This is a genomic window from Thermogutta sp., from assembly GCF_039793925.1.
In the GTDB taxonomy this organism is placed as follows: Bacteria; Planctomycetota; Planctomycetia; order Pirellulales; family Thermoguttaceae; genus Thermogutta.
On sequence record NZ_JBAMME010000216.1, the window covers coordinates 1 to 43,086 of the forward strand.

At 58.4% G+C, this 43,086-nt stretch carries 28 protein-coding genes; 9 read left to right on the forward strand and 19 right to left on the reverse strand.

The genetic code is table 11. The annotated features are described in order from the left end of the window. On the forward strand, positions 1-1,167 hold a 1,167-nt coding region (locus ABJK56_RS08755), incomplete at its 5' end, for an ABC transporter permease (protein ID WP_347244287.1). A gap of 79 nt (positions 1,168-1,246) precedes the next feature. Here ABJK56_RS08755 and ABJK56_RS08760 read toward each other — a convergent pair. Further along, positions 1,247-2,290 carry a Gfo/Idh/MocA family oxidoreductase gene (locus ABJK56_RS08760; protein WP_347244288.1) on the reverse strand — a complete coding sequence of 348 codons (1,044 nt, stop codon included), beginning with the start codon at positions 2,288-2,290 and terminating at the stop codon, positions 1,247-1,249. A gap of 85 nt (positions 2,291-2,375) precedes the next feature. Continuing rightward, positions 2,376-3,665, reverse strand: a complete 1,290-nt coding sequence (locus tag ABJK56_RS08765) for a DegT/DnrJ/EryC1/StrS family aminotransferase (protein WP_347244289.1) — start codon at positions 3,663-3,665, stop codon at positions 2,376-2,378. Positions 3,666-4,160: 495 nt separating this feature from the next. Here ABJK56_RS08765 and ABJK56_RS08770 point away from each other — a divergent pair, with 495 nt between their 5' ends. The 4 genes from ABJK56_RS08770 (at position 4,161) to ABJK56_RS08785 (ending at position 11,144) form a co-directional block, all read left to right on the forward strand. Next, on the forward strand, positions 4,161-5,129 hold the full coding sequence (locus ABJK56_RS08770) for a ThuA domain-containing protein (protein WP_347244290.1): 969 nt from the start codon (positions 4,161-4,163) through the stop codon (positions 5,127-5,129). Positions 5,130-5,217: 88 nt separating this feature from the next. Then, a complete protein-coding gene (locus ABJK56_RS08775; RefSeq protein ID WP_347244291.1) occupies positions 5,218-7,137 on the forward strand; it encodes a VCBS repeat-containing protein in 1,920 nt (639 codons plus the stop codon). A 252-nt stretch (positions 7,138-7,389) separates the two neighbouring features. Beyond that, positions 7,390-8,406: a hypothetical protein gene (locus ABJK56_RS08780; RefSeq protein WP_347244292.1), complete on the forward strand. Its 1,017-nt coding sequence runs from the start codon at positions 7,390-7,392 to the stop codon at positions 8,404-8,406. 890 nt (positions 8,407-9,296) lie between these two features. Beyond that, the gene (locus tag ABJK56_RS08785; RefSeq protein WP_347244293.1) at positions 9,297-11,144 is read left to right on the forward strand and encodes a UbiD family decarboxylase; all 1,848 of its coding nucleotides are present in this window, start codon (positions 9,297-9,299) and stop codon (positions 11,142-11,144) included. Between the two features lie 9 nt (positions 11,145-11,153). Here ABJK56_RS08785 and ABJK56_RS08790 read toward each other — a convergent pair whose 3' ends face one another. Genes ABJK56_RS08790 through ABJK56_RS08810 form a run of 5 tightly spaced genes read right to left on the reverse strand, consistent with a single transcriptional unit; the run spans position 11,154 to position 16,991 of the window. Continuing rightward, positions 11,154-12,275 (reverse strand): ABC transporter permease, encoded by a 1,122-nt coding sequence (locus ABJK56_RS08790; protein WP_347244294.1) that lies wholly within the window; start codon positions 12,273-12,275, stop codon positions 11,154-11,156. Between the two features lie 13 nt (positions 12,276-12,288). After that, on the reverse strand, positions 12,289-13,473 hold the full coding sequence (locus tag ABJK56_RS08795; RefSeq protein WP_347244295.1) for an ABC transporter permease: 1,185 nt from the start codon (positions 13,471-13,473) through the stop codon (positions 12,289-12,291). Between the two features lie 13 nt (positions 13,474-13,486). Then, on the reverse strand, positions 13,487-15,199 hold the full coding sequence (locus ABJK56_RS08800) for an ATP-binding cassette domain-containing protein (RefSeq protein WP_347244296.1): 1,713 nt from the start codon (positions 15,197-15,199) through the stop codon (positions 13,487-13,489). Beyond that, positions 15,196-16,266, reverse strand: a complete 1,071-nt coding sequence (locus ABJK56_RS08805) for an efflux RND transporter periplasmic adaptor subunit (protein WP_347244297.1) — start codon at positions 16,264-16,266, stop codon at positions 15,196-15,198. Before ABJK56_RS08805 ends, ABJK56_RS08800 begins: the two co-directional genes overlap by 4 nt. After that, complete coding sequence (locus tag ABJK56_RS08810; protein WP_347244298.1) at positions 16,263-16,991, reverse strand: CerR family C-terminal domain-containing protein; 729 nt, start codon at positions 16,989-16,991, stop codon at positions 16,263-16,265. The genes ABJK56_RS08805 and ABJK56_RS08810 overlap by 4 nt, the downstream gene beginning before the upstream one ends. Before the next feature lie 431 nt (positions 16,992-17,422). Here ABJK56_RS08810 and ABJK56_RS08815 point away from each other — a divergent pair, with 431 nt between their 5' ends. Beyond that, positions 17,423-19,129 (forward strand): DUF1559 domain-containing protein, encoded by a 1,707-nt coding sequence (locus tag ABJK56_RS08815; RefSeq protein WP_347244299.1) that lies wholly within the window; start codon positions 17,423-17,425, stop codon positions 19,127-19,129. 153 nt (positions 19,130-19,282) lie between these two features. Here ABJK56_RS08815 and ABJK56_RS08820 read toward each other — a convergent pair whose 3' ends face one another. The 11 genes from ABJK56_RS08820 to ABJK56_RS08870 all read right to left on the reverse strand — a co-directional run bounded on the left by ABJK56_RS08820 (position 19,283) and on the right by ABJK56_RS08870 (position 37,857). Then, complete coding sequence (locus ABJK56_RS08820; RefSeq protein ID WP_347244300.1) at positions 19,283-21,856, reverse strand: DNA gyrase subunit B; 2,574 nt, start codon at positions 21,854-21,856, stop codon at positions 19,283-19,285. A gap of 79 nt (positions 21,857-21,935) precedes the next feature. After that, positions 21,936-22,268 (reverse strand): DUF721 domain-containing protein, encoded by a 333-nt coding sequence (locus tag ABJK56_RS08825; protein WP_347244301.1) that lies wholly within the window; start codon positions 22,266-22,268, stop codon positions 21,936-21,938. 29 nt (positions 22,269-22,297) lie between these two features. Beyond that, complete coding sequence (dnaN, locus tag ABJK56_RS08830) at positions 22,298-23,695, reverse strand: DNA polymerase III subunit beta (protein ID WP_347244313.1); 1,398 nt, start codon at positions 23,693-23,695, stop codon at positions 22,298-22,300. Positions 23,696-24,139: 444 nt separating this feature from the next. Continuing rightward, positions 24,140-25,198: a helix-turn-helix domain-containing protein gene (locus ABJK56_RS08835; RefSeq protein WP_347244302.1), complete on the reverse strand. Its 1,059-nt coding sequence runs from the start codon at positions 25,196-25,198 to the stop codon at positions 24,140-24,142. A gap of 159 nt (positions 25,199-25,357) precedes the next feature. Continuing rightward, positions 25,358-25,555, reverse strand: a complete 198-nt coding sequence (locus ABJK56_RS08840; protein ID WP_095416701.1) for a hypothetical protein — start codon at positions 25,553-25,555, stop codon at positions 25,358-25,360. A 378-nt stretch (positions 25,556-25,933) separates the two neighbouring features. After that, positions 25,934-26,920 carry a TIM barrel protein gene (locus ABJK56_RS08845; protein WP_347244303.1) on the reverse strand — a complete coding sequence of 329 codons (987 nt, stop codon included), beginning with the start codon at positions 26,918-26,920 and terminating at the stop codon, positions 25,934-25,936. A 502-nt stretch (positions 26,921-27,422) separates the two neighbouring features. Next, positions 27,423-28,910: an MFS transporter gene (locus tag ABJK56_RS08850; RefSeq protein ID WP_347244304.1), complete on the reverse strand. Its 1,488-nt coding sequence runs from the start codon at positions 28,908-28,910 to the stop codon at positions 27,423-27,425. 586 nt (positions 28,911-29,496) lie between these two features. Beyond that, entirely contained in the window at positions 29,497-29,946 is a 450-nt protein-coding gene (locus ABJK56_RS08855) for an Hsp20/alpha crystallin family protein (protein WP_347244305.1), read from the reverse strand. A 375-nt stretch (positions 29,947-30,321) separates the two neighbouring features. Further along, on the reverse strand, positions 30,322-32,421 hold the full coding sequence (locus tag ABJK56_RS08860; RefSeq protein WP_347244306.1) for a tetratricopeptide repeat protein: 2,100 nt from the start codon (positions 32,419-32,421) through the stop codon (positions 30,322-30,324). 353 nt (positions 32,422-32,774) lie between these two features. Next, complete coding sequence (locus ABJK56_RS08865) at positions 32,775-34,229, reverse strand: Gfo/Idh/MocA family oxidoreductase (protein WP_347244307.1); 1,455 nt, start codon at positions 34,227-34,229, stop codon at positions 32,775-32,777. Positions 34,230-34,332: 103 nt separating this feature from the next. Continuing rightward, positions 34,333-37,857 (reverse strand): FHA domain-containing protein, encoded by a 3,525-nt coding sequence (locus ABJK56_RS08870; RefSeq protein WP_347244308.1) that lies wholly within the window; start codon positions 37,855-37,857, stop codon positions 34,333-34,335. A 598-nt stretch (positions 37,858-38,455) separates the two neighbouring features. Here ABJK56_RS08870 and ABJK56_RS08875 point away from each other — a divergent pair. The 3 genes from ABJK56_RS08875 to ABJK56_RS08885 all read left to right on the forward strand — a co-directional run bounded on the left by ABJK56_RS08875 (position 38,456) and on the right by ABJK56_RS08885 (position 42,469). Further along, positions 38,456-39,184, forward strand: a complete 729-nt coding sequence (locus tag ABJK56_RS08875; protein WP_347244309.1) for a sigma-70 family RNA polymerase sigma factor — start codon at positions 38,456-38,458, stop codon at positions 39,182-39,184. A gap of 106 nt (positions 39,185-39,290) precedes the next feature. Next, a complete protein-coding gene (locus ABJK56_RS08880) occupies positions 39,291-41,282 on the forward strand; it encodes a hypothetical protein (protein WP_347244310.1) in 1,992 nt (663 codons plus the stop codon). A 146-nt stretch (positions 41,283-41,428) separates the two neighbouring features. Further along, on the forward strand, positions 41,429-42,469 hold the full coding sequence (locus ABJK56_RS08885; protein WP_347244311.1) for a DUF933 domain-containing protein: 1,041 nt from the start codon (positions 41,429-41,431) through the stop codon (positions 42,467-42,469). Between the two features lie 59 nt (positions 42,470-42,528). On the opposite strand, the gene ABJK56_RS08890 is transcribed toward ABJK56_RS08885, so the two are convergent. Beyond that, positions 42,529-43,086, reverse strand: a 558-nt coding sequence (locus ABJK56_RS08890; RefSeq protein WP_347244312.1) for a hypothetical protein, incomplete at its 5' end; no start/stop codon positions are given.

A 43,086-nucleotide genomic window follows, 5' to 3' on the forward strand; every position in this document is an offset into this window, starting at 1 on the left:
TGGTTTACTTTAGAATCCTCCAAGGGTAGTGTATCAGCGACAGGGAGGACGCGCGATATAAAGGATCCCGTTCTGCACAAGCGGACGTTGCAACAATCGGACACAACTTATTCAGGTTTATATGTGAGCCGCAAACTTCTTGAAGAACTTGGTTGGCAAGCGAATGACCCCCAGCCGCGGGAGTTATTTATTGAGGCACCAACTCGCGAACTGGTGTCTGTTCCACTTAAAGGAGTTTACGACGAACTTCCCTGGGGTCACCAATTTGTCGTGGATAAAAATTGTTACGCGGCTTTCCTCCAGGAACATGCCGATGTTCGCTGTAGTATCCTTGTTACCGGCCCGATTCCGTCCGACTGGCCTGCTCCCGCTCAATTGCCGGAGTACGTGCGGGCTGCTTTCGACACCTATCGACTGTTCGCGCCTCAAAAAGCTGGGAACGCCTGGAAGATTGAAACATGGCGCGACAAGGGCTACCACATTCGCGATTGGACAACGTTTTTGCAAAAAATTGACTCGCTCATGAGTAACGCCGGCTTTTCACCGGCAAGCGAGGAATTCTGGAAAAATGCACGCCCGTTTAATTCGCAGGTTGATTCTCACACGCTTCCCGCGGAAAACATGGCAGTTATCTATGTGAAAGATGTCAAATACCTCCGATTGGTGAAACAAAAACTCGAACGGAACGGTTTTTACCTCCGCGATACAAATGATACGATCAACAGGTTAGAACAGCTCAACCGATCCAATTTGATCCAGGCAAGTTTTGTTACGGCCTTCCTTATACTCATCTTCACTGGATTGATGCTCATCCTTACTGCTGTGCAAACACTCCGCACCGAGGCCAAGATGGCTCAAATTGGCTTGCTCAAGGCCATTGGGATGTCAGAGCCGTTTCTCAGGTGGATGTTCGTCACGGAGTCATTGATCATCTGGGTCTTGGGGACAATTGTGGCGGTGGTCACCAGCCTCTTTCTGGGAAAACACCTGGTGGCTCCCTCTCTCATTCCCGAAGCATCGCGCTATGCGAACCTGGCCTTTCAATTTACTCCTGCGATGGTTTCAACCATCGTCTGTGCTGTCGGCGCGTGCTGGCTAGCAATGACACTCCTAACCACGAGAAAGGTCGTTGGTATGTCGCCCGCCCACCTGCTGCAAACGCTGTAAGCCGCGCCTTCCCTTTTCCCCATAAGCAGCTTCCGTACCGGCCCAGTCTGTTTCGGGCTTGAGATTCGAGTGCAGGGCGTTAGACGCTCACGAAGGCCTTTTTCCTGGCCGAGGTGTACGCTGCGTCCACCAGTTTCGCCATCCTCAGGATCTCGGCCGGGCCGTTGATTTCCGGAGCACGGTTCTCCAGGACGCACTGCGCGAAATACTCCCACTCGGCCTGGTAAGGATTAACCTTTTTAAACGCTAGCGGTTGGAACTTTCGAACCACGTCTTTGCTCTGCGCCGCATCGTAGCCAGCCGAGCCCAGCCCGAAGATTCCCTCCGCTTTACCGCCCACACTCTGCCCGATGGTGCCTTCTGTAAAAACAGCTCCTGCCGAGCCGTAGAGCTCCAATCTTGTGCGGCTGGCCTCATCCGGGATGCACCAGAAGCAATCGATGGTGGCGTGCGTCCCGGCCTTGAACTCGGCGAGAATCGTGGAGGCATCCTCCGAACGGTACGAATGGACCAGGTTGCCTGTCAAGGCCACCACCCGCCGAATGGGTCCCGCGAAAAACTCGAGGAGATTGAGAAGATGCGTGGCCATGTCGATGAGTGCGCCCCCTCCGCCAGTCCGCGGATCCTGCCGCCATGCACTGGGGATCGGGGGATACCAGCAGGAAAGCTGCGCCCGCATATACACGAGCTTCCCCAATCGCCCTTCGTCGATCAATCCTTTGATCATCTGATGCGCCCCGTGGAATTTCATCATGTAGCCTTCCTGAAGAAAAACCTTTTTTCGGCGACAAATGTCTACAGCCCTCTTTGTTTGCTCAAGGTTCAGCGCGAGCGGCTTTTCACACAGAATGTGCTTTCCCGCCTGTGCGGCTGCTTGTATTTGCTCTAAATGACAATAAACTGGCGAAGCAATATAGACGGCCTGTACTTCCGGGTCTGCTAGAAGCGGTTCGATATCTGTATAGTATCGCCGAATACGAAACGCGGCGGCCACTTTGTCGACATCCACAGGATCCATTACCGCAACAACCCTGACATTCTTCGCCTTCAGCATCGCGGGAATCGTCCTACGAAAAGCGATTCCACCTGCACCGATGACGCCCACACCAAGCTTCGCTGGCATTGCGTGTGCCCTCCGGGTAAATAAACGAGTATTAAAGACACAAGACCCTGTGACGATGGACGGCTTTGTCGTACTGTTAACGATCTTAACTGTATGCTTTAATCACTTTGACCACGGCGGCTGCAATCTGTTGCATATCTTCTTCCGAATACGTCGGGTAAGCGAAGCATGTGAAGGTGTGCCTCTCGTGCCAGCGGGCATTGGGGACTTCTACTTTGGAATAATCGACACTTTCCGGGTCGGTATATTCTTTGGAAGTGAAGGGAAATCCCGTACGGCCAAAACCCCGGTATTCTCGGTATGCGCGCTCCGTATGACATTGTGGCCAGAACACTTTCCACACGGGTGCACCTTCGGCAATCGCGGCACTCACAAATTGCTGAATATCGCAGCCCATATTTTCAATATCAAGCGAAAATGCACATACATAAAAACCGTTGCGGCGTTCTTCTGTATCAATAGGGCCGTATTTCACCTGCGGTAGCGGCATGAGAGCGTCCATCAGAATATGGGCGTTGCGCCGGCGGCGAGGCAAATTCCATGTGTCGATGCGATCGAGCTCGGCCAGTCCGATGGCCGATTGCATTTCCGTCATCCGATAGTTCCACCCCAGCCGCGTGTGGATATACGGCAGCTTTTGCTCAAGCTCCAAAAGATTGAGACGTTCCTTGACGTCGTAACCGTGATCGCGGAAGCTGCGGGCCTCCCAGGCGAGATCCTCATCGTCGGTGGTCACCATGCCGCCCTCTCCGCCCGTGGTGAAGGTCTTGTTCTGACAGAAGCTGCAGGCCGCAATATGGCCGAGCGTTCCCGTCTTCTTGCCCTTGTATTCTCCCCCGTAGGCTTCCGCATTATCTTCGATGACATAGAGGTTATATTTCTTTGCAAAGGCATTAATTTTGTCCATGTCACAGACATTGCCATAAAGATGGACAGGAATAATCGCCTTTGTGCGCTTGTTGACAAGCTTTTCCGCCGATTCCACACTGATGCAGTGGTCCTCGATATTGACGTCGGCGAATCGCGGGATAGCCCCTGCCTGAAGAACAGCGAAGCTTGTGGCGATGAACGTGTAGCTGGGAACGATGACTTCATCGCCAGGCCCAATCCCTAAAGCAGACAGCGCTACGTGCAGTGCCGCTGTCCCCGATGAAACAGCCACGGCAAACCGGCTCCCCTGCCACTGGGCAAAGCGACGCTCAAACTCCATGCCCAGCGGTCCTGTCCAGTAGTTCACGCGTCCAGAACGGAGGACCTTTTCCACGGCCTGGATGGCTTCCTCCGTAAACTGGGGCCATCCGGGCAACTTGTTGGTCACCGCCCTGGGTCCCCCATCAATCGCCAGTTTCTGCGAGATGATCGTGTCAAAAGACATAACTCCACCTCCTTCCAACGTATTGACAATTTGCTGTTTAGAAGAATTCTTGGCTTCAATTTGGCTGCCAACGTTTTAGCAGATTTTATTCGCTCCAGCAAGCAAGGCGCGCGGTCAAACACACTCCAGAATTGAGACCGGGCCGAATCGTGCCACCGGCAAGGGAAGCCTCGTCGGGCACGAGAAGCGTGCCCCTCCGAACCCCGGAGGGACCTGCTTGTCTCGTCCGCTTCGGACCGGTGGAAGGTCGTCACCCAGTGGGCTACACTGGTTGGGTCGTCCGCATCGGTACGCCCGTGGCTCTCGGCTTTGGCCCCCGTTGTCTGTCCCACATTGCAAGACCCGCAATTAAAATAAAAGTGCTTTCTGTGCGACCCTGTGTTGGTTTTTCTGGGATGCGTTGTTGTGGACGGAGGTCGCCCCGTTGAATGTTTTCGCCAGATACTCCGTGAGCTTTGGATCACCTCATTCCCATCTGTGAGGGGAGGAATCACCATGCGTCAACCATTGATACGAACGAAGGTCTTTTGCCTAGCCACCATCTTGGCGGGCGTTGCGTTTTTCTGGGATGTATCAGCCTGTCTTGGGGAGTCCTCTGCGGCTGGCAAGCGGGTGGTGTTCATCGCCGGCCGACCGAGCCATGGGTTTGGCAGCCACGAGCACAACGCCGGATGTCTCCTTTTGGCCAAAAAGCTCAAAGAGGCCCTGCCTGAACTTGAAACGGTTGTGTACACAAACGGCTGGCCGGAAAAGAAGGACGCCCTCTCCGGCGCCAGCACGATTGTGGTGTTTGCCGACGGGGGCGGGGGAAACATCATCGCGCGGCATCTGGCGGAGCTTGAGGGGGCCATCAAAGAGGGGGCAGGACTGGTGGTCCTACACTATGCCCTGGAGGTGGCCTCGCCGGAGAGTCGTGAAAAGATGAAATCCTGGATTGGCGGTTATTACGAAACATTCTGGTCAGTGAATCCGACCTGGGTAGCGGAGTTCAAAGAGCTTCCGAATCATCCCATCACTCGCGGGGTTAAGCCTTTTAGCATCAACGACGAATGGTATTACCACATGCGTTTTGTGGACGACATGAAAGGTGTGACGCCGATCCTTACAGCGGTCCCACCGGACAGTACCCGAATGGGTCCCGACGGTCCACACAGCGGAAACCCGGCAGTTCGGGCGAGAAAGGGCATGCCCGAACATGTCGCCTGGGCCTACGAGCGGCCGGACGGTGGGCGGGGATTCGGATTTACCGGTGGGCATTTCCACTGGAACTGGGCTCACGATCAGTTCCGAACTGTGGTGCTGAACGCCATCGCCTGGACCGCACATATTGACATCCCGCCCGATGGATTGAAAACCAAAACGCCGACGATCGACGAGCTTCTGGAAAATCTCGACGAACCGATGCCCGGCAATTTCGATCGCCAGGCTTTGCAAAGGCAAATCGAGCAGTGGAATCAACCGTGAGGACCTTTCAGTGCGGGGGCAACTGTGGGTGCCCTCGCTGTTTCCGGAACATCTGTGATCTTATGAAATGCTGTGAGCGAATGACCGCGTGAGAAGGTCGTGGCTGGTCGTTGTCTTGTTGGGGGTTGTTATCATTGGCGTGTCTCATCGACAGGGAGACGCCGCGGAGGAGCAACCGTCACCTTCTTCGGGTGCTGCTGAGGCACCATTTCGCCTGGTCCTGCTGGGAGATCCGGAGTGGAGTGCGGGAACAGTGCGCCCCGCTCTTCAGGCCCTTGGCGCCCTCAATGGCGTGGCTCTGGAAGTACGCGAAATTCCTGCCAAGGGCCGGCCTCTGGAAGAGATTCTGGCTGGGCTTGTCTCCTCCGACCAGCTACGTGAGCAGTCCGGCTATCGGTATGGCGCGGTGGTGGTTTACGGTCAAGCCGAGCGACTCCTCGTCCAGCGGAAGCCCGGCGTGCTGGCCGATAATCTCCAGGTCCTCAGTGCTCTGGCTCCCCGTGTTCTATGGGTGCTTCAGCCGATGCCTCGCATCAACGCGGCCCTGGAGGCCGAGCGTGTACAGGTTCTCGAACGGGCAGGGAATTTCCCGGCGCTCCTTCCGCTCTCCAGTTTCGCAGCGTTGAGTCTGATTCAAAAACTTGGCGGATCAGCGTCGTGGATAAATGATTTGACCTTCGACCGCGCCACGAGTCTTGGCGACTTTGTGACGGCCATCCTTATTGCGGCGTCCCTGTGGGAGATCAAGAAACTGCCCACAGAGATTCGCCTGGCTTCGGGAGCCTCTCTCACGATTCCCGAGGAGGCTCTGCCCGTGCTTGCTCAACTGGCCACTGCTGTTCACACCGGCGAATTGGCGCTCCCTGAAATCAACTGGGATTATGCGCCGGAGCTTGCCGAACCAGTCCAATTGCGAACAGAGCAGGGACCTTTTTTTTACAATGGGACGGGTATGGTGCCAAGCCTTTTCGACTGGCAGGGTGATGGCCGACCCGAGCTGATTCTCAGCGCCCGAGGCACCGGAGAATGCCAGGTTTGGACTTTCAACGGCAGCGAACTGGGCTCCCGCCCCGTGATAAGCTGGAAAATGGGGTCACCAAACTGTCCGTGGAATACGCTCTCTGGCAACGAAGTGACGGTCTTCCAGGTTCTGGATTTCAATCAGGATCGTCGTCCCGATTTTCTGGTGGGAACAGGCACGGGAGAACTGGTCCTCATTCGGAGCCGAACGGACGGCACTTTTGGAGATGCGGAAAAGTTCGTGAATCAAAAAGGGGAATCGCTTCGTATCCCCTACTTATTTTCGGCCCAGTTGGGACACCTGCACAAAGAGCTTACTTGGACACTGGTCGCGGGAGATCAAGCGGGAAACGTCTTCCTTGTGTTCCAGCAGGGGTCGATCGAAAAACCGGTGTGGACGGCGCCGGCGCCACTTCAGATCGGGCGGTGGGAACTCCAACTTGAAGGGGCGACGGCCCCGGCCTTTGTCGACTGGGACCGCGACGGCCGGATGGACCTCCTCATCGGTTCCCGTTCTGGTAGCATTGTCTGGGTTCGGAACGTGGGTTCAGAAGAAAACCCGGCGTGGGACTTTCCACTTACGCTGGTGACACCTATTGCCGAGGAGAGCGTTTTGCCGATTCCGCATCGCGGCAACGGGCGGGGGGAATTATGGCGGCCGTGTCCGGGCTGGAGTCCCTGCCCCATCGCAGCCGATATCAACGGAGACCATCTCCCGGATCTGATCCTAGGGGATGTCAACCGTCGGGTGGTGCGATTCCGGGATTTGACGCCGGAGGAACGCGCGGAAGTAGAGAGCCTCCTTAAGCGGCGCGACGAGCTGTTGCCCAAGATGGACCACGCAAGCGCGGGAGAAGAGTCAGCGCTTCGAGCGGCACTCTGGGAAGTGACCCTCGCACTATTGGAGAAATCGCGCGATCGGCGCTATGAACGGTGCAGTTGGGTGTGGTATTTGGAACGAAAGGTCCTGGCAGCTCCACGACCATAAAACATCAGACATGAGGTGGCTATTATTCTGTGGCGTATTCAGCGGAAGACCTTGACTCGGCAATTACGGCAGACAAAAATGACACTGCCCGATCGCCGAATTGTTCGAAGCCGCCCTAATGGTGTGCGCGGGGAGCTCTCCATGATTGCCGGGTGCGCGTGATAATGAGCTTCGCCGTGCCAGCGAAGCGTTCTTTGATACCAGACTCCCGAAGCGTGAGCGAATGGGATCTCAAAAAGAAGGAAATTGACGATGGCCGACAAAAACGACCGGCGAGAATTTTTGGCCCGAACGGTCCTGGGGACAGCAGGTGCGGCAGCGGCACTCAGCCTGGAAGAACGGATCCTTCTGGCAGCCCTCCAGGAGGGAACTCCTCAGAGGTCGCAGGCTCCGGCAGACGATCGGCCCATGCCTTACGGCCAAATTGGTAAGCTCAAAATCAGTCGAATGATCATTGGAGGAAATTTGATCGGCGGTTGGGCTCACAGTCGGGATCTCCTCTATGTTTCCCGGTTGTTCAAGGCGTATAACACCGACGAAAAGGTTTTTGAGACACTCGCCCTCTGCGAATCGCACGGCATTAATACAGTGCAGCTCGATCCCGCCTGCATCAACGTTTTCCATCGTTATCTCACCGAGCGCGGGGGCAAAATGCAGGCGCTCGTCTGCATCCACCCCGATGCGGACGCGGGCAAGGTGAAGAACCAGATCGAAGATCTTTTGAGCAAAGGCGCAACTTTTCTTTACACGCATGGGGAAGCCACCGACCGGCAAACCATGGCCGGCCCGCTGGATATCCTCGCCAAAACGATCGAGCTCATCAAGCAGGCCGGAGTCCCCGCGGGAATCGGCAGCCACTCCTTGGAAACCCCCATGCAGTGCGAAGCGCAAAGTGTGGGTGCCGACTTTTACGTGAAGACTTTCCATCACGATCAATATTGGTCGGCGACCTTGCCAGAGAATCGCCAGGAATGGTGCTGGTATCTGCCGCAGGGTCAGGAGGCAGGCACCTACCGCGACAACATGTGGTGTCTGGATTGGAAAAAGACCGCCGAGTTCTTCAAAGGCGTCAAAAAGCCCTGGATCGCTTTCAAGGTGCTGGCCGCCGGCGCCATTCATCCGCGAATGGGCTTCCCCTTCGCTCTCCGCAACGGCGCAGATTTCGTCATTGTGGGAATGTTCGATTTCCAGGTGGCGGAAGACGTCGCCATGTTCAAAGACGCTTACTACAAGGTCGCCAACCAGCGCGAGCGCGAATGGTACGCGTGAACGAGCCAGTAGCTCGGACCTCGCTGAGACTCTCCATAGCGGCTTGGATTCCCGGGCCCAGGCGGCGCGAGGTGTTTAGCCAAAACTCAAACTTGAAAAAACGTTCCGTCTTGAGGACCTGCGACTTGGACCTAGGGAAATGGTCCGTCAGTCGGGATGAGCGAATACCTCTTGTGAGCCGGACAGATTGCCACTATAGTGGGATCCAAAAACTTGGAGGGGTCGCTCGGCCTTGACAGGCGAAAAACTTGTGGACAGGCCGATTGGGCTTGGTAAGATAAATTGATGGTGAGCCACGGGCGCTCAACTCCAATGGCTCGCTGGATAATTTCGGCCTCTTCTCTGTTCCGGCCCCGTCGTTTCGCCCACAGTTGCGAGCGGCGGGGTTTTTTACCAGTCGGAGGGACTTGCCAGGTCCGTGGCGTGTGTCAACGTTCGACAATCCATACGGATTCATCGGAATCGGACACGACGAGCGTGCCCCTCCGGAGAGTCAAACCGCTGCCTTTTCGCCAAACCGTATGTAGAATTGGGGGACGCGCGACAGGCTTTCAGCCGTGCTCCTGCAAATAGAAGGCCGGCTCCCTGTGCGATGGGAACCACACAGGGGCAGCCTGCTTCGTGTCGGGTTTGCCGTTTTAACGTTCTCACCGCGAGAAAAGGGAGGGTGCCTATGACGAACGACAAAGGGTTGCCGAGGAAAACGAAACGCATCGTCCGTCGGCCTGCGACGCGCTATGCCCATCTGATGAAGCGGATGCGCCAACGTAGGCTCCAACGACCCCGTAAAGGTCGCCCGGTCTGATGCCGATCGAATATGGTCAGCGACGACGCTCGGTACGGTGACGCGGATTCGGGCAGGGACTAACTCAGGCGTACAAGGAGACAGCATGGGCTACCGAACACTCCGCCAGTGCGTGAATGACCTCCTGGCCACCGGGCAGATGATTCGGATTGACGTGCCGGTGGATCCGGACCTCGAAATGGCGGCCATTCAGCGGCGGGTCTTCAAGGCGGGCGGTCCCGCTCTCTATTTCGCTTCGGTTCGCGGATGCCGCTTCCCTATGGTGAGCAACCTGTTCGGCACGATGGAGCGCATTCGCTATATTTTTCGGGATACTCTGGACAGTCTCGCCAAGCTGATCTCACTGGGTATCGACCCGTCCGACTGGCTTCGGCGTCCACGACTCCTCATGAAACTCCCCTGGTGGGGCTGGCGGGCCTTGCCGAAACTCGTTCGCCGCGGACCAGCCATCGCCCATGAAATCAGCCTCCGTCAACTTCCCAAGCTTCGCTCGTGGCCTAACGATGGGGGCGCGTACATCACACTCCCCCTGGTATATACGGAGGACCCTGCCCGGCCCGGCTTTGCCCATTCCAACCTCGGCATGTATCGCGTGCAAATCACCGGAGGAAAGTACGACCCCGAGTGCGAAGTGGGCCTCCACTATCAGATCCATCGCGGAATCGGCGTCCACCATGCAAAGGCGATTGAACTGAAGCAGAAACTGCGGGTCAATGTGTTTGTGGGTGGTGCTCCCGCGATGACCGTGGCAGCCGTGATGCCGCTTCCTGAGGGAATGAGTGAACTCTTCTTCGCCGGGGTTCTGGGGGGGCACCGAATTCCCATGATCAAGCAGCCCGAGGGATTGCCCATCTATGCTGAAGCGGATTTTGTCCTCACGGGGTACATTGAACCCAAGAAGCTTTTGCCCGAAGGCCCATTCGGCGATCACCTCGGTTATTACAGTCTGGCGCACGATTTTCCTGTCATGCGGGTGGAGCATGTGTATCATCGCCCGCAGCCGATTTGGCCGTTCACAGTGGTGGGGCGACCACCCCAGGAAGACTCCATGTTTGGCAAGCTCATTCACGAGCTCGTCGGCCCGGTGATACCAAAACAGATTCCCGGCATTCGAGCGGTGCACGCGGTGGATGCCGCAGGCGTGCACCCGCTCCTCCTTGCCATCGGCAGCGAACGATACACTCCGTACGATGAGCGGAAGCGGCCCCAGGAGCTCCTGACGTTGGCCAACGCGCTCCTCGGCAACGGGCAATTGTCGCTTGCTAAATATCTTTTCATCGCAGCAGGTGAGGACAATCCCGAGTTGAGTGTCTATGACGTCGACGATTTTCTGCGGCACATCCTGGAGCGCGTTGATTGGCGGAACGACGTTCACTTTCAAACATGCACCACGGCAGATACTCTTGATTACACGGGGGGAGCACTCAATCAGGGCTCGAAAGTTGTGATTGCGGCGGTGGGCAAACCCCGGCGTACACTGCCCGTGGCGCTCGATTCCCGGATTCGCCTTCCCGAAAATTTGGGGTTTTCTGATCCGCGGGTGATGCTGCCGGGAATCCTCGTGGTCCAGGGCCCGCCGTTTTCCCGCAACGAGCAGGGGGAAGATGAGAACATCAAAAAGTTCTGCGCCTTCTACACGCGGCAGGATGCGATCAACCTGTTTCCGCTGATTGTGGTGGTGGACGACAGCGAGTTCACCGCGCGGACTCTCGACAATTTTCTCTGGACCACATTCACCCGCAGCGATCCTGCTAGAGACATTCACGGCATTGAGGAATTCATCCACAAGAAGCACTGGGGATGTCACGGCTCATTGGTCATCGATGCCCGCGCCAAGCCGGAACACCCCCCGCCGCTTTTGGAAGACCCGGAGATCGTCCGTCGTGTGGAATCCCTGGCCGCCCCGGGTCAGCCCCTCCACGGTATCATTTAAGCTTTGCCGTCACTCCAACCGATGGCGAAACAGCCACGCGGCGCTGACCAGCGTGAAGGTGGCAATCGGAACGAGCGGCCAAACGTAGGGCAGAACGACACTGGGGTCCGGATTCTCCAGGAAAATCATTCGGTTAATGGCGACCATGTAACGAAGGGGATCGATGTCGGAAATCCAGCGAATCGCCGGATGGATATTTTCCACGGGCGTGGCAAATCCCGAAAGCAAGACCGCCGGCACCATGTAGGTGAAGCTCCCCAGGAGTGCCTGCTGTTGCGTCTGCGCCAGGGAAGAGATCCACAAGCCAATTCCTACGATGGCGAGAAGGAACACAAACAGTGCGGCCGCCAAGAGTAAAAGCGAGCCTCGAAAGGGAGTGCCGAAGATGGTCACCGCTACCAGGACCATGAGCCCTCCCTCCAGATACGCCACTGCAAAGGCAGGCACAGCTTTTCCCACAAGAATCTCTCCAGGGCGGAGCGGTGAGACGAGCAATTGGTCGAACGTGCCCAGCTCACGTTCTCGAGCCACGGAAAGGCTCGTCACCAACAAGGCCACTAGGTTGGTGAGAATTCCCAACAGCGCCGGTACCGAGCTCCACAGGGGATGCAGATTTTCGTTAAACCACACGCGGGTGACCGCCAGAAGTTGCGGCGGTCGGTCACGCCGATTGTCCTTGCTCATCCCGCTTTCCTGTGCAAACTGAGCGACAATCCGACCTATGTAACCCTGCACCACCATCGCGGCATTGGATCGTCGGCCATCCAGCAGCACCTGCACCGTAGGTGCCTGTCCCGACTGCAACGCCCGGCTGAAATCTTGGGGGATATGCACAACGGCAAGGACGCGTTGTGTGTCCAGAGCCTCCTGAACGTCGTGCAGATTTTTGCAGGGAACAATCCGCGAAAATGTGATGGGCACGGACCAGAATCGAGCAACCAGTTCCCGGCCCAGAAGCCCCCCGTCCTCATTGTAGATTCCCAGGCCTGCGTTGCGGACCTCCAACGTGGCGCCGAAACTGAACACGAAGAGCTGGATCAGCGGTGGAATCGTCACCACCATTCGACTGGCAGGATCTCGAAAGATCGCCAGAAACTCTTTGATTACCAGACGCCGGATCCGCTCGAACATAGTCCCCCCGAAATCACTCCAGTGTCAGTCGCGTCTTGCGAATCGTCAGATTCCACAAAACTGCGGCAAAAATACACAGAATGAGCGTGTCCGGGATGATAACATCCCAAACATCTCCCGCTAAGAAAAGTGTCCGCAGCGCAGAAACAAAATACCGCGGCGGCAAAATGTGGGTTAAGAGCCGAATCGGTAGCGGCATACTGTTGATCTCGAAGACCAGGTCCGACAGGATGAACGAAGGCAAATAGCCGACAATAAGTGCCGCCTGCGTGGCGACGAACTGGTTCCGCGTGGCGGTGGAGATGAAAAGTCCCAGCCCCAGTGCTACTGCCAGATAAACGGCCGACACACCCACCAGAACCGGCCAGGAACCGCGAAACGGCACTGCGAAAACCACCACCGAGACGAGAGCCACTACCAACATGGCGGCCAGCCCGAGGACGAAATACGGGATGAATTTCCCCAGAAGGAATTCCGCTCGGGTGATCGAGCTGGCCAGCAACGCCTCCATGGTGCCGCGCTCCCATTCCCTGGCCACCACCAGCGACGTGAGAATCGTGCCGATGAGCGTCATGATGACGGCAATGGAGCCCGGCAGAATCGCCGAGCGCGAATCCATATTTGGGTTATACCAGACGCGGCCCTCAATGTTGATGATTCCGGATCGCAAAGGCTGCCCCGCTTCTTCGCTCCACCGCAAACGATCCTTCTGGAGGACCGTCTCCATGTACCCCACGATCAGCTCCGCGGTGTTAGCGTCACTGCCAGCGACGAGAAGCTGGATCGGGGCACTGCCAGCATTCAGCCGGGCGCTCAGATCCTGCGAAAGGACGACCAGCCCTTTGATCCGCCCCCCAACGAGAAGGGGCTCCAGCTCGTTGCGATGATCGGCCTCGCGGACCATAAAATAAGGACTTCCCCGCAGGGCCGCCACAATCCGGCTCGTATCCGTGGAGCGATTCTCTACAACCACGCCAATAGGAATGTAGCCCAGATCCAGGGATATACCCCAGCCAAAAAGGAGAAGCAGAATGTTGGGCAACACAAAGGCAATGATCAGACTGCTGGGATCACGGAAAATTTGGTAACTTTCTTTTCGGGCAAGGGCCAGTACACAGCGGAGCCGAATTCTGTTCCGCATCTGCCCGGCTCGCTGAGTAGCCTCAGTTTTTAAAACACCGGGGTTTTCCTGTTCCACCGTGTTTCCTCCATCACGCGGATTGACTCTCGTGCTGTCCGGCTCGACGGAGAAGCTCAATAAAGGCTTCTTCCAAAGTGGGGTTCGGGCGATCGGGCGTTTCCACCATTGCCCTGATCCCGTCCGGGGTGTCCATTGCAATAATCCGCCCGCGATTGATGAGCGCCACGCGATCGCAGTATTCGGCCTCGTCCATGAAATGTGTCGTCACGATGACGGCTGCGCCGGCTTCCACAAGCTCGTCGATTCGCAACCAGAATTCGCGTCTGGCCAGGGGATCCACGCCGCTCGTCGGTTCATCGAGAAAGACCACCGCTGGTCGGTGCAGAATGGCAGTCGCCAGAGCCAGCCGTTGCTTGAATCCTAAAGGTAGGAGCGCGGCATTCTGGTCGGCGAAGGGCGCCAGCTCAAATTCCTCCAGGGCCTGTTCGATCGCACGCCGAAGCCCCACGCCACGCAGGCCGTACACTCCGCCAAAAAACTCAAGATTCTGTTTCACCGTGAGATTACCATAGAGGCTGAATTTCTGGGCCATGTATCCGATGTGCCGCCTGGCCTCGGCACGTGCGGTACGAAGGTCCCTGCCTGCCACGGTGGCGTGTCCCGCCGTGGGCGCCAAGAGTCCGCACAGCATGCGAAAGGTCGTGCTTTTTCCTGCCCCGTTCGGTCCGAGAAGCCCAAACACCTCGCCACGACGGACGCGGAAAGAAACATGATCCACCGCCGTGAAGGTTCCGAAACGTTTAACGAGATTTTCCGCGACGATCACCTCCTCCTGGGGCCCCCGGTTCGCGCCTGCTCCGTTCTCTCGAAAAGCAAGCCGCTCCTTGGGAACACCACCCAGCGCGTCGATAAATGCGTCTTCAAAACGCGGTTCAGAGGGCGAAAGGGTGACGTCTTGAAACCTACGGGCAAATACTTCCGCGCCGTTGCGCGTCACGACGCGCACCCGCTGGCCCTGAATCCGCGTGTCCACGATGTCCGGATCCATAAGCCATTCCCGGGTGAAGCGTCGCCGCTGTTCCGGTGAGACCTCAGCCAAGAACGTGCGGCCTTTGACCCGCTCGGTAAACTCGGCCGCCCGACCGAAAAACAGGACCCGTCCGTCATAGAGCACCAGCACGTAATCGCAGCGTTCGGCCTCGTCGAGATAGGGTGTGCTCCACACGATCCCCACGCCGCGATCGCGCTCGTCACAAACGATCTTCCACAATTCTCGGCGAGAAATTGGATCGACGCCCACACCGGGCTCGTCGAGGAGCATGATCTTCGGCCGGAGCAACATCGAGCAGGCCAGGCCAAGCTTCTGCTTCATGCCGCCGGAAAGACGCCCTGCGAGGCGTTGGGTGAAGGGCGCCAGTCCGGTGAAGGCAAGAAGCCGGTCGACGCTGGCTTTTTCTTCCTGGCGAGAAATGCCCCGCAGTCGCGCATAGAGGTGAAGATTCTCCAGAACCGTCAGGTCCTCGTACAAGCCGAATTTCTGCGGCATATACGCCAGTTGGTCGCGGAAACCCAAATCTTTTTGCGTGTCCTGTCCCAGTACCAGAATGCGACCGTTTGTAGGTACGAGCAATCCGGCTGCGAGGCGGAGAAAGGTGGTCTTGCCGGCGCCATCCGGCCCGACCAAACCCGTGATGGCCCCAGCTGGGAGTTCCACCGTCACCTCGTGGAGGGCCGGGCGCTGACTTCGCGGAAAAGTCTTGGTGACCTGCTCAAAGCGAATCACGGCTGTTTTCCCGGTTGGTGAACTGCGGAGGCGTTTTCGGCAGAAATCCGCACCCGGACCGGCATCCCCTGTCGCAACTTGCGCTCCGGATCGCTTACCAACACCCTCACGCGATACACCAGATTTGTTCGCACCTCGCGGGTTTCCACGGTCTTGGGCGTGAATTCCGCCACCGAAGAAATGAACCCCACCCGACCCTGAAATTGGTTCCCGCCATCGGTGAGCACCGTCACCTGCATTCCCGGCCGGATGCGATCGAGGTCTTCTTCCGCCACGTACGTCCGCACCCAAACTTCTTCCTGCCTTGCGATGGAGAACACCGGCTCACCGGTGTTGACGAAATCACCCACCTCGTGCACGCGGACCTGCACGACGCCTGAAACCGGTGAGAGCAATTTCGTGTCGTTCAACCGTCGCTGGGCATCCTTCAAAACGGCCTCTGCCTGCCGGACAAGTCCCCGAGCACGATCGATGTCTTCCTGACGTGGACCGATCTCCACCAGCCGCTGCGAGGCCACCGCCGCCTGGTAGTTCGCCAGAGCCTGATCGTAGGCAGCCTGGGCATTGTCCAGCATTTCTTGCGAAACCGCTCCTTTGGGCGCCAGTTCTTTTGCCCGCCGGAGCGAGATTTCCGCGTTGCGCATGGCTACACGTGCCGCTTCCGTCAATGCCCGTGCCTTCTCGATTTCCTCAGGTCGGGAACCATTTTCGAGAGCCGCCAGCTCGGCCCGGCGGGCTTCCAGGGCTGCCTCAGCCTGATGTGCGGCGTCCAGGAATTCTGCCTGGTCCAGTTCCGCCAGGAGCTGCCCCGGCTTTACCGTATCTCCCTCGTCCACGTGGAGACGCATAATTCGCCCAGGCACTTTGAAACCTAACCGCACCTCGCGAATCTCCACATTCCCATGGAGTTCCCAAACGCCGCCAGAGACTTCCTCCAGCCATATCCTCCACCAGGGCTGGGGGGACGATACCCGGGCCACCCGCGAAACCCGGTAATGCCGCCAGCTCCATAAAGAGAGCCCCACAATAACCACTACGATCACCAGCAAAAGAATGCGCTTTTTCATGCGAGCAATGCCCTACTGCGACTGCGTTTTGTCCCTCCCGAAGTGTCCCAAGAAAAGAGCCGCGCAACCATTTCTTCCACAGTGGCGGCAATGCGCTCGACCCATTCCTTCGACAACCGACGCCCACGCCACTTCAACCGGCGGCGCAGCACATGAAAGCCAAGTCGAAAGATGGCCGCCTGCCCCCATAGAATATGGGCCAGGAGGATGACCTGCGGATCGTCGCGGTCCGTCCCCATCGCCCCTGTCGTCAACTCTGTGATCACATCATGGACCGGGCGGATCATCCGCTCATAGACAATGGGAAACCCGCTGGACGGTCGCAGAAGCTCGCGCCAGATGATAGCTGCCGCGGCCTCCGCATGGGGATTGGTGAGCACGACCGTGACCACTGTCCGCATGAATTGGCAAAGGAGTTGACGAGCAGTGTTAGAATCGGGCTGCCGACGAAATGATTCTTCCGCTGCTTCTGCTGCTTCCCGAATCGATCGGCCCACCGTATCGATGAGAAAGCGGAGGACCGCCCGATAGTACCCCTCTTTCCCGCCAAAGTAATACGACAGTGCTGCGCTGTTGACCCCGGCGGCAGCGGCCAGCCGGCGAATCCCGACTTCTTCCGGTCCAAACTGCGCAAAGGCCTCGATTCCGGCTTCCAAGAGCCGCTGACGGGTTTGATCTCCCCGGGCAGGCGACTTCTCCTCACGTTTTGCTCGGCGAGTCCTCACGACTGTCTCCTGCAGCAGATACCTTTCCGATCCTCTTTAAGCCATCATATCGTACACTTTCAAGAAAGTCAATCAAATGATTAAATCATTCGATTGCCTTATAAGAGGCGCACCTGAAAGGCGGCCGTAACAAGAACGGGAGATGTGCCAAGAAAAGGTGGACGTGACGAGCAGGTCCCTCCAGGACACGACGCAACAACGGAGCTAACAAGCTCGTACCTCCGGATTGAATTCTCGCCCCACGCAAGTCCCTATCGAAGTCCGCACCCCCTTTCAGAGGCAAAGCAAGAGTGGGAATAGGTTGGGAGCGCGGCGAGTTGACATCGCGCGGCGAGTCACCTATTTTCACCGTTGCTTGGGGAACCGCTATTTTGGAGACGTCTTGCAAAGTGTGAGAAGCGGGTACTATCTTTTCAGACCGGAGGTGACCCATGGAACGCAGCTTATCCCAAAGCGGACGCAGGATCCTCCTGAGCTGTTCAACGGCCGTCATCGGTTGGGCTGTGGCGGTATTACTCCCGCAACCTTCTCTGGCTCAGCAAACACGGGCTCAGGCCGAGCTGTCAGATATTCCTCCATCAGCGGTAGCTGCAATTGTGGTCCATCCGCAGCGGATCCTCACTGCGCCCGAGTCGGAACTCCTGCCGATCGAAGTCATCGCGGCTGTGTGCCAGAAGGAATGGGGTTTTGACCCCGTGCAACTGTCGCAGATGACGGCTTCGATTATTTTACCGCAGCAGGCAGAAGCCGGCCTTGGCTCCGAGGCGCCCCGTTTGCTCCTCGCCCTGCGCTTCTCTGCACCACAGGACCCGGAAAAAATCTTGGCCCAGTCTCGAACATCTATGAAAAAGGACGTCCTCGCAGGAAAACCGTTCTATGTGGAGCGATACCAGGAAACATGGGCGCTCTATCAAGTTGATCCGCAGACCGTCTATCTGGGCGATCCGAACTTAATTCGAGAAGCTGTAGAAAAGCGCGGTCGAACCGCCTCCGGACCTGTTCTTCAAATGCTTCAGGAAATGCAACCACTTTCTGACTTCGTCGCGGTCGTCCATCTGGAACCGCTGGCGGAGATGGTTCCGGAGTCTCTGCTCCAGATGATGCTGCCGCCACCTTTGAGTGCGGCTTGTGAAATTCCTCCGCTTGTCGCGTCACTGCGAGTCCAGGCGAATTTTACGGGGGATTCCAAGTGTCGCATTATGATTTTCGCCAAGGACGCGATGTCGGCGGAGAGGCTGGAGCGTATTCTGGAACAACTCCTGCGGAACGCCAAACAGTTGATGATCGAACGCCTGGAAAACGAGGCCGCCATGGACCAGGATGACGTGGTCAGCCCTGCCATGGCCAAGTACATCGCGCGGGTGGGAAATCGCATCATCGCCGGGATCATGCCGCAGAGGAAAGACAACGTCCTGCAGTGGGAGTTTTCCACGGGGGATCGCGCGGGGCTTGGATTCACAGCCACAATGGTCAGCCTCCTTCTGCCGGCTGTGCAATCCGCCCGGGAGGTTGCTCGCCGCTCCCAATCGGTAAACAACCTTAAAATGCTGGCTCTGGCTATGCACAATTACCATGATGTGTACGGGCATTTTCCTCCACAGGCCATCACGGATAAGAATGGCAAACCGTTTTTGAGCTGGCGGGTTGCGCTATTGCCGTTTCTGGAGTGCAGGTCTTTTTATGACCAGTTCCATCTCGACGAACCCTGGGACAGCCCGCATAACTCGGTCTTCATCAAGCAGATGCCGGAGGTTTTCCGCAATCCGTCGGCCCCACGCGTTCCCGGAATCACCCACTATCTAGGCATTGTTGGGAAAGGTGCTTTCTTCGAGGAAGGTAAAACCCGGAAGTTAGCTGACATTCTTGATGGGACGTCCAAGACGATTATGTTTGTGGAAGTCGACCCCGACCGCGGCGTCATTTGGACAAAGCCGGAGGATCTTCCTTTCAATCCCGATAATCCTCTCGATGGCCTGGGGCACGCCCATCCCGGTGGGTTCAACGCGGCGTTCGCGGATGGATCAGTGTACTTTATTTCCTCCACCGTGGACCCGGAAGTTTTCCGAGCGCTCATCACCATAGCGGGTGGTGAGGCGCTGGGTTCTCTCGAAAATGCGGCAGGTAAAAAGCGTCCCTGAGCGTATGTCCGGAAAACGGAGGCGGTTTTTCCGGAGGGGTGCTTAACGTGCCCGACGGACCGGGACCGCGCCCAGCATCACCTCGGCCCGCTTCGGAAGGCCGGGTTTCGCGTGAGCCATCGTGGACCACTCCAGAAAGGCCCGGCAGGGGCCTTACACATCGAGATGCTGCACCTCCAAAGCGTGCTTTTCGATGAATTCCCGCCGCGGCAGGACCTTCTCGCCCATAAGGACGCGAAACATTTCGTCGGCGGCTCCCGCATCGTCCATTGTTACCTGGATGAGCGTGCGGTGGGCGGGATCGAGCGTCGTCTCCCGCAGCTCTTCGGCATTCATCTCCCCGAGACCTTTAAAGCGGGTGATCTGGAGGCCCCGTTCCCCAGCGGAGCGGAGTGCTGTCAGCAGCCCGCGAAGATCCTCCAGACCCTGCACCGACTCACCCCGCCGCAGAACATACCGCGGTTTCTCCTCCCCTGTTCTTTCAACGGGGAAGAGCGCATCGATCTCGAACCCCATCTCGCGCAGGGTTTGCAAATGGGCATTGATAGTTCGCACTTCGTGCAGCTCGATGATATGGAGCCGCCGCTGGGGTTGGGACGTCGGTTGTTCTTCGGATGCTTCCTGATCCTCAGCCTCGCCGTTGTGGTCACCCTCCACGACGAGCGTTTCCCCGGTCTCGGCCTCCTCTTTTTCCAAAAACTCGTCCAGTTCCTGGCGCGTCGTGAACCAGTATTCATTTTGATCGAGAAACACATGGTAGACGGGCAGACGTCCGGTGGCCGGATCCCGCCGGGCGGCATGCTCGCGGAGACTGATCCCACGGCGTTCCAAGGCGATGACTGCCGCTTCGATCGCTGCTAGCGTGCGGCACAGACGCTGGAGTTCCTCGCCGGCGATGGTCCGGCCGTCGCCCGGCTCGAAGACCGCATCCGCCAGCCCAGCTTCCAGAAGCTGATTCTTCATTTCTTCTTCGGTCTGGACGTAATAGACCTCCTTTTTGCGGCGCACGCGATACAGCGGCGGCTGGGCGATATACACCATCCCCGCTTTGATGAGGTCGTACATCTGCCGGTAAAAGAACGTCAGGAGCAACGTGCGGATGTGGGAACCGTCGACGTCGGCGTCGGTCATGATGATGATCTTGCCGTAGCGCCGCTTGGAGAGATCGATTTCGTCCCCCACGCCCACGCCAATGGCCGAGATGATGCTGCGAATTTCTTCGTTGGCGAGTACCTTGTCTTCGCGGGCCTTGTAGGCATTGATAATCTTTCCGCGAAGCGGGAGAATGGCCTGAAATTCGCGGATTCTTCCACCCTCCGCACTGCCACCGGCGGAATCGCCCTCCACCAGGTAGAGCTCGCACTTATCCACTTCGCGGCTGGTACAATCACGCAGCTTGCCGGGAAGCCCCGCACCACTGAGGGCGCCCTTGCGCTCGCGGACCAACTGCCGGGCCTTGCGGGCACTTTCTCGGGCTTCCGCCGCGAGCAGCGCTTTCTGAATGATTGCCCGGGCAGTCTTGGGATTTTCCTCCAGATACCGGGATAAAAAGTCTCCCACCGCAGAACTGACAATACCCTCCACCTCGCTGTTGCCCAGCTTGGTCTTGGTCTGCCCTTCAAACTGCGGATGCGGCACGCGCACCGCCAGAACGCCCGTCAGACCCTCGCGGAAGTCATCGCCCGTGGGAATCAGGTCCTTGAAAAGTCCCTCCTGACGCCCGTACTGATTGAAAGTTCTGGTGAGGGCCGTACGAAAACCGGAGACGTGCGTCCCGCCCTCAGTGGTGCAGATATTGTTCACGTAGGAGTGGAAGTTCTCCGTGTACTCGGAAGAATACTGCATGGCCAGCTCGATGGTGACGCCTTCCACCTCCGTGGACATGTAGATGACCTCGGGATGAATCGGCTCGCTGGCACGATTGAGATACTCCACAAATTCCACAATGCCCCGCTGATAGCAGAAGGTCTCCCCTTCATTGGTCCTCAGATCCTTGAAATGGATTTTGACGCCTTTGTTCAGGAATGCCAGCTCCTGAAGGCGACGGTAAATGATGTTGTAGTTGAATTCGGTATTGGGAAAGATCAGTGGGTCGGGCTTGAAGGTTGTCTTCGTCCCTGTGCGGTGGGTCGTGCCGATGCGTCGCACCGGACCTGTTGGTTTTCCTCGCTCATATTCCTGGCGATACACCGCACCGCCCCGGTACACTTCGACCACGCACCACTCCGAAAGGAAATTGACGACCGTGACTCCCACACCATGGAGGCCACCCGACGTGTAGTACGCCCCTTTGCTGAACTTTCCACCGAATTTGAGCAGCGTCATGACGCCTTCCAGGGTGGAGACCCCAACGACGGGGTGGACCTCCACAGGGATACCGCGGCCGTTATCCTCGACGGTCACGGAGCCATCGCCGTTGATCGTTACCCAGATCTGGGTGGCGTAGCCCGCCATCGCCTCGTCGATGGAGTTGTCCACGACCTCGAACACCAGGTGGTGCAGCCCTCGTGTGCCGGTGTCTCCGATGTACATACTGGGCCGCTTGCGGACGTGCTCCTGGTCGCTCAGGTGTTCGAGCTTGTCGGCCGTGTATTCCTGCTGCCCCTGAAGAGCGCGGAGATTGGTCTCTTCTTCCTGGGTGCTGGCGCTGGGGACCGTGGCATCTTCTGGTATAGGCAGAGCTGCTGGCTGAGATGAAGACTGGTTATTGAGATTTTCTTCGTTCATAGCCAAGTTTGGTTACCTTCTCGACGAAACACTCCGTTTTTCGTTGTCGCTCCAGACTTCCGTGAGGACTTGATTATGCTCATTCGACCGGTCCGACCCGAAAGCGGATGTCGCGGATAGCCTTCTGCGGCCACCGCTGTTGCAGGCGGCGGAGGATCTCATGCTTGCGGAAGGTCAATTCCTGGACAGCCGCCGAATGGCTTACCACGACTTCCAGCTTCCCTCGCGACAGCCTGACCACGCGACTCAACTCGTCAAGTGGCGGCCCCACAGTTTCCTGCCAGGCGGCCTGGAGCTCGCGGGCCGACTGCGTCTCCCCAACCCCAGATCGTGCGAGAATCTCCGCCACCACCTCGGAAATATGCCGCGGCTCCTGCGACCGAGTTGAGCGTTGCCTTCGTTTTCGCGCCACTCTCCGGACCCTCCCTGTTCGAGGCCCACTCAGTTGCTGCCGAGCACGAGCGGCATCATCAGGTAGGCGTAGCCGTCGGAGGTCTCAGCAAGCACGGGACTCTCCTCGGACCAGATCTTCAGTGTGAATGTTCCCTCATCCCCGAGAACTTTCAGGAAGTCCAGGATGAACCGCTGGTTCAGGCGGACCATGGCCTCCTCACCATCGTAACCAATGGGAAGTTCCACACGGGATTCGCCATGGGAAGCACCACGCCCCGAAAGAACCAACTTTCCCGATGAAAACGTGTACACGATCCCGGGATTCTTATCATCCACCACAATGGATGCCTGGCGGGTCGCCGAGCCAAACTCTCTGACCGGCAGATCCACGCGGACTTTTTCAGGGGCCTTGGGGAAGACTTCGCGCCACCTAGGAAACCGCGCGTCCACGAGCCGACCGGAAACAACGGCCGAAGACGTCACCACGAAGATCTTCCCCTCCGCCACCGCCAGCTTCACTTCCTGATCGTCGGACTCGCGGGAAAGGATTCGCTGGATGATTTCCACCACCCGCCGCGGGATGATCACGTCTTCGCTGGGGCGATGACCGCCCACTCGCCGTGCCTGACCTTCCTGGCAGGCGAGTCGCCGCCCGTCCGTACCAACGGCCGTCACCTTCTCGTCGCCCAGCTCCAGATAAACCCCTCCCAGATTAAATCGGGTGCCCTCGGTTTCCACGGCATATTCCGTGCGGCGAAGCATTTCCGAAAGGTTCCGCGCCGCGAACGCGTGATAAGCCTCCGCCTGATAGCCCGGAACTTCAGGAAACTCCATCGCGTCCGGCGTGGGAAATTGAAATTCACTTTTTTCACCGAGCACGAGGAGCCGATCCCCCTGGCTCTCCAGCCGAATCTCTTCATCGTTGAGCTCTCGCAACAGAGCGAGCATGGTACGGGCCGGAAGAAGCGTAGTGCCAGGCACTTCCACTTCCAGCTCGGGCACATGAAGGCGCAACCCGACCTCGAGATCGGTGGCCATGAGGGTCCCACCCCCATCCCGACATTCGAGAAGCAGGTTCTCCAGAATTGGTCTGGCCGATCGGCCCGGGCAAACGGCCTGGGCCAACTGCACCATTTCCGCCAAACTTTCTCGCTGAGCGACCACCTTCATTGTGAATTCCCTGAACAGCCTCGCCGCGACCAACCCACGATGCAACAGGAAGTAACGGATCTCGCCGACACGGCAGAGAACCCACGCCCCGGACGCCGTTTGCAACCAGTGCCGCCCGGTTCCTCCTCGGCGAAGATCAAGTTCCAATCCTCTCATTATCCCATAATCTGGGGCGTTCTGGGAGTATTCCGTTGCCCGTTCCGACCGCCCGGCCGCAGCCAGCGATTTTTGGAGACTGCGAAGGGTGATGGAGTTACCCGCGTGTTGCAGTTCCATCACGTCAATTTAAGCTCGTTACCCATTTGGATTATTTTTCTCAGTCTTCGCATGCCAACGTGTCGATAAAGCAGATAAGATATGAGAAAGCTGTGGACAGGTGCGGCGGGATGGGGGTGGCCGCTAAACAATCGACGCGTGACTAGGTGATTCTTGATGACTAACACGCTCTTATTATAGATGTCGGTACTCCAGGCTGTCAGTACGGAGTTATTAGGGTCACAAGATGCGCCCAGCCAACAAGTTGTGATAGGTGTTGTGTTGGGGAAAAGGTGTTTGATTTGCGTTGGGGAGGTGTTAGTCCCGCGTCACGTTTGTGGATCGAGGAGGCCGCGGAACCGGTGTTATGTCAATTCCTTTGGTCCACGGGGTGCTGGCTGACATTGGGCGAACAGGTCTGGTTTGATAGTAGGGGCTGAGATGAGACCAAGCGGAAGCGGCCCGTCATGTGACACCCAACAGTTCCTCTATAACCAGCAGGGCTTCGCGGACTGCCATATCTGTGGTGGCCAATTCCTCGACCTTGCGACACCCATGCCCCACGGTGGTGTGATCGCGACCCCCAAAATAACGACCTATTTCCTTAAGGGTTCGCTTGGCCAGTTTCTGGCTCAGGTACATGGCGATATCCCGGGCAAGCACTTCTTCACGTTCCCGGCCTGGGCCGCGCAGTCGTTTTAAAGGGATGTGAAAGTACCGGGCGGTGGCCCGGGCGATTTGCTCCATGCTCACGAGTGCTCGCTTATTGTGCGTTCGCACTAGCGACTGGGCGAGGGCGTAGTCGACATGGCGTTCGCCGAGGTTGTGGGCGGCTTCCTGCGCAAAACCCAGGATCTGCCGCGGAGAAAGGGGTAATTCCCGCGCCAGCAGGTCAGCCGCGGCATCGGTGAGGAGAAACCCGTGCCGCCGGAACGCACCTTGGAAGAGGGCTTTTCGCACGGATACACCCGGCAGGGCAAGCGGGGCCGTCAGACCGCCCACCAGGATTTCCCCGACTCGATCGTCGAGGTCGGTGATGTGCCATGGGCGGACTCGGCTGGCTACAGCAACGCGCGGTGAGCCGCGCTCCGCCGCCTGGAGCATGACAACGCATTCCTCCTGTCCGGCGGGATATTCCACAAGAAACTGGAGGTCGTCCAGGATCACAAGGCTCGCCGCCTGCCACGTTTTTCGGAATGCGCGGTGGCGCCGATTTGCCAAGGCCTCAGCGACGGCCTGTCCGAATTCCGCCGCATTTTGGCGCAGAGTAACGGCTTCAGGATTTCGCCTTTGAAATTCCCGTTCGAGGATGTCCAGGAGGTGCGTTTTTCCGGTGCCTGGCGGACCAAACAGCGCGAGCGTCCCTGGCGGATCCGGTTCCAGGAACCGCTCCACGGCAGCCACTGCAAGCCAGTTTTCCTGCGCGACGAAAAACTGCCCTGGGTAATCCGGCGGCGGGGTACCGCCCTCACCGTCCAGGTAGGTTACGCCGGGCAGGTTAAACTGCAATTCCAGCGAAGGCACAACCGCGGGGCCCTCCAAAAGGAGAATCGCATGGACCACATGAGGCCAGATTTGTCACGCTCCTGACACTTGATATTGTAGTGGTCCTGTGTGGTCCCCGCGAGGGGGACGAAGGCAAAGCTACGAGAGCGAATCAACCTGGTAAAAGATACCAAATCGTCACTGACCAGCCAGAATTCGCGCATTCTTGGCCTGGAGGGTGTACTTCTTCACCCGATTGAGGTAGATTCGCCGTCTGACCTTGCTGCTGACGGTCTTGGCCAGTCGCGCGTATTTTTCTGCCAGTTTCTCCTTCACCTGGGCGATTCGCAAAAGCTGACGCTGCTTGATGTTGGGAGGAGTTCCAACTGCGTTCATGGCAAGAATTCGCTCCTGAACTCGCGACAAACAGTGTGCGCGGGACTGGGATCTTCCGTTAAAGATTCTATTCGCTCGCGGGACGCTGGCCGAAGTTCCCCGCAGTTCCGAATTCGGCTTCTTAGGCACGGATTTACAGACCAGCTTGACCCGCACTGACGCAGGGATTCAATGGGTCGGAAAACATTAGTAAATCACCTTGGCAAAACGCCGTCAAGGACGGCATTTCGCGGGGGTCGCCGACACATCGAATTCACCCTCGTTGGCCCTCGAAGAACGATGGCCGGCCAGCGAGACACACAGACGCCGATCCATTGGTGGGCAGATCAAAATAGCCTGATGGAAATGCTTCCTGTGCCGCTCCCCGGGGAACACCAGTCATTCGAACGAGATCCCGACTTGTTGGGCAACCTCCCGCAGGTATTTTTGGGAGTTGCGGTACTCCTCGGCGCTTCGCATGTGCTCCATCATCAGGGGCACGTCACCCGGCAGTGTGGCGAGTCGGGTAAGGTACGTCCGATAATCGAGCGCCCCTTGGCCTAAGGGTACTTCCACAAAGTGGATGTTCATCTCGACTTCCCATTTGAGGTCTTTGGCGTGGCAACTGGCGATCCAGGGGCCGAGTTTGTCAAAGCACTCGTTGAGCAGGGCGGTGTTGTTGTAGAAGCGTTCTGGACAATTGATGAGATTGCAAGGATCGAGGTGCACACCAAACGCGTCTCGATCAACGGCTTTGATCATGCGGAGATAGGAGTCTGGGCTGTCGGGGAGGGCCCAGCCCATCATTTCGTAACAGAACTTGGCCCGTTTGGGCTTTACGGCGTCGATGATTTTCCGCGCATTCTCGACGACGGCATCAAAGAATTCTTGTGAGAGGTTCTTGGGATGAGGCCCGTACCACACCTCGGGATTGAAGGAACCGGCGATGTTGACGCAGCAGCGGGCATTCACTTCTTCAGCGATGGCCAGGCCGTCGATCACCCGCTGGAGGTTCTGGGCTTTTACGTCCGGCCGGACATCCAGAAGGTTGCACCACACGCCGACTTCCGCAATGACCACGTCATTTTTGGCAAATGCGTCGCGGATGGCGCGCAGCCGTTCGCGGTCATCCACCTTGACGCCGGGGCAATAGGCCGCCCGATAACCTTCGGCGCGATGCTGCCGCGCAAGCTCTTCAGGGTCGGACGAGCCTCCAAAAATTGGTCCGCCCAGGCGGACGGGATGTTTCGTCCCGGACGTCTGCGGAACGCTGGATTCCGGCTGGAAGAGCGAGGGGATGGCCTTGGTCTGGCAGAGAGTTCCACCGACAAGTGCAGCCCCCGTGCAATGAAGAAACCTGCGTCGGGAAAGTCTTGGCGAAGACATGCGAGAGCTCCTTGATTGCAAATGATGACGCGGACACGCGGTGAGCCGAACCCGGTGTTTCCGTGGGGAAGTTCGGCGTGAATCATTGTAATCGGAACCAAAGCATTTGCCACGACCAGGTTTTGAGCACCGAGCCCATCCTCGGGTACCGACGCCATCGTTCGCTCGGGATGATGTCTTCATGTCACCCACACGTTCCATTTCCAGACGCAGCCCTGGCATTTCCCAAAACGGCCACCGGTACGGCGCCGTGTGAGCGTGGGTCATGTCGGCGAATGCACCAAAGAGGAGAAACTCGCGGCATTTGACCAGGCATGGCGCAAAGGATGAATGGCGCGGGATGAATGGCGTGTCGGTGCCGAGAGCATTTCGCGGAAACAGGAATCGTGTGGTCGAGCACGACCCATTTGACGGCCCGACCGCCACCTGGGAAAAGATGTCAGCGACGAAGCAAGGAAAAAATGAAGGGACCCAGCGCTATCTGAATGATGAGCGGACCCGGTCAACTGGGACGATGTCCGATGGTGGCGGTCGCCTCATCTGGATTGATCCCGGAAACAGCGGCAGGGGTTGGGGACTCGGCAGCCCCTGAAAGCACTTCCGGAGTGAGAGCAGGGGTATGATCCGATCCCGCCGAGAGAACGCCGGCTGTGTGTGATCCCTGACTGCCGGGAGCGCAGGCCGATACCGCCGGGGACACTCCGCTGATTTCTGCGATTTTCGTCAGCGTTTCCTGCGCGCAATGAGAATCTGACGTTGGGTGCTTCCGGAAAACTTTGGCACGCTGAAGCCAGACAAAAACTGCGTCAAAAACGAGGACGCTAACACAGACCGCCACAAACATGGCAGAGTATCGTGGTAAGCCGAAATCACCAGCGAATCTCAAAACCGCTCCTGCGATGGGCCCACCCACAAAAAGCCCGGCGTCGAAGGTGGCCATCATCAATGTGGTCGCCAATCCTCGGTGGCGTTTGGGATAGGCAGCGCTGCCCAAACCAACGATGGCCGGAAAAAGGAGAGCATGTCCCAAACCGAAGACCAGACCGGGGATCACGAGCTGCCATGGTCGACGGACAATCAGGAAAAGAAGCTGGCTGATCGCGAGAATCACCAATCCCGCGGCGATGACACGTTCCAGCCCCCAGCGCTGCAGGGGACGCAGAATAACAGACCGCACCGCGATGGCTGTGACGGCATAGAGCACAAAAAAGCCGCTGACGTCGTGCACGCCCATCTCGGCCACGAACCGGGGAAGAAAGGTAGGTGGAATAAAAAGGGCGGCACCCGCCACAATTCCGGCAGCCACCACCGACCCCGGCCAGTAATGGCAGAGAATGCCGAAGGTGGAGGGCCGTTTTCGTTGTCGAGACTGCCCGCGGAGATCGATCCGTGACCTGGTCTGGCGACGCTGCATGCGATGGTTTGGGTTTCGCTCGGGCACCAAGCATGCCAACGGGTAGCTGAGCAGGCACAGTGCGGCCGCCACCAGGAAGAGGCGGTCGGCCGACCATCGGTCGGAAATCCCATGCGGAAACAACACATCGGCCAGGGGCGCCCCCAAAACTACGCCAGCAAAGCCAGCTGAACCGAAGATCCCAATAACTTCCGCCAGGCGTTCCTTGGTAACCCGACCGGTGATGAGCGTCATCGACGCACTGAACACGCCCGCCAGCATGAGGATGTACAGAATCCGGGCGAAATAAATGAGCGGGCTGCGATAATCGAAGATGACGAGATGGAGCAGGCAGGAGGCGGTAGTTCCGAGGATGGTGATCAGCCATAACCGTCGCGCGCCAAAGCGGTCGATGCTGTCGCCGAGGGCGAATCGTCCGAGCAGACTTCCCACCATCCCGATGCCCACAATCCAGCCGAGATGGTATTCTGTTCCGCCGAGAAAATTCACGAAATCGGCATAGCGGCAGAGGAGCGTGTTGGCCGCCGAAACAAGCGCGTTGGAGAGATAGGCCAGCCAGAAGGTGAAATCGTACACGCGGCCTTCGTGCAGAGCGACGGGCAACTGGCGAGGCCGATCGCGTAGCCCTTTTTCGCTGGATGGACACGTTCGAGGGGAGTGAGGTGAAAACTGGGCACGAAGGGTGGTAAGCATAGAGGATGAAGGGAAAATGGATTATTGCTGGCGCGTGGAAGTTCTCGACTGCAAGAAGTTCGCGAACCTACTCAGAATGAACCCCGTTGGGGGAAGACCTTCTCTTCTGGCGACGGTCGTCGCGCAAGAACACCTCTTCCAAAGAGGCTGCTATTGCCCCAATGGTTCGGTGACTGGCAATTTTACCCTGCCCGCCGGTCAAAGACAAAGGCCGAAAAATAAGGTGCCAGCGGACGTCCAGAACGCGCGTGTTGTGAAAAAATAAAAAAGTGAGGCGGGCGTTGTTGATGCTCCGAAGAACCTTGCCGAAGAGACGGGAGTCATCTCCGGAAAGGCCCAGGTGCATCAACCCAGGTCGCAGAGTGTCGGCCCCTCACACAACCCTGGACCTGGCCCACCCCACAGGGGCCTATTTCAGGGGGTGACTTCTACGCGCTAGCTGGTCCATCCGTGGAACCACCGAAGCGGATCAGGTCTTGACCGGGATCCGTTTCGGTTGGGCGGATTCGTCCTTGGGCAGCGTGATCCGGAGGACACCGTCCTTGTATTCAGCCTCGATCTTGTCCGGATTCACGGCCGCCGGCAGCGGAATCACCCGTTGGAACCGCCCATATTGCCGTTCCACACGGTGATAGGTCTTGCCTTTCTCCTCGGTTTCCTGCCGCCGTTCGCCCGTGATCCAGAGATGCCCTTCCTTGAGCTCGACGGAGAAGTCCTCAGGCTTCATGCCGGGCAGATCGACCGAGACTTCGAAGGCGGTGTCGGTCTCCGCCACGTTGACCCGCGGAGCGAACCAGAGGCCCAAATCGCTCCCGTTTTCGCTTCCGAAGAATTGATCCATCAATTCGTTCATTTCACGACGGAGCGCTTCAAACAGCCGAGTCGGGCTCGCAGTCCAGGGTACCAGCGTCCGGGTCATCGCCACACCTCCTCTTCCCACTCAGGACTCGCCACCGAGCCACTGTCACCTCGACCCAGCCGGTGGCATCCCGGGCCGAGGTCGCCCAGCCGCGTGGGAGGAAATCTTTCTCTCCTCCGCTCTGTGTATTTACGCAAACACCGTGCCAATCGCCCAATCGCGGCGCCTCTTAGGGCAGAAAATGCGATTCACAAGTCAAATTCAGAAAACGACTTGCGATGCGTTCACGCTTCCTGTGTGCCTTTCCCAAGGAGGAGCCAGGAAAGAGCGCTGAATGAGAGCGAACTAGCTGCCAATCTGGCAGTCTCTGCCGAAACCTTTTTACAGATCAACACTTATGCGGGGAGGGGATCTCGTACCCAGGTGGTTCTCGCTTTACCGCGGCGTTCCAGAGGAGGCATTCTCCGCGCGAGCGGTTCTGGAGAGCGCTTCTCGCATGGTCTTGAGATTGGAGTGTGGCACAGTGAGTGCCGACTCGGGAAGGCGTCGCGCGCCCACCGCTTTCTCCATTAATTGAACGCCTTTTTCGGTGAGTTGAACTGCTCTGTCCTTCTGACCGGTTTCCCAGTAGGAGACCCCCATGCTGACGTAGGTTTCGCCCAGCCGGCCGGTGGTGGCCTCATCAAGCTGCCCGGCGGCGGCTTCCAGGTGCTCCAGGGCTTTGTCATAGTAAGGGGTGGCTTCCGCGTGTTTCTTCTGTTGGATGGCGAAAATGGCACCCATTCGGAAGTAGAGGCGCCCCATCAGGTAGTGGTCCATGGCGCTGGGAGTATGGCCGGCCAAACCAGCCTCCAGGGCTTGGATCGCCTGTTGGCCGTATTGCAAAGCCAGATCATGCTTCTCCCGCGCCTGATAATGCTGGACGACGTCGTAGAGCGCAGCTCCATATTCCCATTGAAATTGAGCCTTGCGTGTGGGGCTGACGTCTTGCACAAGAAGCTGATACGCCTGATCGAGTTTCCCCAGCCAGGATTGGGGATCCACGGCCGTGGGGAGGGCCACACTGACAGCCAGTGCCGTGGCCGCCACTTTGAATAGGGCGCGGGGAGATTGCCGCTCGTTCTGGACCAAGTCCTCGGCCAGCTCTTCGGCCCGCTGCAACCACCGCCCCACCACGGCTTCTTTCTGCTCCCAGACCCCCCAGGCAATGTCCCGAGCGGCGCCGAGATGGGCGTCTACCAGGACTTCCTTGGCTGCCACGCGGTAGGCGGGATAAGGATCGGTGCGGAGAGCCTGGGCCACCTTGATGGCCTCGTAGTGATTGTCGAGGGCCTTTTTAAAGTCCGGAGGGTCTGCCGCATGATAGACATCGCCGAGCAGACAGAGCGCCCGCGCTTTAACATGTGGTCGCTGGTCGGCCACCGCGATGACCTGTTCTAGCTGCGGAATGGCTGCCGCTGTCTGGCGATTCTCGATCAGTATCTGTGCCAGATCTAATCGGTACTGCACTTCCTGGGGCTGAAGTTGGACAGCTCGCTGAATGCTTTGGAGGGCCTCAGCCGAGCGGCCCATCAGACGTTGGGTGCGGGCCTGCAGCCACCATGCTCGATCGGCCCGCGGATCGAGTTTCAGAGCTTGGGAGACATCGCGGAGGGCGAGCTCCGGTTCGCTTTCCCAGAAAGTCTCGGCACGCAGAATGAACGCGTCGGCGTTGAGTTCTTCCAGGATGATGTCCGTGACCATATTGGAGGCTTTGCCGGGCTGGTCCGCTGGGGCAAAGGCGAAGATGACACCCCGCTCCGGGAAAGTTTGCCCGAGAATTTCGCCCTGCGGGTTAGAAATGTACACCGGGCGGATGGCCGCCAGTTCCAGATGCTGGGCCACGAGATTGGCGGGATAACTTTTCTCCAATCGCACGACGATTGACCGCACCTTATCATCCCGGACAAGCACCTCGACCCGCTGAAAAGGTGGCATCTGGAATAGATACCAGGCTTCCTGAGGGGACTGCTTCACGTCGGTCGGTTGGCCCCACTGCTTCAACAATTCCGCCGTTGTGGTTTGGCCGGGCGTCACCCCGTTGAAGGCTGCTGGTTCGGGAGCGATTTCCACCTGGCTCGTCCGGGGGTCAAGCTGCGCGCGAGGCTCTCCCTCGGCTGAAGAGTCCCCGCCAGGGACGCCGGTCGGAGCACGGTCGGCCGCGCTGGGTCCAGTGCGGACTCGCAACTCGGGTTCAGTGGCCGAGGAATTTTGAGGAGTGTTCTCGGTTCCCAAATCGAGCTGAATTCGCTGGGGACTGCTCTCGGCACTTTGCGCTTGGCCGATGCTGTCCCCGTTGGCTACTTTTTCCGAGGGAGTGGAGCCGGTTGTGCCACTGGATGACGGCTGTGCGACGGCAGGCGTGGGAGTTTTAGAAACGACAGCCGGCGCGGGGACGGCCGGTGTGGGAGTCGGCTCGTCCGCGGCAAAACAGTGGGCCCGACCGAAGAGGGCCACGCACCACACAATGACGAAAAGCCGTACGGCACGCAACATCGCGAAAGTCCTCCTTGAATTTCGCACGTGCGAGAAAATTGCCGGCAAAAACTGGCATGGAAATTTACCGGCAAGTGCGGCGGCCTGTCCAGGGCAATTTTGGCCCGGCAAGAGAGGCTTTGGTCACGGTGAGTCCTTTCGCCGTCAGGAAGAAGTGAATCTGACGAGCAGATCTTCGCAAGAGACTAGCTCAGCACGCTTGTCGTCCCTGTAGAAACAAGTGGCTTATTTGGCATTGACAGGTGGGGGTGACGAACACACCCGTCTGACTGGGTGTTTATCCCAGAACAAGAATGGGACCACGGGAAGATCGCGCTAAGCACCCCGCTTGCCGGATCGGTAAAACTTGCCAGTCATTTGATCCAGGAGGCCACGTGCTTCATCGTCCAGGGTTCCCGCTGTTTCCTGGTAAGCATGCTGTTGGCTTCGTCATCATCCACAAAGCGCTCCTCAGCGGGATTCCAGCGGAGTTTTCGCCCCAGCATCATGGCGATATTCCCGATATGGGCGATGGTGATGGTCCGATGACCGATTTCCGCCGGGGCATAACAGGGCTGGCGGCTTTTGATGCAATCGAGAAAGTTCCGATGTTCGCCACCTTTGCCACCGTCCTCGCGCTTCACAACTTCGCTGGGAACATAAAGACCCAGGGCCCTGGGATCAACCTCCACATCCAATAGTTCCCGCCGGCTGGCGCGGAGCGCACCACGCCAGTTGTGCGATTCGATCCAACCGTCCGTGCCTTCAAAGCGGATTCCGGGGGAAGAAGTGCGTCCTACCAGGGGAGTGGAGCGATCAGCTTTGGCAGGGTCTAGGTCGCCCGGTCCTGCCGACACTCGCATCGTTACGCCATCTTCGTAGCGGTAATGGAGGTCGAAGGTGGGCGCCGTATTGTACACAGCATCCCGTGGGGGGAAGTCACCACGGCCTTCCACTTCCACAGGCCCTGTGTGTTCTGTGTTATGGCCCCACTGGGCAAGATCGATCATGTGGGCACCCCAGTCGGTCAGGACACCCCCGGAGAAGGCCAGATTCCAGCGAAAATTGCCGTGGACGCGGGCAGCGATGTAGGGCATCCACGGGGCCTGCCCGAGCCACATCTCGTAGTTCAGATAAGGCGGCGGCTCTTCGACGATATTTTTGCCGAAGGTGTCTTTCGCTTCGCCCACCACCCGCATGTTCGTGTTGCCCATCGGCAGCCGGACTTCGATATGTTTGAGCTTCCCAATCACTCCGGCGCGAACCAAGCTGACAAGGCGGAGATAGACGTCGATGGAGCGATTCTCGGAAGCTGTCTGGAAAACCGTCTTGTTCTCGGCGACCGTCCGGCAGAGGACCTGTCCTTCTTCCACGAACAGCGTGAGCGGCTTTTCGCACAGGACATCCTTTCCCGCCATCGAGGCCATCATGGCGGGAAGCACGTGCCAGTGATCGGGCGTGCAGTTCATGATCGCCACGATATCCCGCCGATTGATCAGATCTCGAAAATCCCCGTAGGCGGCGCATTCTTTGTACTCTGTACCCAGAAGCTCGCCGTAGAACCTGTCCACGCGTTCTTTTCCTGCGGCAAGATGCCGCTGATCTACGTCGCACACCGCGATGACCTGGGCGTCTTTGTGCCGAAAGACCTGGGCAAGATTCCATCCGACCCCATGACCTCCGCAACCGATGAGCCCGAGGGTGATCCGTTCACTGGCCGGGCTCAGGCCGGAAAGGCCCAGCGCTGAGGCCTTGACGAGCGTCGGCAACGCGAGACTGGAGCACAATCCTCCCAACACTTGGCGGCGGCTCAGTTTGTGGTTTAGCATCACAGACCTCCCGGTGAACTGGGAATTCAAAGTTGATCGGCAAACGATGGGCCAATGTAACAATGGCAGGCGGACTCGCACATCTTTGTTCCAAGGACTGGCTTCAGGTCGGTAAACGGTCTGCGGCAGGGGATGGTGAGTTCCCGGTAAGCCCGTTGCCCATAGTATTGTCATCACTCACCCACGGAATCGCAAGCTCTTGTCGGGCCAGTCTGAGGCGCAGGATTCTCCAGACGGCGAAAGGCAAAAAAGCGGCACTTGCCGCGACCAGGGCCATCAGGATGGGCACATGCACGCGGACGGCTGCCTGGAGCGTTTCCAGCTCTGGCGGCGAGCTGACTTCGGCCAGCAGCTTGTTTGCTGCTCGGGATGCCGTCTCCCATTTGGCGATGGCCTGCGTGACGCTGTCTAACTCTTCGTGGATGGACTGGACCTCCGCAGCGGCCTGGCTTAGATCGCTCGCCTGCTTGCGCTGGTCCATGCTTTGCTGGTGAAGCTCATCCCGTCGCTCCTGTAATCGACGGAGTTCGCCAGCGAGACTTTCCACAAGGACGAAGGCCTCCTGTTTTTTGACGGCAGCCAGCTCCTGTCGAACGATCGACTTGATCACTTCGAGCTTACTCTGTCCTAACTCCGCCGTGTTCCCGCTCGTCGCTGCCGAATCGGAAGGGGGCGTTGACGACGCGGTTGGGGGTGATGGCGTGTTTTCGGAAGACGGGCCATTCGCCTTCGGGATCGCAGCAGGTTCGACACCGGACGCCGAGTCCGGGCGTTCAGCCAAGCGTTTGGCAACGGCTGTGCTCAGTTCTTCCTCCGAGATCGCAATCACCGGGTTATTGAGGATGGACTGAGCCTCGCGGAGTTTTTTCTGATGAGCCTCAATCTCAGCGGCAAGTTGCGCCCATTCCTGCTCGGCGAGACTTGCCGACTGGAGCAGTTCCCGGGATCTCTTTTCCAACGTGCGGACATCGGCGGCTCCAAATTGCCGGCTGATGGTCTCCAAGCGCTGCTGCAGGTTTTTCTGTCGCGCGCTGAGTTGATTCAATTCCTGCTCGGTCATGGAACGGCATCGTGCGACAAGGCTTTTGCCCACCGAACACAATTCGTCAAAATAGACTTTCTGCCACCGCTCGAGAATGATCTTTGCGGACCGAGCGTCCGGACCGATCAACTGCCAAGTGACGTAAGGTAAACCCTCTGTGCGGCCGATTTTCACGGTCTCGAACACCCAGTCGATTCCTTTCTGTTGGACCAGAGGGCAGCTTGCCAGTATGGCGTCGTGACGAAGTTTTTCCACAATGGCCGGGCTATCCGGCCACAGAGGAGCGCGATTGTGAATCACCTCGGGCGGGAATTCACCGGGTAATTGGCCGTCTCGAACTGAGAGAAGGGCGGGCTTGTCGAAAAGCGACAAGCGGTGGAGCGTACTGTATGTTCGGGGGTAGAACCAGCCAACCGCTGCCATCACAATGAGGGCTGCCGCTGCCCCGGTTAAGACCTCCCAGGGCAGCACTTTCCAGCGACGCCGCAACGGGAGATTCACCACCCGCCAGGGACGGTAGCCGGTGACCGGGGTTGCGCTTTCCGCGGAGGCCCCCGTCGGTGCATCTCCAGACGGTCTGACCTGAGGGAATTTAGCGACAGGGGAGGGTGGCGGTGCTTCCTCGGTGACCTTCGCAGGCTCTGTTTGGGGCGCAAGAGTGATAAGCTCCTGTTCGCGGAGAAGCAGTTCCTGCCCTCGTGCGGTCAACCGGGCTTCCTGCTCACGGAGCTGCAACTCCCATGTGACGAGACGCTCCTGCAGGGCATCCAATTCGGCCAGGCGCTGGGCGAGCAACTTTTCCTGCTTTACCAGGCGTGTCTCACGGTCCTGCAGGGCGCTGCTCAACTGTTGATATTCCTGGTGGGCTGCTTCAAGCTTGGCACGATTCGCTTCCAGTTCGACACGCGCCTCTTGAAGTCGGCGTTCTTCCTCAGCCAGAAGTGCCAGTTGCTGGTCGATGACTCTCTCCCGTTCGTCAAGGATCGACTGGCGATGCTCAAGCTGCTGGAGGAGGGCCCGGTGTTTTTCGCGGAGGTTGGCCAGGTTTTGACGTTCCTCGGCGAGCGCATTTTCCTGCTGGAGGAGCTGCTGTTGTTTGTCAGCGAGGTTCTCATTCTCCTGATCGAGCTGTTTCTCTCGATGGACCAGTGACGACTCCCACTCGCGAAGCCGTGCCGCAGCGATCTCGTATTCTTGCCACGCTCGGGCAAGTTGCGATTGCGCCTGCTGGACATCTTCTTTTTCCTGAGCGAAACGGTCCTCCTCTGCAACCAGCTCTTCCTGGAGTCGCAGCAGGCTTTCGGACATTTCGTCGAGAGAGCGGGCCCATTCTTGGAGGAGCGCCTCCTTATAAGCGAGTTCCTGGATTTTTGAATTCCAGGGTTCAGGCAGAGTATTGGGATCCGGCGCGGACAAATGATCTGCCCCCGACGTCCATTCCGGAGGCGCACTGAGGAGAGGCCCGGCTGAACCGCAAGAAGGGGACGGGCGATCGGTCTCCCCGGGACGAATGCCTTCGAGATTGCCTGACGCGAGAAGCGAGAGGACCAGATCCTTGGCCCAGGTTGAACTGCGATCTCCCTGCATGGTTTCCTCGATGAGAATTTCCGTACATGCTCCGTCATGGCCGGCGGCTGGCCCTGCCGCGACCACTTCCCACACAGCGGTCTGCTGCCAAACGTCCGTATCTTTGCGCGGTCTTGGCCCGTCTTGCAGGGATTCACATTTAAGCTGCCCACCACCTTCCGTCTCCGGCGGCGGTGTATCGGGTTCCGCGACCGGCACCGATTCATCCGCTGCAAACTCCCTCATTGTGGTGATTTTGTGGGGAATCGCAACAGGGGTCTTTTGCCCAGAGTCCGATTCTACTTGTTGCTGCCCGTCCACCATGTGCCCGTGAGGTTTCTCTGGCGATTCCTTCAGGACCAGGGACACTCGGCCCAAAGTGAGCGTGCTTCCGGGGGACCAGCGAGCCACATCGATCGCGCGCCTGTCAAGAATGCACGCGTTCCCGCTGCACAGATCGACCACCCAAACCTCTTCGTGCTCGCAAATGATCACGCAATGGCAGCTCGAGACGGTGCGGGATGTGAAAACCACATGACAGGGCGGCCGTCGGCCGACGAGCGTCAAAGCGCGGGTGAGCCGCAACTGCCCATAGGGTCGATCATCCACGAGGATATTCACAACCCGCTCGAGGGCGGCAGTGCCTTTGGCGGTGAGATCAGGGTGAAAGTCATGCGACGATGGTGGTCGCTGATTCGCCGATTGGCCCAACCACTCCCATGAGACGCGATAGGGCCCCACGACAAAACGTCCCGACAGGGGAAACCACCCAAAGGGCAGCGGCGCGAAGCGATCGCGAGGTACAAGCGGCACGGCGAAAACACCGTCCTTCGTGACGTGGAAATAGAGGAGGCGTTTCGGCATTCCAGGGCCGCCGAGGGAAAGCTCACATCCCTGGAGGGTGCCCAAGCGAGCGAACGGCTGGCGAACCACGACGGTGCGGGTCTGGCCGTAGCCCTCGGCCACCAGCCGGAGCTCGCCTTCGCACCAGAATGAGGTATGGGAACGCGCGGAGTTCATGGATCCCGATTACCGGGGGCACCTCTGGCTGCCGAAGGTACCCCATTGGCCTGCCCGGACGGCGATGACCGCTGCGGGGCAGCCTGCCCAGCTACCAAGTCTGTCATACACAGTTGCGGGAGCTGCGGGCACTGAGCGGTATCACACCACCCTTGTGTTTGCTGGAATGTCCTCCTTTTCCTCACTTTGTTCCGATTGTGCGGGAAATGCAACTGTTAGGAGGGGTTCCAAGCTCACCTGTTTCGCGGTCGGCGGTGTCTCCCCTGAGAGAGGGATTATCCTGCCAGAACCTCCTGCCGCTTCGAGCGTTGAATATTGTGAGACGAGATAACAAACGTCGAGCCAATACGCTTAGCCTCGCGGGGCTAGCTGGATGGAAAGCATACAGCGTCGCCAGATTTGCGGCCTATGCCCAGACCGGTGTACAAGCTGCGAGAGGTGCGATTCATCCAAATGTGACCGATTGTCGCCGGCCGGGGTTGTGGAATCTGGCCGCGGTTGATGCCATCATTAAGAGTGAGCTGTGTAGAACTGATGGATGCGGCAACATAATCATACACGCGGCATCAACCCAGGTGGGATTCCACGAGGATGATCCTTGGCTGAAAAGGACTCCACTGCCCAACAGACAGCCCTCTGCGACCCCGACGTGCGTTTGATGCTCGAGGTTCGCGACGGAAGTGCCAGCGCGTTCGAAGAGCTGGTGCTGCGCTATCAGTCTCGCATCATCGCGGTGCTGGAGCATCTGGTGGGCAACCGGGATCAGGCCGAGGACCTGGCCCAGGAGGTGTTTCTTCGGGTCTATCGGGCAAGGCACACGTATGAACCCAACGCGAAGTTCGCCACCTGGTTATTTCGGATCGTCAATAACGTGGCCATGAACGCCCTGCGGAGCCGGGCTCGGCGACGAGAACAAACTGTGCCGTTTCGGCCCGGGGACTCCCAGCATTTTGAAGCCCTCGACGATGCCATCCAGGTGCCCAGCGGTCAGATTCCCGCGAGACGACTGGATAAACTGGAGATGCGGGAGGTGGTTCGTGTGGCCATGGAGTCCCTCAACGAGCGGCAACGCATGGCGGTCCTGCTCTGCAAGTTCGAGGGGATGAGTTACGCGGATATCGCGGCGGCCATGAAGTTGTCGCCCAAAGCGGTCAAGTCGCTGCTATCGAGGGCGAGAGCGAAACTTCGCGAAATCCTGGAGCCGTATCTCCAGAGCGGTCAGATGCCGGCTTTGGCGGGCACCCCGCCTGCTGAGGTATCCCAATCGGGAGAACAGGTAGAAGTGCCGGGGGAGGAGAAATCTCCTCCGAAGAGCAACGATCGATGAAAAAGGTTGTCAGCAAAGGTTTTTCTCCGAACGGTCGAGCCCAGAAAATATAGAAACGCTGCTAGATTCGTGTGGACGGTTTGAATGAGATAGAAGTAGAGATCCCATGACGCGCTCGTCGCCAGATCCCTCTGATGCCGCGGTGCGGCTGGATGCGTTACGCGAAGATCTCGTCGCGTATCTGGACGGCGAACTTTCCGCCGAGGAGGCGGCTCGCATCGAACGACTGATCAACGAAGACCCTGAGGTCCGCAGCGAATTGCAGCGACTGGCCGAGACGTGGGACTGGCTGAACGTCCTGGAACGGCCCACCGTTGACGAAGACTTCACCCGCACGACCATCGAAATGGTGGCCCGCTCCGCGGTTTCCGAGATCCAGGAAAAGACGGAGTCGCGGCGCAAATCCTTCGCACTGTTTGCGGCGGTCGGGGTATTGGGAACGATTGTCTGCTTGCTGGTGGGATATGCGATCGCCTTTTCTCTTTGGACAAATCCCAACCAGTGGCTCCTCGAGCATTATGCCGTCATCCAGAACCAGGATCTTTATCGGCATGTGGAAAGCGTGAGATTCCTGCAAATGCTTAAGGAAAACGGCCTGTTTGTGGAGGACGAAGAACTGCCTCCCGCCGGACCCGAACAGCCTGTCGGATTGTCCGCCAATCAGCCGCCGACCACGATGGAGCGCCGCGATTCAGACACGGTGACTGGCAATGTGCCCCCGAAAGGGGACGGTACAGCTTCAAATGCTCCCTACTCGGCACGGACTGTGACTTCGACTGGTCCCGGCTCGGTGAATCCAGCCGTCGAGGATTTGGCCTCAGCGACGGCCCCTGGGAAACCAGGAGGGAACGTTCCAACTGACGAGGCGAACTCTTCGAAGTCTGCTCGAGATGTGACAGAGTCTAAAGACGGATTCCCAAAGGCCGCGGCGGACAGTACTTCCTCCGCGGGGATGCCGCGGCTCGTGATGATCTCCGATCCCACCGAGGCCCGACACCAAATCGAGGCCATGACGGATGCGGAAAAGTACGAACTCCAGCAGAAAGTGGAGCGATTTAAGCAGCTCCCGGCCACCGAGCAGAAACGCATGATGCAGTTGCATGAGGAGCTAATAGCAGCGCCGGACGCAGCGGAGCTGGCCACTGTTCTTGTGCGGTACTACCAGTGGTTCAAACTCCTCACACCGGTGCAGCGCGGAGAAATGGAAGCTCTCCGGCCTGACGAGCGGATCGCGTGGATTAGGCGCACCCGCAGTGAAATGGTGACGGCCGCGATCAACCGTACGCTGTTCAACTTCCCCCCCGAGCGAATTCGGCAGCTCCTGGAGGCGTCGATGACCTCACGGCCGGAAGACCGACCGGCACCGGAAGACGTCTTTGTGCTTGTTCGGTTTGTTGAAGAGACGGCATCCAAACGGGGTGAGGAGTTGCTGGAAAGGCTCAGCCCGCAGGAACGACAGAACCTGGTGAGCAAGCTCAATCAGCTGCGCGACCCACAGCAGAAAAAAGAGCTCCTCGCGATTACCTGGTTGCAGTGGCAGCTCGATCATCCTGATCAGAGCTCGATGATCACCCCCCAGGAACTGGACGAATTGCTCACCAAGTTTTCACCTCTCACACGGTCTCGGTTGGAGGCGTTGCCGCGGGAGGAGCAGCTCAAGCGTGTGTCCCAATGGATTCGTGGCTCGGTGTTTTTCCGATACGTGATGCCGCGGGTTTGGGCGGATATGCGGCGCCCGGTGAGCGAACAGGAACTGAGCCGCTTTGTGGAGGAACAGCTTTCTCAGGAGGAACGTGCCGAATTGCTGGCTCTCCCACCTGAAGAGATGCAGCGGGAACTCACCCGCCGCTATCTCCGCTGGCGATACCCGGGAGTGGGCATGGGGTGGCATTTCCGGGGTCGGGGTGGCGATCGCAAGCCCTTACCAGGCGCAGACGCCCGACCGGAGCCCGAAAAGGAAACGCCAGTCTTCGGACCTCCTGGTCCTGGATTCGGACCACCCGGTCAGCCACCGCGCTTCTCCACCCCATCTCCGAAACCCCAGTCGCACGACTCATCATCCCCGCCTCTGTCACGGGAATCGGTTCCTGGGCAATAATGGGGAAATAGCTCAGTTCGAAGTTGGCTGAGCGACAATCGCCCGCTTTCCGGGTCCCACCGGTTCTTTGCAGTTTCGGTGTCGTCGGATGGGCGGCCGCTGCCCTGTGATCCTCCCCCTGTAATTTTTCACGGGAACAGACGCCAATGAAGATCGGCTTGGTCGGCTATCAGGGATGTGGCAAAAGCACGCTTTTTGAATGGCTCACCGGTGTGCCGCCCGATCCTGCACTGGCTCACACTGGGCAGTCGGCCATGGCCACCATTCCCGATCCCCGACTGGAGGAACTCCAGCGGATTTACAACGCGAAAAAGGTGACACCGGCCGCCCTGGAAATCATCGACACCCCCGGACTCAACCGCTCTCATCAGGGGAACGCCGCGAAGCTCGCGGTCCTACGCGATGTGGGCTGTCTGGTGATTGTGGTCCCGGCGTTCAGTGGATATGATCCCGCCGCTGAATTTCAATCATTTCAAGAGGATCTCATTCTGGCGGACCTGGAAATCGTGACTGGCCGCATCGAACGGGTGGAAGCCTCCCTCAAAAAACCCCATCCCAAACCGGAACGCGAACAGCTTGAGGAAGAGCTGCGAGTGCTTGAGTTAGTCAAGGAGCGGCTGGAAGCCGGGAATCCGCTTAAGGAATCGGAGATGACCCCCGAACAGCTCAAGCACACCCGGTCGTTCCGCCTTTTGTGTGAAAAGCCTCAGATGGCGGTGATCAACACGGCCGACGATGAACAGGATTTTGAGCGCTATCGAAAGATGCTGCCGGCAGAGATTCCGGTCTTTGCAGCCCCTTTGGCGCTGGAACTGGAGCTGGCCAAGATGTCGCCGGAGGAACGGGCGGAATTTCAGGCCGAGCTCCATGTGGGAGGCGCGGACCGCGGAGCCCTCTTGCGATTGATGATGGAGGTGGCAGGCCAGCAAGTGTTTCTGACCGCGGGACCGAAAGAAGTCCGCGCGTGGATGATGCGTCGCGGAGGGACCGCACTGGAAGCGGCGGAGACAATTCACACCGACCTTGCCCGGGGCTTTATCCGTGCCGAGGTGATGTCCTGTCAGGATCTAATTCGGTTGGGATCAGAACGCGAAGTCAAGGCCCACAACCTGGTGCGACACGAACATCGCGATTACATCGTCCAGGAAGACGACGTGCTTCTCATCCGATTCAGCGTGGATAAGTGAACAAAGGGTGGCTGCTGTCGCTTAACAGAGGAGCCCAGTCGGTTCGCGCCACGACTGCCTCAGGGCGTCAACTGAATGTCAAAAGTGTTGGATTTGGGCTCCACGGTGAAGCTCAATCCAGAAGTGTTCTCGTTGGCATATTTTTCCGGAAGCAGATTTTTGGGAGCTGGCGGCGGGGGCGCGTTCTCCTCTGGTGGTCGGTATTCCTCCTCGCCGCCCCCCGTCCCCGCAGGTGTGGCAGCTTTGGGGTACTTAAAGACTTTCACCAGATATTCCCCGGGAATCGCTCCATCTCCCTTGGCGAAGGTGCCCAGTTGATAACGGCCCTGGGCATCGGTTTCACCGGTGGCCACCTGGGGACCTTGCGCCTGCGTGCCGCCCGCAGAGCCCGCCGGCCCGGCTGCAGCAGATTTTGGCACAAATACTACAGTGGCCCCCTCCACCGGTTGCCCGTTCATCGTCACGGTGCCGGTGACGGGATACGTTTTGGGACGGCTCGGCCCTCGTGAACAACCCAGAACGAAGAGCACGCCGATAGCGGTCACCAACCAACAGTGGACAACTCGTGCGGTCATCGCTTTTTCCTTCCTTAAAAAGCACCCTCCCGATTTTAAAAT

Coding starts and splice junctions, on each gene's coding strand:
- ABJK56_RS08760 (WP_347244288.1), bottom strand. CDS start 2,290: ATGCCAGCGAAGCTTGGTGTGGGCGTCATCGGTGCAGGTGGAATCGCT.
- ABJK56_RS08765 (WP_347244289.1), bottom strand. CDS start 3,665: ATGTCTTTTGACACGATCATCTCGCAGAAACTGGCGATTGATGGGGGA.
- ABJK56_RS08770 (WP_347244290.1), top strand. CDS start 4,161: ATGCGTCAACCATTGATACGAACGAAGGTCTTTTGCCTAGCCACCATC.
- ABJK56_RS08780 (WP_347244292.1), top strand. CDS start 7,390: ATGGCCGACAAAAACGACCGGCGAGAATTTTTGGCCCGAACGGTCCTG.
- ABJK56_RS08785 (WP_347244293.1), top strand. CDS start 9,297: ATGGGCTACCGAACACTCCGCCAGTGCGTGAATGACCTCCTGGCCACC.
- ABJK56_RS08790 (WP_347244294.1), bottom strand. CDS start 12,275: ATGTTCGAGCGGATCCGGCGTCTGGTAATCAAAGAGTTTCTGGCGATC.
- ABJK56_RS08805 (WP_347244297.1), bottom strand. CDS start 16,266: ATGAAAAAGCGCATTCTTTTGCTGGTGATCGTAGTGGTTATTGTGGGG.
- ABJK56_RS08815 (WP_347244299.1), top strand. CDS start 17,423: ATGGAACGCAGCTTATCCCAAAGCGGACGCAGGATCCTCCTGAGCTGT.
- ABJK56_RS08820 (WP_347244300.1), bottom strand. CDS start 21,856: ATGAACGAAGAAAATCTCAATAACCAGTCTTCATCTCAGCCAGCAGCT.
- dnaN (WP_347244313.1), bottom strand. CDS start 23,695: ATGGAACTGCAACACGCGGGTAACTCCATCACCCTTCGCAGTCTCCAA.
- ABJK56_RS08840 (WP_095416701.1), bottom strand. CDS start 25,555: ATGAACGCAGTTGGAACTCCTCCCAACATCAAGCAGCGTCAGCTTTTG.
- ABJK56_RS08845 (WP_347244303.1), bottom strand. CDS start 26,920: ATGTCTTCGCCAAGACTTTCCCGACGCAGGTTTCTTCATTGCACGGGG.
- ABJK56_RS08855 (WP_347244305.1), bottom strand. CDS start 29,946: ATGACCCGGACGCTGGTACCCTGGACTGCGAGCCCGACTCGGCTGTTT.
- ABJK56_RS08860 (WP_347244306.1), bottom strand. CDS start 32,421: ATGTTGCGTGCCGTACGGCTTTTCGTCATTGTGTGGTGCGTGGCCCTC.
- ABJK56_RS08865 (WP_347244307.1), bottom strand. CDS start 34,229: ATGCTAAACCACAAACTGAGCCGCCGCCAAGTGTTGGGAGGATTGTGC.
- ABJK56_RS08870 (WP_347244308.1), bottom strand. CDS start 37,857: ATGAACTCCGCGCGTTCCCATACCTCATTCTGGTGCGAAGGCGAGCTC.
- ABJK56_RS08880 (WP_347244310.1), top strand. CDS start 39,291: ATGACGCGCTCGTCGCCAGATCCCTCTGATGCCGCGGTGCGGCTGGAT.
- ABJK56_RS08885 (WP_347244311.1), top strand. CDS start 41,429: ATGAAGATCGGCTTGGTCGGCTATCAGGGATGTGGCAAAAGCACGCTT.